A 55,823-nucleotide genomic window follows, 5' to 3' on the forward strand; every position below is an offset into this window, starting at 1 on the left:
CCCAAGGGGCGGGCGGAGGTGTCACAGCAGGACGCCGAGGAGGGCGTCGGCCGTGTCGCGGAAGAGGGCCGGGGCGCCGGTGTCGGCGCCGCCCTCGGTGAGCGCCCGCTCCGCCCAGGCGTCGAGCGCCGCCAGGGCGTCCGGGGCGTCCAGGTCGTCGGCCAGGCGGGCGCGTACGGTCGCCAGCAGGTCGGCGGCGGCCGGCCCCGAGGGCAGCGCGGCCGCCTCGCGCCAGCGGGCCAGCCGAACCTCGGCGGCGCCGAGTTGGTCGGGGGTGTACTCCCAGTCGCTCCGGTAGTGGTGGGCGAGCAGGACCAGGCGGATCGCCATCGGGTCGTGCTCGGCCCGCAGCTTGGAGACGAAGACCAGGTTGCCCTTCGACTTCGACATCTTCTCGCCGTCGAGGCCGACCATCCCGGCGTGGGTGTAGAAGCGGGCGAACGGCCACTCGCCGGTGGCCGCGTGCCCTTCCGAGGCGCCGCACTCGTGGTGGGGGAAGATCAGGTCGGAGCCGCCGCCCGCGACGTCGAAGCCGGCTCCCAGGTTGGCCAGGGCGATGGCGGTGCACTCGACGTGCCAGCCGGGCCGCCCCCTGCCGAGCCTGGTGTCCCAGGCGGGTTCTCCGGGCCGCTCGGCCCGCCACAGGAGCCAGTCGAGCGGGTCGCGCTTGCCCGGCCGGTCGGGGTCGCCGCCGCGCTCGGCGAACAGCGCGGTCATCTCCTGTTCCGGGTAACCGGAGATCTCCCCGAACTTGGGGGCGGCGGCGCGGGAGAAGTAGACGTCGCCGTCGAGTTCGTAGGTGAAGGGGCCCAGCCGCTCGATCAGCTCGGCGACCTGGTCGACGACCTCGGTGACCCCGACGTACTCGCGGGGCGGCACGACACGCAGGGCCTCCATGTCGGTGCGGAACAGCTCGATCTCGCGCTCGGCGAGTTCCTGCCAGCCGATTCCGCTGTCCTGGGCGCGTTCGAGCAGCGGGTCGTCGATGTCCGTGGCGTTCTGCGTGTAGTGGACCTCGTGCCCCAGGTCGCGCCAGATCCTGCCGACGAGGTCGAAGGCGAGGTAGGTGTTGGCGTGGCCGAGATGGGTGGCGTCGTACGGCGTGATGCCGCACACGTACATGCGGGCCGTGGGTCCTGGATCGCTCTGCCTGACCTGCTGGGCGGCCGTGTCGTGGAGGCGCAGAGGCACGCGTTCGCCGGGAAGCCGGGGAATGTCAGGGGCAGACCACGATCTCATGCCTGTGAGCCTATCCGTCCGGAAACGTCGTCGAACTCGGTGGCCACCCCGTCGGCCGAGATGGTGACCAGGGTCACCGACAGCGACGCGAACACGCGGCCGTCGGGCAGGTCCTGGCGCATGATGAGGGCGCCGGGATCGGCGGACTGGGTGGCGCGGGTCAGCGCCCACCAGTCGTCGCTTCCCGCGAACAGCGGCCGCTGGGCGCGCACGCGCGGGTCGCCGAGGTCTAGGCCGGAGTTGACGATCACGCTGGTGCCCTCCGGAAGGGTGGTGCGCCGCAGGCGGCGACCGTCCCAGCTCCACATGAGGGCGCCGTCCGGGTCGGCCAGGACCAGGTGGAAGGGGTCGTAGCGGGGCAGTTCGACGTCGGGCAGCCCGCCCTCGACGACCGCGCGCAGCGGCAGGTCGCCCCGGGACCTGCGGGAATGCTCGGGCGCGGGGTGTCCGCGCCCGTTGAGCAGGGCGGCGGCCCTTCTGTCCTCGGCCCGTACGGCCAGCCACGTGCCGCCCGCCAGCAGGTCGCGGCCGCCGGTGACGCCCGGGTAGGCGGGCCAGTGCTCGCCTGGCTTCTCCCACGGGCGGCCGGTGAACTCGTCGCGCACGCCCATCAGTCTCAGGGGGTCGCCGGTCTTCACGATCACCGTGCACATGGCGCAAAGGGTAGTAAACGCCCGCAGGCCCCTTAGATAGGGGGCCAGGGGATCGCGGGCCAGTCCTCGGACGGCAGGGGGTGGACGCCGGTGTCGAGCAGCCGCCTGACGCGGGTCCAGGTGGCCTCGACCTCGGCGAGGGTCAGCAGCTGGCGCAGCCGTCTGCCCAGTTCGCCGGACTCGAGGTCGCGGGCCAGGCGGGCGAGGACGACGGCGGCCTCCGGCGCCAGCGGCTTGCCGCGCCACTGCCACAGGACCGTGCGCAGCTTGTCGTCGGCGGCGAAGCAGACGCCGTGGTCGACGCCGTACACGTGCCCGTCGGGCAGCGGGAGCAGGTGACCGCCCTTGCGGTCGGCGTTGTTGACGACGGCGTCGAAGACGGCCATGCGCCGCAGCCCGGGATGGCGGCTGCGGACCAGGCGCATGAGGTCGATCTCGTGCTCGGTGTCGATCCACAGCTGGCACATGCCGGGGCCGAAGGGGCCGTCGCGGTAGACGGTCGGCGGGACGACGCCCCAGCCGGTGGCCTGCGACACCTCGAAGGCGGCGACCTCGCGGGCGGCGAGGGTGCCGTCGGGGAAGTCCCACAGGGGGCGCTCGCCGCGCACCGGCTTGTACACGCACGCGGCCGTGCGCCCGCCCAGGCTGAGCGAGCAGTACAGCGTCATGTTCGTGGCCTCGACCAGCCGCCCCTCCACCTCGATGCGGCCTTCGCGCAGCAGTCTGAGCGCGCCTTCGTCGTGTACGGGAAAGGTCTGTACCGCCTTGAGCACCGGCTCGCGCTCCTGGGCGCTGCTCACGAGGCGCTCTCACCCCCTCGGTATCCGTTGAGACGCACGCACACATGCCCTCTGGCGTCGAGCGGCTGCCCGCAGAGCGGGCAGGGCGCTCTTCCGGCGGCGACGATCCGCAGGGCTCGCTGAGTGAAGGCGCGGGCGGCGCCCGCGCTGATGCGCACCCGCAGCATGGCGGGCTCCGGGGCCGCGGTGTCCTCCTCGTCGACGACCTCCTGGGCCTCGATGACCACCTGGGACGTCTCAGGGTCCCAGGCCAGGGTCATCGTGCCGACGGTGAAGTCCTGGTCGAGCGGGAGGTCGAGCGGGCCGTCGTCGGCCAGGTCGGTGGGCGCGATCGCGGGGATGTGCGCGGTGCCCCCGCTGCGCAGCAGTACCTCGTCGAGCAGTTCGTCGAGCCTGCCCGCGAGCGCGGCGACCTGGACCTTCTCCAGGGCCACCGTGGTGAGCCTGCCCTCGGCGCGCGCCTGCAAGAAGAAGGCCCGCGCGCCCGGCTGCCCCAGGGCACCGGCCACGAACCGTTCTGGTGGGTCGTAGTCGAAGACCGGCATAACCTGACCTTACGTGGTCCCGGACCCGCCGCCGACGGCGGCGTCGCTCCCGGTGGAGTTTTCTCCCCCGGACTTTTCCCCCGCGTCCTCCGCCAGACGCAACTCGCCCATGTCGTTGAGTCTGAGGACGAACGGCCGCAGCGGTGTGTACCTGATCACTGTAAGTGCCGCCGGGTCGCTGGCGATGCGCTGGAAGTGATCAAGATGGAGCCCCAGGGCGTCCGCCACGATCGCCTTGATCACGTCGCCGTGGCTGCACGCCAGGTATACGGCTTTCTCCCCCAGTCGAAGATTCCACTCCCGCACCGCCGCCACCGCCCGGTGCTGGACGTCGGCCAGCGCCTCTCCGCCGGGGAAGACGGCCGCGCTCGGGTGCGACTGGACGACCGGCCACAGCGGCTCCTCGGCCAGTTCCTTCAGCGGCCTGCCGGTCCACTCGCCGTACCCGCACTCGATCAGCCGCTCCTCGGTCACCACCGGGAGGTCGCGGCCCTCCGCCACCGCCGCCGCCGTCTCCTGGCAGCGTTCGAGGGGGCTGGCGACGATCGCGTCCAGGCGGACGCCCGCGATGCGCGCGGCGAGCGCCCGCGCCTGCGCCCGCCCCTCCCCGCTCAGGGACACTCCGGGCGTACGGCCCGCAAGCACCGGTCCGGTCAGATCGGTCAGCCCGTGACGGGCCAGGAGAAGCGTGGTCACCACGCAAGTGTCGCAGGCGTCCTTCCCGGTGTTTCACGGGGTCGGACGGTACCCTGGCGGGATCATGGAGCAGCGCTATGTGGGCCGCAGCGGCCTGTCGGTATCCCGCGTCGGACTAGGCACGATGACGTGGGGCCGGGACACCGACGGCGACGACGCGGCGGCCCAGCTGCGCACCTTCGTCGAGGCCGGGGGCAATCTCGTCGACACCGCCGACGTCTACACCGGCGGCGACGCCGAGCGCCTGCTGGGCCGCATGCTCCGCGACTCCTTCCCGCGCTCGGAGCTGGTGATCTCCACCAAGGCCGTGGTCACCCCGGCGGGGCGGCGGCCCCGTGACGCCTCCAGGCGCCACCTCATCGCCGCCGTCGACGCCTCGCTCAACCGGCTCGGCCTCGACTACGTGGACCTGTGGCAGTTGCACACCTTCGACCCGGAGGTGCCGCTGGAGGAGACGCTGGCCGCGCTCGACGCGATCGTCACCTCCGGCCGGGCCGTGTACGCCGGCGTGTGCGATTACACCGGCTGGCAGCTCGCCGCGGCGGCCGTGGCCCAGCGCAACGCCTCCGGGCGGGTGCCGGTCACCTCCGCCCAGGCCGAGTACTCCCTGCTGGCCCGGGGGCCCGAACGCGAGCTGCTGCCCGCGGCCGAGCACGTGGGCGCGGGCGTGCTGGCCTGGTCGCCGCTGGGGCGGGGGGTGCTGACGGGCAAGTACCGCACCGGCGTCCCGTCGGACTCGCGCGCCGCCTCACCGCATTTCGCCGACTTCGTCCGCCCCTACCTCGACGAACGCAGCAGGCGCGTGGTCGAGTCCGTCACGACCGCCGCCGACGGGCTCGGCGTCTCGCCGCTCGCGGTGGCGCTGTCGTGGGTGCGCGACCAGCCGTGCGTGGCCTCCGCCATCGTGGGCGCGCGTACGCACACGCAACTCAAGGCGATCCTCACGGCCGAGGACCTGGTGCTGCCCCGGGAGATCAGAGAGGCGCTCGACGACGTCTCCTCCCCCGAGTGACCCGCCGGGCACGGCGTCGGCACTCACCGGAACCGGACGGTCGCTCTGCGGAACGAGAACAGCACTCGCGTATCACGCGTCGATACCGAATCGCAACTTTCACCGGAAAAGGACTGCGTCAGGCCCGGGTGTCCATAAAGATTTCCTCCTAGGCCAAACAGGAGGAGCGAATGGGCAGCAGGGCCGCGATCACCACAGGGGTCCTCGCCATAGCGTTGGCGGCCATCCCGGTGGCGGCTCCGTCGGCGGTGGCCGCCGACGACTGCGCGCAGGGCGGCGGGCTGCTCTCGGGGGTGACGGGCGCGCTGTGCGGCGTGGTCGACTCCGTCACCGACACCGTCGACCAGCTCACGGGCAACGCCGTCGAACCGGTCACCAAGGGGCTCGACGACACCGCCGGGGACGTGCTCGGGACACTCGGCGAGGTCGTGCCGACGGCGCCTCGGACGCCGCCGCCGGTGTCACGGTCGCAGCCGTCCCAGCAGCCGCGCGAGCCGGGCACCGGCCGCGACGCCGCCCGTGACACCGAGGGCGACACCGGGCGCGACACCGGTGCCCAGGCCGACGGCGACACCCGTCGGCCGGAGGGGCGGGAGACGGGGGAGTTCACACCCGCGCCGATGCCCACCTCGACACTGCTGCCCGACACTCTCGCCGACGTGTGCCTTCCGGTGCTGGCCTGCGAGGACCAGAGCGTGGGCACGCACATCACGCCGGAGCCCTCCCTGCCCGCCGTGGACGAGCCCCGGCCGGAAGCCGAGCCCGAGGCCACACCGCCCGCCACCCGCGCCCCCGACGAGCGCGACGACGCGGCCGTCATGCCACCGGGGACACCCGCCCAGCCGTCCGGCGCGCCGCATCCCGCACCCGCCGAGCGGCCGGTCAAGGAACGGCGGGCGGCCGACCCCGACGAGACGCGGGTCGATCTGCTGTGGCCGCACCCGTTCGCCGACCGGCTGGCCGTGCCGCTGCCGCACCCCCGGGGGGTGCGGGCGGGCGATCCGGCCTCCGACGCGCTGGGCACGACGCTGACGGCCGTGCTGCTGCTGTCGGCCGTGCTGGCGGCGCGGGTGGTGCAACAGCGCCGCCGCCGGGAGGAGCACGACGCTCTGCCGTTCGACCCGGTACGGGTCCGGGGCAACCGCCACCGGATGGCGTGAGCGCGGGCGGGCCGACCCCACGGCAACCGCCGTCACATGGCACGAGCGGCGTCACGGCGGGGACCGGCGTCGGGGAGGAGCGTCTCCCTCCGAGGCCCTGAGGGGGCGGCGGCGGGTGGCGTCAGGTGGGCCGCGCCGTGACAGCGAGACGCCGTGACGGAGAGTGCCGTGACAGCGGAAACGGGCGCCGTGTCCTGAGACCGGCGCCCGTCGGGCGGTGATCAGCCGCCGATCGCGTGCACCCCGCCGTCGACGTGGACGATCTCGCCCGTCGTCGCCGGGAACCACGGCGACATCAGCGCCACGCACGCCCGCGCGGCGGGCTCGGCATCGGACAGGTCCCACCCCAGCGGCGCCTTGTCGGACCAGGTGTCCTCGAACTCCTTGAAGCCCGGGATCGACTTGGCCGCCATCGTGCGCAGCGGGCCGGCCGCCACCAGGTTGACCCGGATGCCGTGGCGGCCCAGGTCGCGGGCGAGGTAGCGGTTGGCGGACTCGAGGCCCGCCTTGGCGACGCCCATCCAGTCGTAGACCGGCCACGCCTTGCTGGCGTCGAAGTCGAGGCCGACGACCGCGCCGCCCTCCTTCATCAGCGGCAGGCACGCCACGGCCAGCGCCTTGTAGGAGAACGTCGAGATGTGCAGCGCGGTGGCCACGTCCTCCCAGCTCGTGTTGAGGAAGTTGCCGCCGAGCGCGGTCTGCGGCGCGAAGCCGATCGAGTGGACGACGCCGTCGAGGCCGTCGACGTGCTCGCCGACCCGGGCGGCCAGGCTGTCGAGGTGCTCGGTGTTCTGAACGTCGAGTTCGAGCACCGGCGCCGGCTTCGGCAGCCGCTTGGCGATGCGCTCGACCAGGCTCAGCCGTCCGAACCCGGTGAGAACCACCTCGGCGCCCTCGTCCTGCGCGATCTTGGCGATCGAGAAGCCGATGGAGGCGTCGGTGAGGACGCCGGTGACGAGGATGCGCTTGCCGTCGAGGATGCCCATGTTGTCAGTGCCCCATTCCCAGGCCGCCGTCGACGGGGATGACCGCGCCGGTGATGTAGGAGGCGTCGTCACCGGCCAGGAAGCGGACGACGCGTGCGATCTCTTCCGGCTTGGCCTGGCGGCCCAGCGGGATGTTCTTGACGATGGCCCCGGCGTCGAGTTCCGCCGTCATGTCGGTCTCGACGAAGCCGGGCGCGACCACGTTGACGGTGATGCCGCGCGAGCCGTACTCGCGGGCGAGCGAGCGGCCGAAGCCCACCAGCCCCGCCTTGGAGGCGGCGTAGTTGGCCTGACCCGCCTGCCCGGACAGGCCGACGACGGAGGAGATGAGGATGATCCGGCCGCGCTTGAGCCGCATCATGGGCCGGATCGCGCGTTTGGCCACCCGGAAGGCGCCGGTCAGGTTGGCGTCGAGGACCTCGGTGAAGGTCTCCTCCTTCATCATGGCGAGGAGGGTGTCCTTGGTGATGCCCGCGTTGGACACGAGCACCTCGACCGGGCCCTGCTCGGCCTCGACCTTGGAGAAGGCGGCCTCGACGTCGTCCGTGCTCGTCACGTCGCAGCGGACGCCGAACAGGCCCTCCGGCGGCTCTCCCGAGCGATAGGTGACGGCGACGGCGTCGCCCGCCGCGGCGAGTTCGCGGGCGATCGCGAGGCCGATGCCGCGATTGCCTCCGGTGACGAGTACTGAGCGTGCCATGGTTCCTGACGCTATCCGCTACTGGCGGGTATCCACTTGTCCGGGACGGACAAGATCACAGGGTTAGGATCGTCGACATGCGTCAAATCGACCCCGACTTCCTCGCGTTGCCGTTGCGGCGGCTCGCGGACGCCGCGCTCCAGCGGGCCCAGGACCTGGGCGCCGAGCACGCCGACTTCCGACTCGAACGCATCAGGGGCGAGTCCCTGAGTCTGTACGACACCAGGCTCGAAGGCGCCGTCGACGCCGACGACCTCGGCTTCGCCGTCCGCGTGGTCAAGGGCGGCACCTGGGGGTTCGCCTCCGGGATCGAGCTGACGCCCGAGGCGGCCGCGCGGGTGGCCGAGCAGGCCGTGCGCGTGGCGGAGGTGAGCGCCCCCATCAACCGCGAGCCGATCGAGCTCGCCCCCGAGCCCGTGTACGGCGAGGCCGTGTGGGTCTCGCCGTACGAGATCGATCCGTTCGACGTGCCGTCGAGCGAGAAGGTCGCGCTGCTGGCCGACTGGTCGGCGGGCCTGCTCAAGGGCGCCGACCACGTGGCCGCGCACCTGCTCCAGGTCAAGGAGCAGAAGTTCTACGCCGACACGGCGGGCACCGTCACGACACAGCAGCGGGTGCGCGTGCACCCGGTTCTCAACGCGATGAAGGCGGGCGAACACGTCTTCGACGACATGTCCACGATCGCGCCGCCGGTCGGCCGGGGCTACGAGTACCTCACCGGCTCCCACTGGGACTGGGCGGGCGAGCTGGCCCAGCTGCCCGAGCTGCTGGCGGAGAAGCTCGCGGCGCCGTCGGTCGAGGCGGGCGACCACGACCTGGTGATCCACCCGTCCAACCTGTGGCTGACGATCCACGAGTCGATCGGCCACGCGACCGAGCTCGACCGGGCGCTCGGCTACGAGGCCGCCTACGCGGGCACCAGCTTCGCCACCTTCGACCAGCTCGGCGAGCTCGTCTACGGCGCGCCCTCGATGAACGTCACCGGCGACCGCACCGTCGAGCACGGCCTGGCCACCATCGGCTACGACGACGAGGGCGTCGCCGGGCAGAGCTTCGACATCGTGCGCGACGGCGTCCTGGTCGGCTACCAGCTCGACCGGCGCATGGCGCTGCTGAAGGGCTTCGGCCGCTCCAACGGCTGCGGCTTCGCCGACTCCCCCGGCCACATGCCGATCCAGCGCATGGCCAACGTCTCGCTGCGGCCCGAGCCCGGCGGCCCCTCGACGGAGGAGCTGATCTCGCGGGTGGAGCGCGGCCTGTACATCGTCGGCGACAAGAGCTGGTCGATCGACATGCAGCGCTACAACTTCCAGTTCACGGGCCAGCGCGCCTACCGCATCGCGGACGGGGCCCTGGCCGGGCAGGTGCGCGACTTCGCCTACCAGGCCACGACCACGGACTTCTGGCGGTCGATGGCGGCCGTCGGCGGGCCGCAGACGTACGTGCTCGGCGGCGCCTTCAACTGCGGCAAGGGCCAGCCGGGCCAGGTCGCACCGGTCAGCCACGGCTGCCCGTCCGCGCTGTTTCGCGGCGTGCGCATCCTCAACACCGTCCAGGAGGCCGGCAAGTGATGACTCCCCAGGAGATGGTGGACAGGGCGCTGGAGCTGTCGGAGGCCGACGACTGCGTCGTGATCGCCGACGCCGACTCCTCCGCCAACCTGCGCTTCGCCGGCAACACCCTCACCACCAACGGGGTGTCCCGCTCGGCGCGGCTCACGGTGGTCTCGATCGCGGGCGCGGGCGTCGGCGTGGTCTCGCGCGCCGCCGTACGGGCGGACCAGATCGCCGACGTGGTGGCCGCCGCCGACCGGGCGGCGCGTACGGCCCGGCCCGCCGAGGACGCGCGGCCGCTGGTGTCCGGCGTCCCGGCCAGCCCGCACTGGCAGGACCCGCTCACGCCGACCGACATCGGGGTGTTCGAGCGGTTCGCGCCCGCGCTGGGTGAGGCGTTCTCCGCCGCCGAGGCGGGCGGCAGGCGCCTGTACGGCTTCGCCGAGCACACGGTGACCACGACGTTCCTCGGCTCGTCCACCGGGCTGCGGCTGCGCCACGACCAGCCGACCGGGCGGCTGGAACTCAACGCCAAGTCGGCCGATCTCAAGCGCTCGGCGTGGACGGGCGTGGCCACGCGCGACTTCTCCGACGTGGACGTGGCCGCACTCGACGCCTCGCTCGCGGTGCGGCTGGAGTGGGCCAAGAACCGCGTCGACCTGCCCGCGGGCCGCTACGAGACGCTGCTGCCCCCTGGCGCCGTCGCCGACCTGATGATCTACGCGTACTGGTCGGCGGGTGCGCGCGACGCCCTCGACGGGCGCACGGTCTTCTCCAAGCGGGGCGGCGGCACCCGCGTGGGCGAGCGGCTGTCGCCGCTGCCGCTCACGCTGTCGAGCGACCCTGCGGCCGCCGGTGTCGAGTGCGCGCCGTTCGTCGTCGAGCGCTCCTCCGGGCGCGCGGCCTCGGTCTTCGACAACGGCCTGCCGCTGGCGGCGACCGACTGGGTGTCCGGCGGCACGCTGTCGGCGCTGCGGCAGACCCGCCACTCGGCCGAATTGAGCGGCCTGGCCGTGACCCCCGCCGTCGACAACCTGCTGATGCGCGGCGGGGCCGACGGACGCTCCCTGACGGAGATGATCGCGGCCACCGAGCGCGGGCTGCTGGTCACCTGCCTGTGGTACATCCGCGAGGTCGATCCGCAGACGCTGCTGGTCACGGGGCTCACCCGCGACGGCGTCTACCTGGTGGAGAACGGCGAGGTCGTGGGCGAGGTGAACAACTTCCGCTTCAACGAGAGCCCGATCGACCTGCTCGGGCGCGTGTCGGAGGTCGGTGCGGCGGAGCAGACGCTGCCGCGCGAGTGGAACGACTACTTCACGCGTACGGTGATGCCCGCGCTGCGGGTGCCCGACTTCAACATGAGCACGGTCAGCCAGGCCAGCTGAGGCCGTACGGGGAGCGCACTCGCCCGTGGCGGGTGCGCTCTCCGCTTCTCCGGGTTCAGGCGTCTTCCAGGCGGAAGCCGACCTTCATCCCGACCTGGATGTGGGCCACCTCGCCGTCTTCGAGGTGGCCTCGGATCTCCGTCACCTCGAACCAGTCGAGGTGACGCAACGTCTCCGAGGCCCTCTTGAGCCCGTTTCGCACGGCTTGGTCGATGCTCTCCCCCGACGATCCGACTATCTCGGTCACCCGATACGTTCGATCCGTCATCTCCGCATCCTCCTTACTCGAAGGCCATGATCGCATGACCGATAGCAACCGCCCCCGCCGAGGTCTACCGTGGGAGGTATGAAGGGGTTGCTCAGGCGCAAGGTGGTCCATCAGGTGACGGACGCGCAGCCCTCGCTGAGCCAGGACATCCACAAGCGCGAGATCAGCTACCTCATCAAGATGGGCATCCGCACGATCTGCCTGATCCTGGCCGTGGTGGTGCCGCTGCCGTGGCCGTACCGGCTGCTGTTCATCGCGGGTGCCGTCTTTTTGCCATACATAGCCGTTATCGGGGCCAATGAGAGATCCAAGGATGTCCCCCCGCCGACCTTTCAGGGGCCGGAAGCTAACCAAAGCGAGATACCGATGCACCGACGCGAGATCGGGTCGTGACTAAGTCTTGACGCATCCCACGGGTTGTAGGTGTACGCTTTAGACAAGCGCTCCGGTCCCCCGTCGGAGCGCTGGTGCCGGCGTTCCGGGCCCCCGTCGGAACGCCGATGAAGCGACGCCGGGTGGTTTGCCCCCGTAACCACCCGGCGTCGCCCTTTTCTCCGTCAACTCACCGCCAAGTGACTGTCTTGTAGCCGTTGCGCGGGAGTCCATGGGTAGGAACGCTTTCCCGAAGTCGTTTGCATAAAGTCTTCAGGAAACTCACAGGAAATCCTCAGGTTTCCCGGCACAGCTTGACCGGTGGGAGTTCACGGCAGTGATCCCACCAGGTCAGGCCGTCCCGCGAGCGCCCTCCCGGGTCAGCTCTCCTCGCGCGGCCAGTCACGGGCGAGCGCGGCCAGCCGGGCGGCCGCGTCGCCGGGCGCGGTGCCCGCCCCCTGGGCCAGCCCCAGCAGGTACGCCGTGAGGGGCGCCGCCGGGCGGGCCACCCCGTGGGCCACCTCCTTGGTCAGGTCGAGGATCAGGTCACGGTCCACGGTGGCCGGATCCACACCCAGTTCCTCGCACACGAGCGCGGTCCACTCGGCGAGCACGTTCATCTCCGCCTCCTCAAGGTCGTCCACAGTGTCGCAGTCGAACCACGGGCGGCCGGGCAGCGCCACCCGTACCGGTCGCAGCGGGCCCATCAACCCACGCAGCGACCTGCCGGTGTAGGCGGCCAGTGCTTCGGCCAGCACCGGGGTGTGCCAGGCTCCCAGCAGCCACTGCTCCCTGCCCGCCTCGTCCACGGCCACGGCGCCGGTTCGCGGGGCGGCCGCCAGCAGGGCCCGCACATGGGCGGGGCGCAGCAGCGGCAGGTCTCCGGCGAGCAGCACCACCCAGGGGGCCTCGACCTCGGCCAGGCCCGCTCTGAGGGCGGGCACGGGGCCGCCGCCGCGCGGCTCCTCCAGGACGTACCGGGCGGCGGGCCTCGGGCGTCGCGGACCCACCACCACGAGTCGCCGGCTGCCTGCCACGGCTTCGGCGACGCGCTCGATCATGGGACGGCCTGCGACGGGCAGCGCGGGCTTGTCCACGCCCCCGACCCGCCGCCCCGCGCCCCCTGCCAGGACCACCGCGTCGAACAGCACGCCCACACGCTACCGACCGCCCGGCTCCGCACAGGACATCCGGGCGGAAGGGGGTGGTGGTGCTTCGGTCGGCGTGGATCTGGCCGCCGACCGGCTGACGGCGGGAGGTGGAGCGGGCGCCGTTCGGGTGGCTCACGGGGCGGCGTGGCGGTGGGGTGGTGTGGGAGGAGTGGCGCCCTGGAGGCCGTGCAGGGGGCGGGCGGGAGGCGGTGGGGCCGGCTTGGCCGTAACGGATGTGAGTGCTGTAGAGCGGATGGAGTCAGATGCGGGTCAGCCGCCGATGGCGGACATCGGACGGGCGGGCTGGAGGAAGGCCGGGTCGTCGATGCCGTGGCCCGGGAGCTTCGTGGCGACGGCGGCGATCCACCGGGCGGCGAGTTCGTCGTCGCCCGCCCCGTCGCGCATCGCGGTCTTCAGGTCGGACTCCTCCCGCGCGAACAGGCAGTTGCGCACCTGCCCGTCGGCCGTCAGCCGCACCCGGTCGCAGGCGCCGCAGAACGGCCGCGTCACCGAGCCGATCACGCCGACGCGCTCCGGGCCGCCGTCCACCAGGAACCGCTCGGCCGGGGCGCTGCCGCGCTCCTCCGGGTCGTCGGGGCGCAGGTCGAACTCGGCCTTGAGCATCGCGAGGATCTCGTCGGCGGTGACCATGTCCTTCCGGCTCCATCCGTGCTGGGCGTCGAGCGGCATCTGCTCGATGAAGCGCAGTTCGTACCCCTGCTTCAGGCAGTATCTGAGCAGCGCGGGCGCCTCGTGGTCGTTGATCCCGCGCATGAGGACGGTGTTGACCTTGACCGGCCGCAGCCCGGCCGCGTCGGCGGCGGCCAGGCCCGCGATCACGTCGTCGAAGCGGTCGCGGTGCGCCAGTCGCTTGAAGGTGTCGCGCTCCAGGGTGTCCAGGGAGACGTTCACCCGGTCCAGTCCGGCCTCGGCCAGCGGCGCGGCCAGCCGGGCCAGGCCGATGCCGTTGGTCGTCAGCATCACCTCGGGGCGCGGCGACAGCGCGGCGGTGCGAGCCACGATGTCGACGAGTTCGCGGCGCAGGAGCGGTTCCCCGCCCGTGTACCTGACCTCGGTGACGCCGAGGCGCTCGACTCCGATCGCGACCAGGCGGACGATCTCGTCGGCGGTCAGCAGTTCGGGCTTGGGCAGCCAGTCCAGGCCCTCCGGCGGCATGCAGTACGTGCACCGCAGGTTGCACTTGTCGGTCAGGGACACGCGCAGATCAGTCGCTACCCTTCCGTACGAATCCCTCAACATCGACCTCATACGGCTCACCTTACGACAATCTGTTCGTAAGAGGGCGATCGTCCCGGTCAAGGTAAAATGTGTGGGATTTCCTTCCTGGTCGCGCCACACTGATCACCTGACCGGGAAGAAGGAAACCGATGTCACCGAACCAGCCCGCGCCCAACCTGCTGTCCTGGGCGAGCGAGATCGACGAACGCGCCGTCGAGCAGGCGGCGCGGACGGCCCGGATGCCGTTCGTCGCCGGACACGTGGCGCTCATGCCCGACGCGCACGTCGGCATCGGCGCGACCGTCGGCTCGGTGATCCCCACCGAGAACGCCGTCATCCCCGCCGCCGTCGGCGTGGACATCGGCTGCGGCATGGTCGCCACCGAGACGACGCTCACCGCCGCCGACCTGCCGGAGACGCTGGCGGCGCTGATGCCGATGATCGAGCGCCGCATCCCGGCCACCGTCGGCAAGGGCGGCGCGGACCCCGTGGTCGACCGCGCGCTCGGCGGCCTGGGGTTGCCGCACACCGGCCTCGACGAGCGCCAGACGAAGAAGGTGGCCGACCAGTTCGGCACCCTCGGCTCCGGCAACCACTTCGTCGAGGTCTGCCTCGACGAGCGCGACCGGGTCTGGACCGTCCTGCACTCGGGCTCGCGCGGCATCGGCAACCAACTCGCCACGATGCACATCAAGCTGGCCAAGCAGGCGATGCGCCACCAGGAGGTCGCGCTGGAGGACACCGACCTCGCCTACTTCGCGCAGAGCACGCCGGAGTTCACCGCCTACATCGAGGACATGCTGTGGTCCCAGCGCTACGCCATGGCCTCGCGGGCGCGCATGGACACCGTGCTGGTGGAGGCGCTGTTCCAGGTCGCGGGCCGCGGGCAGCGGGTGCGGACGATCAACTGCCACCACAACTTCACCCAGCGGGAGACGCACGCCGGCCGGTCGCTGTGGATCACCCGCAAGGGCGCGATCAAGGCCGCCGCCGGCGACGAGGGCGTGATCCCCGGCTCGATGGGCACCCGCTCGTACATCGTGCGCGGGCTCGGCAACCCGCTGTCGTACGACTCGTGCGCGCACGGGGCGGGCCGCCGGATGTCGCGCACCCAGGCCAAGCGGGAGTTGTCGGCCTCCTCCCTCAGGGCCGCCATGCGGGGGCGCACCTGGAACGCCGACCGGGCGGCCGCGCTGGTGGACGAGCACCCTGAGGCGTACAAGCCGATCGACCGGGTGATGGCCGACCAGAGCGACCTCGTCGAGGTCCAGCACACCCTGCGTCAGATCTTCAACTACAAGGGCTGACACGCGACGGCGCCCGGCCCCGGGGAACCGGGACCGGGCGCCGCGCGCTTCAGGCGGGTCAGTAACGCTTGATGACCTTCACCCAGTCGTAGGCCGCGGAGGAGTCGAGGTACCTGCCGCCCTCGTAGACCGCACGCCAGGTGCCGGACTCGTAGGCCCGCGCCGTGGTGTAGAAGTAGCCGTCGTGGTCGGTGCGGACCGAGTCGACGTACTCCCACCGGCCCGAACGGTCGGACTTGAACTGGATCTCGATCCGTCGGCCGCCGAGCCAGTCCCAGCCTCGGTCCTCACAGTGGTCGGGCCGGATGACCGCGACGACACCGTCGATGTAGTCCTCGTCACAGCGGACGGACAGCTTGCCGCTGAGCGAGAGCCGCTTCTTGTACCAGATCGGCTCGGGTCCCGCGTCGAACGACAGGCGGGTGTAGCCGCTCTCGTAGTGGGACCCGTGACGGCCGTAGTCACGGTCGTCCAGGCCGGTGCTGGGAGGCGCGGCCATCGCCGGCGCCGCGGTCGCCAGGACGGCGAACCCGACCGCAGCCGCCGCGGCGGCGGCAGCGAGGCGTCTCATCATCTAGGAACTTCCTCTCCCCGTTGAACGGACGCACCCCGGGGCAGAGTGCGTCAAGGACAATGACGACAGGGGGTAAAGAAATGTTTTCCCGAAGATGATCACGATTGTGCAACAAACGCCGCCGGTCGGGTTTATCCGACCGAATCTCACAACACCTGACACACTATTTAGCCATTTATCCGATTTGTCGTATTTGTGAGTACTTAGTGGCGTAATGGGTGGTTCCGGGGAAGGAAGCGCGCCATTGGCCCCGCACCCTGCCCTCCACCGTGCGGGTGAACGCGCCGGTGGTCGTCGTGGTGGCCGCCGCCATGAGCTGCCACACGTCGTCGGCGTCCCTGCGGTAGTGGATCTCCATCCGCTGGTTGCCGTAGGGCGAGTAGTCCGTGTAGCCCTCCGGGTCGACGCGGGTCAGCACCCCGCGCAGCTTCACGGCCCGCTCACCGGGCACCTTCAGCGCCGTCACCGACGTGAGCCTGGTCTCGCGCCGCAGCTTGAACGACTCGTAGGCCGTCACGGTCCGGCCGTCGGCCGCCTTCGCCGTGGCGGCGATCGTCCAGACGCCGGAGGGGTAGTAGCGGTTGAGGCCCTTCTCCGGCAGGAAACGCCAGGTCTCCGCCCCGTCGTCGTCCTGCGGGCCGACGGCGGTGCCCGTCCACCCGGCCGCCACGCGCCGAGCCCCCGCGTGCCCGGCCGAGATGCCCGGCCGGGCCGAGACCGTACGGGCGGCCGGGCCGCGATCCGGCGCCGCCAGGGCCTCCGTACAGGACTCCGGATGCCGGACTGGCACGAATACCCCCTCTTCGCCCGTCAGGGCCTTCTGAGGGGCGTTCAGGGCCTCCTGGGCCCCCGCGAGCGCCTGAGCGCCGGGGTCACCCCCCGACGGACCGGGGACGGCGGGCGCGAACCCCCCGGCCATGTCGCCCACGGCCGAGACCCCCGTGAACGGAGCCCTGACCGAGGTGTCGGACGACGCCACCACAGCGGGCGCCTCCTCCGACGGCCTGGCCACGGCCACCACCCTGGCCCCCGTCCCTGCCACCGCATCAGACGGCGCGGCGGAGATCACGGCGCCGGAAGGCGTGGCCGCAGGCGGCTGGCCGGACTCCGGCTGTCCCTCCGGCCCGGACCGGGGCGGCGAACCGGGCTCGACCTTGACGGTCACCCCGTCCTGCCCGCCCACCCCCGTGGCGACGACGTCGATGACGAGACGGACCGAACCGCTGGCCCCGACGACCGGTTCGGCGGGCCGTACGACGATCTCGCGGATGGCGAGCTCGTCCTGGGCCGCGGCGGGCACGGGCCCGAGCAGGGGCGCGGCGAGCGCCCCCGCCGCGAGCGAGGCGAGAAGGCTGTTGCTGGTCATGATCGAGACGGTAGGAAGCGTCCGGTAATGACCAGGGACAGGACACACGCCCCGATCGGCAAAGCCGCCTCAGGTGCCGTAGAGGCCGTCGATGACGTCGGCGTACTTGGCGTGGATGACCCGCCTGCGCAGCTTCAGGCTCGGCGTCAGCTCCTGCGTCTCGGCCGTCCACTCGGTTTCGAGCAGCGCCCACCGCTTGACCTGCTGCACCCGGGCCAGCCGGGCATTGGCGGCGTCGACCGCGGCCCCGACCTCCTTCAGGACCGCGTCGTGCGCGGCCAGCTCGGCCGTCGCGGAGAAGCCGATGCCGCGCGAGCGCGCCCAAAACGGCGCGCTCTCGCCGTCGAGGGTGAGGACCGCGACGGGGTAGGGGCGCAGGTCGCCGTAGACGAGGGCCTGCCCGATGAGCGGGTGCTCCTTGAGGTGGGCCTCGATGACGGCCGGCGAGATGTTCTCGCCACCGGAGGTGATGATCAGTTCCTTCTTGCGGTCGACGACACTGAGGAAACCGTCGGCGTCGAGGCTGCCGATGTCGCCGGTGTGCAGCCAGCCGTCGCCGTCGATGAGCGCCGAGGTCTCCTCCGGGCGGTTGAGGTAGCCGGCGGTGTTGAGCGGGCTGCGGGTGAGGATCTCGCCGTCGTCCGCGACCCGGATCTCGACACCGGGCTCGGGGAGACCGACGGTGCCGAGGCGGTAGGCGTCCGGGCTGTTGACGGTGACGGCGGCGGTGGTCTCGGTCATGCCGTACACGTCGACGACCTTGAGGCCGAGCCCGGCGAAGAAGCGCTGCACGTCGAGGGGCAGCGGCGCGGCGCCCGTGGGGGTCCACTCGGCGCGGTCGAAGCCGATCAGGGCGCGCACGACCGACAGGATCTCGGCGTCGGCCCGCTCGTAGGCGGCGCGGATCTCGGGGGTGACGGCGCCGCCGTACTGACCGGCTTCGATGTAGGCGAGGCCGGCCGCCATGGCGGCGCGCACCCGGTCCTGCTGCTCCTGCGGCTGGGTGGCGAGCAGGCCCTGGAGCCTGCCCATCATCTTCTCCCAGACGCGGGGCACGCCGAAGAACATCGTCGGCCGCACCTGGCCGATGACGGCGCCGAGCGTCGACAGGTCGGTGCAGAAGTGCACGTGGGAGATCTGCACGAGCGGCAGGTAGAGGCTGAGGACGCGTTCGGCGATGTGGGCGTAGGTGAGGTAGGAGATCTGGGCGCCGTGCGTCGACAGCGGCAGCCTGCGCGCGCTGGCCTCGATCTCGTACAGGACGTTGCGGTGGGTGAGCGGCACGCCCTTGGGCATGCCGGTGGTGCCTGAGGTGTACAGGACGGTGAGGACGTCCTCGGGGGCGACGGAGCGCCAGCGGGCCTCGACGCCGGCGGGGTCCTCGGCCAGCCGGCGCTCCCCCTCCGCGAGGAAGTCCTCCCACGACAGGAAGCGGGGGTCGTCCCTCGGCGCCCCGTCGAGCATGACGATCCGCCGCAGCCCGCCCAGTTCGCCGAGTACGGGCAGCCAGCGTTCGAGGTCGGCCGGCCCGCCGAGTACGGCGAAGCGCGCGTCGACGTCACCGGCGACGTGGGCGACCTGGTCGGGCGCGAACGTCGAGTAGACGGAGCAGCTCACCCCGCCCGCGTGGACGGCGCCGAGGTCGGCGAGCACGTGCTCGGTGCGGTTGGCCATCATGAGCGCGACGACCTCGCCGGGCCGCAGGCCGAGTCCGGCGAAGGCGGCGGCGATGCGCAGCACGCTCTCGCGGGCCTGGCCGTAGGTGAGGGTGTCCCATCCGCCGCCGGGCGCGGGATCGGAGTAGGCGGGGGAGCCGGGATGGTCCCGGGCCACGCGGTGGAGATGCTCACACAGAGTGAGGCCGGCGATGCTCGCCTCGATCTCGGCACGGACTTCAAGGATCCCGGTCATGCAACCGCCTCCAGACAGTGCGCTGGTCGGATGCATCGCACCACACGGGGCAAAGGGCGGCAAGAGCCCTGCGGGGCAGTAACCGGTCCGTCACGTACAGTGGTTGATCACATGCTTGACGCGGCGTTCGGGGGACGTGCATGAGCGAGGGCGGCAAGACCTTCTTCGGCCATCCGTGGGGTCTGGCGACCCTGTTCGGCACGGAGATGTGGGAGCGCTTCAGCTGGTACGGCCTGCGCGCGATCCTGGCCACGTTCATGGCGGCCTCCCCCGCGGTCGGCGGCCTCGGCATGACGGAGGAGACCGCGCAGGCGGTCGTCGGTGTGTACGGGGCGCTGATCTACCTGGTGGCGCTGCCGGGCGGCTGGGTGGCCGACCGGATCCTGGGCGCGCGGCGCTCGGTGTTCTGGGGTGGTTTCGTCATCATGCTGGGCCACATCAGCATGGCGGTGCCGGTGCGGGGTCCGGCGTTCGTCGCGCTGGGCCTGCTGCTGATCATCGTGGGCACCGGCCTGCTGAAGCCGAACATCTCGGTGATGGTCGGCAAGCTGTACCGCGACGACGAGGACGCCCGCCGCGACTCCGGCTTCTCGCTGTTCTACCTGGGCATCAACCTGGGGGCGTTCTTCGCCCCGATCGTCGTGGGCTGGCTGGCCGCCGACAACCGCTGGCACCTGGGCTTCGGCGCGGCGGCGGTCGGCATGGCGCTGGGCCTGCTGCAGTACGTGCTGGGCCGGGAGAACCTGCGCGGCGTCGGCGACCGGCCGGGTGAGCCGCTCACCCCCGGCGAGCGCACGCGGGTGCTGCGCCTGATGCTGCTGTGCGCGGCGCTCGCGGCGCTCGCGCTGGGGGTGTGGGCGGCCTCCGGCACCTTCACCCTCGACGGGTTCACCCTGGTCGTGACGGTGATCATCCTGGCCGTCCCGATCGTCTACTTCTCCTACGTCATGTACGGCCCGCACGGGCTGAGCGACGACGAGCGCTCGCGGATGAAGGCCTACATCTGGCTGTTCGTCGCGGCGGCCATCTTCTGGATGATCTACGACCTGGCGCCGAGCAAGCTGCTGTTCTTCGCCCAGAACAACACCGACCTGACCCTGTTCGGCGTGCAGATCCAGGCGGCGACCACGCAGGCGTTCAACCCGCTGTTCATCATGATCTTCGTGCCGTTCTTCGCCGCGCTGTGGCTCAAGCTGGGCAACCGGGTGAGCACGCCGCAGAAGTTCGCCTTCGCGCTGATCATGATCGGGCTGAGCTTCGTGGTGATGTCGGTGGCCGCCAAGCTCGCCGAGAGCGGCCGGGTGAGCGTGTGGTGGCTGGTGCTGGTCTACCTGATCCAGGTCTTCGGCGAGCTGTCGCTGAGTCCGGTGGGCCTGTCGGTGACGACGAAGCTGGCGCCGCAGGCGTTCAAGGGGCAGATGCTCGGGGTGTGGTTCATCGCGGTGTCGGTGGGCGACGCGGTGGGCGGGCAGACCGGACGGCTCAGCCGGGTGATGCCGGACACCGCCTACTACCTGGTGCTGGCCGCGATGGCGATCGTCGCGGGCATCGCGCTGCTGCTGTTCGTGCGCAGGCTCAGGGAGATGATGGCCGAGCACCATGTGCCGTCTGTGCCCCCGATCCGGTAGAAATTTCCACCGTGTCAGAGATTCTCGACCTGGCCGGCATCTTCGTGTTCGCGCTGACCGGGGCGCTCATGGGAGTGCGCAAGCGGCTCGACGTGGTCGGCATGGCGGTACTGGCGGAGATGACCGCGCTCGGCGGCGGTGTGGTCCGCGACCTGATCCTGAACGTGCGCCCGGCGGCGTTCGTGAGCCTCGGGTACGTGCTCGTGCCGCTCGCCGCGACGGTCATCGTGGCGTTCTGGCATCCGCACGTGGCCAGGGTGATGCCCGCGATCATGGTGCTGGACGCGGCGGGCCTCGGCCTGTTCAGCGCGGTCGGCACCGAGAAGGCGCTCGACTACGGGCTCAACCCGCTGCACGCGGTGCTGCTCGGGGTGACAACGGCCGTGGGCGGCGGCATGCTGCGCGACATGCTCGCGGGCGAGATCCCGACGCTGCTGTACGACCGGCAGTTGTACGCGGTGCCCGCGATGGCGGGTTCCGCGGCCATGGCCGGGCTGTACGTGACCGACCTGCACGGCTGGCCGGCCACGCTGGCGGCGGCGCTGCTGGCCTTCGGGCTGCGCATCGCGGCGATGCGCTACGGCTGGCGGGCGCCGCTGGCGCGCGGGGTCAGACCGTCGGAATGAGTGTGTCGGCGGGACGGGGACCTACGGGCCCCCGTTCGCGGGCCCTGGCGATGCGTTCGACGGCGTCGGCCAGCACCTGCGGCGGCTGCGTGTACGGCAGCCGCAGGTAGGACTCCAGGGTGCCCTCCAGCCCGAACCAGGGGCCGGGGGCCAGCCGTACGCCGTGGTAGGCGGCGGCCTCGGCGAGGGCGGTGGAGCTCTCGCCCGGCTCCAGGCGGATCCACAGCGTGCCGCCGCCGGGCGGCAGGCTGAAGGCCCATCCGGGCAGGCGCTCGCGCAGCGCGCCCGCGAGCGCCTGCCGTGAGACGCGCAGGGTGCGGCGCCGCTCGGCGCGGGTGGCCTCCAGCCGGTCGAACAGGCGCGCGACCACGAGTTGCTCCAGCACCGGGCTGGCGATGTCGATGGCGGCCCGGTGCTGGGCCAGGCGGCGGGCGAGGGCGGCGGTGGTGCGGATCCAGCCGATGCGCAGCCCGCCCCACCACAGCTTGGAGGCCGAGCCGATGGTGACGACCCGGCTGTCGGTGTCGAAGGCGGCCATGGGCGCGGTGCGCGGCAGGTCGTCGAGGGCGAGTTCGGCCCAGGTCTCGTCGATGAGCAGTGTGGTGCCCGCACGCCGAGCGGCGCCGGCGACGGCGGCGCGGGTGGCCTCGTCCATGAAGGCGCCGGTGGGGTTCTGGAAGTCGGGCATCAGGTAGGCGAGCCGGGCCGCCGACTGCCGCATGGCCCCGGCGACCAGGTCGGGCCGCCAGCCCTCGTGGGAGACGCCGACGGGCACGATGCGCCCGCCGTGCTGGCGGGCCACGTCCATGGCGTGCGTGTACGTCGGCGACTCCACGATCATCGCCTCTCCCCGCCCGAGCAGGACCCCGGTGACGAGTTGGAGGGCGTGCTGGCTGCCGGTGGTGATGAGGATCTGCTCGGGCCGGGTGGCGACGCCGCGTTCGGTGTAGTGGGCGGCCACCCGTTCGCGCAGCTGGGGCAGGCCCATGGGGTGGTAGCCGTTGCCCATGCCGTGGCGGGCGACGTCCTGCGCCGCCTCGGTCATGGCCTCGTGGAGCAGGCTGGGGGCGGGCGGGGCGGCGCAGTGCATCTGCAGCAGCCCGTCGTCGCCGGTGGACAGCCACGGGTTGTCGGCGAGCTCGGCGGGGTCGGGCAGCGCGGTCCAGCTTCCCGCGCCCTGCCTGCTGTCGAGGTAGCCCTGCTCGCGCAGCAGGTCGTAGGCGGAGGTGACGGTGGTGCGGCTGACGTCGAGGGTCTCGGCGAGGTGGCGTTCTGCGGGCATGCGCACGCGGACGGGGATCTGCCCGTCCATGATGAGCGCGCGCACGGACCCGGCGAGGGCCCGGTAGTAGGGGCGGGCCCCGCGTGGCACGTCCACGAGCCTGGCCACCTGGGTCGCACTCAGATACCTCATAAGACCAATTTTCGTGATTGGCTCTGTTATGGCAAGCCGGGGACCTGCCATGGTGTGGCCACTATGAGCCATCAGACCGCTCCTGGCGTGGGGTCGCTGCCCTCCCGGCTGGCCCGCCTCTACTGCGGCCTTGCCCTGTACGGCCTCGGCGTCGCCCTGCAGATCAGCTCCGGCCTCGGTAGCAGCCCATGGGACGCCTTCGCCCAGGGACTGGCCCTCAGGACTGGGCTGACCATCGGCACGATGATCATCGTGGTCGGCGCCCTGGTCATGCTGCTGTGGATCCCGCTCCGGCAGAAGCCGGGCCTCGGCACCATCAGCAACGTCCTGCTCGTCGGCCTGTTCGCCGACGCCGCCCTCTGGCTGCTGCCCGCACCGCACCACTGGAGCCTGAGCTGGGGCTACACGCTGGGCGGCGTGGTCGTGATCGCCTTCGCCACCGTCCTGTACATCGGCGCCGGAATGGGTGCCGGCCCGCGCGACGGCCTCATGATCGGCCTGGTGCGCCTGGGGCTGTCGGTCCGGCTGGCCCGCTTCCTCCTGGAGGCGAGCGTCCTCACCGCAGGGTGGTTGCTCGGCGGGGTCGTCGGCCTCGGCACGCTGGTGTTCGCGCTGGCCGTCGGCCCCATGACCCAGCTGTTCACCCGCTGGTTCCCCCTGAACTGACCTCGGGACAGCGGTCTGCGATGACGCGACATCGCCGACCGCTGCCCCGAGGTCACCCGTCAACCGAGTAGCGTCGGTCCCATGCGTATCGAGGACTACGCCCTGATCGGAGACATGCAGTCGGCCGCGCTCGTCGGGCGCGACGGCTCCATCGACTGGCTGTGCCTGCCCAGGTTCGACTCGCCGTCCTGCTTCGCCTCGCTGCTCGGCAGCGAGCGCAACGGGCACTGGTGGCTCGGGCCCACCGGCCGCAAGCACGCCACCAGGCGCAGGTACCGGCCGGACACCCTCATCCTCGAAAGCGAGTGGGACACGCCGACGGGGACCGTCCGGGTGATCGACTTCATGCCGCCGCGCGACGTCAACCCGGACGTGGTGCGCATCGTCGAGGGCGTGTCGGGCAGCGTGGAGGTCTCGACGGTGCTGCGTGTGCGTTTCGACTACGGCCGGATCGTGCCGTGGGTGCGCCGTACGGACGGGCATCTGCAGGCGGTGGGCGGGCCGGACTCGGCGTGGCTGCACTCGCCGGTGCCGCTCAAGGGCGGCGACTACGCCCACCGCGCCACCTTCCACGTCAAGGAGGGCGAGCGGCTGCCGTTCGTGTTCACCTGGCACCCCTCCCACCAGAGCATGCCGGCCGAGATCTCGGCGGAGGAGCAGCTTCACGAGACCGAGAGCCTGTGGACCGAATGGGTCTCCCAGTGCAGCTACGACGGGCCGCACCGGGAGGCCGTGGTCCGGTCGCTGATCACGCTGAAGGCGCTCACGTACGCGCCGACCGGCGGCATCGTGGCCGCCGCCACCACGTCCCTGCCGGAGGACCTCGGCGGAGTGCGCAACTGGGACTACCGCTACTGCTGGCTGCGCGACGCCACGATGACGGTGGACGCGCTCATCAGCTCCGGCTACATCGACGAGGCCGCCGACTGGCGGGCCTGGCTGCTGCGCGCCATCGCGGGCCGTCCCCAGGACCTGCAGATCATGTACGGCGTCGCCGGCGAGCGCCGCCTGCCCGAACTGGAGCTCGACTGGCTCGACGGCTACGAGGACTCCCGGCCGGTGCGCATCGGCAACGGCGCCGTCGAGCAGTTGCAGCTCGACGTGTACGGCGAGGTCATGGGCTCGCTGTACACCGCCAGGACCAAGGGCCTGGGCGCGGACGAGCGCGCCTGGTCGATCCAGCGGGAACTGCTCGACTACGTGGCCGAGCACTGGGACGAGCCGGACGAGGGCCTGTGGGAGGTGCGCGGCCCGCGCCGCCACTTCACCCACTCCAAGGTCATGTGCTGGGTGGCGCTCGACCGCGCGGTCAGGTACGTGGAGGAGTTCGGCAGGACCGGCCCGGTCGCCAAGTGGAGGGAACTGCGCGACACCGTCCACGCCGAGATCTGCGACAAGGGCTACGACCCGGTGCGCAACACCTTCACCCAGTCGTACGGCTCGACGGAGCTGGACGCCTCGCTGCTGCTCATCCCGCTCGTGGGCTTCCTGCCGATCGACGACCCCCGGGTCGCGGGCACGGTGGCGGCCATCGAGAAGGAGCTGCTGTCCGACGGTTTCGTGCTGCGTTACCCGGTGGCCGAGGCCAACGACGTGGACGGCCTGCCCGGGGCCGAGGGCGCGTTCCTGGCGTGCAGCTTCTGGCTGGTCGAGGTGATGGCGATGCAGGGGCGCAAGAAGGAGGCGGAGGAGCTGTTCTGCCGCCTGCTCGCGCTGCGCAACGACCTCGGGCTGCTGGCGGAGGAGTACGATCCGCGCTACGAGCGGTTGGTGGGCAACTTCCCCCAGGCTTTCAGCCACGTGCCTCTCGTGCACGCGGCCCGCGCGCTGTCGTAGCCGACAGCAGTTCGCGCGTGTAGGGGTGCGACGGGAAGAGGAAGACCTCCTCCGCGTCGCCCTCCTCGACCACCCGGCCGTCCTTCATGACCAGGACGCGGTCGCTGATCCGGCGGATCACGCCGAGGTCGTGGGAGACGAACACCAGCGCGGTGCCGTCCTCCTGCTTGAGGCGGGCGAGCAGGTCGAGCACCTGGGCCTGGATGACGACGTCGAGGGCGGAGACGGGCTCGTCGCAGACGAGGACGTCGGGGCGGGGGCCGAGCGCCCTGGCGATGGCGACGCGCTGGCGCTGGCCGCCGGACAGCTCGCGCGGGTGGCGGGCGGCGTGTTCGGGGCCGAGCCCGACGCGGGCGAGCAGGTCGAGGACGGCCTGCTCGCGGCCCGCCGCCGGGAGGGGTTCGCCGACGACGCGGGCGACGGTGTAGCGGGGGTCGAAGGAGCCGAGCGGATGCTGGGAGACGACCTGGATCCGGTGGCATCGCCGCCTCCTGGCCTTCTCCGGCAGGCCGCTCCACGGCTGCCCGTGCAGCAGCACCTGTCCGGTCGCGGGTTCGAGGAGGCCGAGCAGCAGGCGGGCGAGCGTGGTCTTGCCCGAACCGGACTCGCCGACGACGCCCAGGGTCTCGCCGCCGCGCAGCGTGAGGGAGACGTCGCGGACGGCGTGGCGGGAGCCGTAGGAGTGGCCGAGCCCGGTGGCGCTGAGGACGGGCGCCGCCGCCGAGGGGACCGCCGGGCGGGCGGCGCGGCCGGAGGGGACGGCATCGAGCAGGGCGCGGGTGTAGGGGTGCCGGGGGTCGGTGAGCAGCCGGTCGGCGGGTCCCTGCTCGACGACCCGGCCCTCGCGCATGACCAGGACGTGGTCGGCGAGCGCGGCGACCACGGCCAGGTCGTGGCTGATCAGCAGCAGCGCGCCGCCCTGCGCGGTGCGGGCGGCCAGCAGGCGCAGGATCTGCGCCTGGACGGTGGCGTCGAGCGCGGTGGTCGGCTCGTCGGCGATGAGCAGCGGCGGGTCGGCGGCGACCGCGGAGGCGATGAGGGCGCGCTGGCGCAGGCCGCCGGACAGCTGGTGGGGGTACTGCGCGGCCCTGGTGCGCGGCTCCGGGACGCCGACGGCGGTCAGGAGCCTGACCGCCTCCTCGGCGCGGCGGGAGCGCGGAACACGCCCGGCGATCCTGAGCGTCTCGGCGATCTCGGCGCCCACGGTCCGCAGCGGGTCGAGAGAGCCGAGCGCATCCTGGAGCACCAGCCCGGCGAAGCGCCCTCTGACGGCCCGCCAGTCGCGCTCGGTGAAGGCGCGCGCGTCCCGGCCGCCGACCTCGAAGCGGGTGGAGTCGACCTCGGCGCCGGACAGGCCGAGCAGCGCGCGGGCGGTGACGCTCTTGCCGGAGCCGGACTCGCCCACGAGCGCCACGCACTGACCTGCGGAGATCTCCAGGGACAGGCCGCTCACCACCTCCTTGCCCGGTCCGAAACGGGCGCGCAGGTTCTCGACGCGCAGCAGGGTCATGCGGCTCTCCCCTCGAAGCGACGTTGCAGACGGCGGCCGAGCACAGTCAGGCAGACGACGGTCACGACGATGGCGGCGGCCGGGAACAGCGCCTCCCACCAGGCCACCCTCAGGTAGTTGCGCGCCTCGGACAGCATCGAGCCCCACTCGGGGGCGGGCGGCTGCGGGCCCATGCCGAGGAAGCTGAGGCCGGAGGTGGCGATGATCGCCTGGCCCATGCCGATGGTGGCCAGCACCGGCAGCGGGCCGAGGACGTTCGGCAGCACGTGGCGGGTGGTCAGCGCGGTGCGGGTCAGGCCGAAGGTGACGGCCTGCTCGACGTAGGCGGCGCGCCGTACGACGAAGGTCTGGGCGCGGATCACCCGCGCGTACGTCGGGATCTGCGCGATGCCGATCGCGAACACCACGTTCGCGGTGCCCGGCCCGGTGACGGCGATGACGAGCAGCGCGAGCAGCACCTCGGGGAAGGTGGACAGCACGTCGAAGGCCCGCGACAGCGCCTCGTCCAGCCACCGGGGCGCGAGCCCGGCCGACAGGCCGAGCATCACCCCGGCGCCTGCGGCGAGCGCGACGGCGGCGGCGCCGAGCGTCAGTGAGTGGGCGGCGCCGTGGACGACCCTGGCCAGCAGGTCGCGGCCGAGGTGGTCGGTGCCGAACCAGTGGCCGGGGCCGGGTGGGCGCAGCGCCGCGAGCGGGTCGGCGGCCAGCGGGTCGGTGGCCAGGCCGATGCAGACCAGCCCGGCCGCGACGGTGGCGAGGAGGGCGGCCAGCCGCATCAGGCGCCTCGCAGCCTCGGGTCGATGACCCGGTAGAGCAGGTCGAGCAGGGTGCTGATGACGACGTACACGGCTGCGGAGACGACCACGACGGCCATCACGACCGGCAGGTCGCCTCCGGTGACGGCCTCGACCGCGACCTGGCCGAGCCCCGGACGGCCGAACAGCGTCTCGACGATGACCGCGCCGCCGAGCAGCGCGCCGGTGAACCAGCCGGTGAGCGTCACGGCGGGCACCAGCGCGTGCCGCAGGGCGTGCCTGGCGACGACGGCGCGCTCGCTCAGCCCGCGCGAGCGGGCGGTGAGCGCGAACGGCTGCTCCAGCGCGCGTTCGAGGCCCTCGCGCAGTACCTGGCCGAGCACCCCGGCGATCGGCAGGCCCAGCGCCAGCGCGGGCAGCACGAGCGCCGGGGCGCCGTCCGCGCCCGAGACCGGGAACCAGCCGAGGGTGAAGGAGAACAGCGCGAGCAGCAGGGTGCCGATGACGAACGGCGGCACCGACACCGCGAGCAGTTCCCCCGCCGAGGCCAGGCGCCGGGGCCAGCGGGAGCGGCCCGCCGTGAGGAGCGCGAGCGCCAGCGCCAGGACGACGCCGGTGGCCGCGGCGGCCAGCGTCAGCTCGGCGGTGGGTCCGAGCTGGCCGAGCAGGATCTCGCCGACGCCGCGCTGGAGCTGGTAGGAGCGGCCGAGGTCGCCGTGGAGCAGCCGCCACAGGTAGGCGAGGTACTGCACGAGCGGCGGCCGGTCGAGGCCCCATTCCGCGGCGACGGCGGCGCGGACCTCGGGGGTGGCGACACCGTCGCCGACGAGGTTGTCGACGGTGTCGCCGGGGGCCAGCAGCAGTGCCGCGTAGGCGGTCGTGGCCGCGGCCCACAGCACCGCGAGGCAGGTGAGCAACCGCCTCATGCGGCCACGCGCACGTCGTAGGCGCTCGCCGGGGTGCCGGACACCGGGTCGAAGCCGAGCCCCTGCACTCCGGTACGGGAGGCGAGCTGGTCCGACGGCACGTACAGCGGCAGCACCAGGGCCTCCTCCGCCACGACCAGCCGCTGCACCCGGGCGTACAGTTCGCGCCGGTCGGCGTTCTTCACGCCGGACGCGGCCGTGGCGAGCCAGGAGTCCAGCCGCTCGTCGGTGTACTTCGTCCGGTTGATCGGCCCGTCGGAGGTGAAGATCAGGTTGAGTGCGGAGCCGCCGTCGGTGTCGCCGCGCGAGTTCTCGAACACCTCGTAGTCGCCGGCGTCCCAGGCACGCTGGGCGCTGCCCTGGTCGGCCGCCGTGATCCGGAAGTCGATGCCCGCGCTCTGCTTGACCTGCGCCTGTACGGCCTGCGCCAGCACGTCGCGCCGGTCGCGCACGTACGGCGCCGAGGTGACCATGCGCACGGTCAGCCGCCTGCCGTCCTTGATCCGGTAGCCCTCGGCGTCGCGCTCGCTCCACCCGGCCGCGTCCAGCAGGCTCGCGGCCTTCGCGGCGTCGCCGGAGTAGCCGCCCGCGAGGCCCGGGTCGTAGAAGGGGCCGCTCTGGGCGAGCACGCTCCACGCCCGTGCCGCCCTGCCCTGGTAGACGGAGGCGAGGACCCGGTCCACGTCCACGGCCTCGCGGAAGGCCTGGCGGACCCGTTTGTCGTCGAAGGGCGGCCGGGCGGTGTTGAAGTAGTAGGAGAAGGCGGTGCCCGAGTTGAGCGCGGAGGCGAAGACCAGGTTCGGGTCCTTCTCCACCAGCCCGATCTCGGTCGCGGGCACGCCCTCGATCACCTGGACCTGGCCGGAGGTGAGGGCGCCCACCCGGACGGCCGCCTCGGGCAGGAACCGGTAGGTGATCTCGCCGAGGTGGGCGGGGCCCTGGTGGGCGGCGCCGGCGGGCGCCCAGGCGTAGGCGGGGTTGCGGCGGTATCTGACCTCCTGCCCCTTGACGTACCTGTCCAGGATGAACGGGCCGGTGCCGACGACGTCGGGGCCGCCCGCCTTGAGGTCGCGCGCGGTCCTGAGGGACTTCGGGGAGACCTGGGCGCCGTGCGGCGAGGCCAGGAAGTCCAGGAACAGGCCGTCCGGGCGCTTGAGCCGGATCCTGACGGTGGCGGGGTCGAGCACGTCGGCTCCGGCGAAGGCGTCGAGTTGGACGGCGACGGCGGCCGGGTTGTAGCCGGGCACGCGGAACTGGTCGAGGTTGGCCTTCACGGCGGCGGCGTCGAACTTCTCGCCATCGTGGAAGGTGACGTCGTCGCGGAGCCGGAAGGTGTAGGTCAGGCCGTCGTCGGCGATCTTCCACGACGTGGCGAGCCAGGGGATGAAGGCCCCGGTCCTGTCGCGGGCGACGAGGGCGTCGAACTGGTTGAACACCAGCAGCCTGGCTTTGTTCTGGGTCCACACGTGCGGGTTGAACGTGACGGGCTCGGTCTCCACCGCCCAGATCAGGCTGTCCCCGGGTGGCGCGGCCCCGGCCCCGCTCCGGGCGCAGGACGTGCTGAGGAGGACCAGGGCCGCGAGCGCGGCGAGCAGCCTCACGCGCCGGTTCCGGAGGGGTCGAACAGGTCAACGGGCATCGCTTTCGCCTTTCCGCCACGCCTCGGCCAGCAGTTCGTACGAGCGCACGCGGTCGGCGTGCGCGTGGGTGATGGTCGTGACCAGGAGTTCGTCGGCGCCGGTGACCGCGCGCAGGGTTCGCAGCCGCCTGAGGACCGTACGCGGCGAGCCGACGAACCGCGTGTCGACCCGGTCGCCCACGAGGCTCCGGTCGGCGCTCTCCCTGGCCGCCCGCGCGGGCGTCGGGTAGGGCTGGGCGCCGCGCCCGGCGCGGATGTCGGCCACCCACAGCCCGTACGGCGACCCCAGCAGCGCGGCCTCCTCGTCGGTCGGGGCCACGAGCACGTCCGCCGAGACGATCACGTACGGCTCGGCCAGCGCCGCCGACGGCCGGAACGCCGCCCGGTAGGCGTCGACGGCCTCCAGCACGGTGGCGGGGCTGACGTGGTAGTTGGCCGCGAAGGGCAGCCCCCTCTCGCCCGCCACCCGGGCGCTCTGCCCGCCGCTGCTGCCGAGGATCCACACCTCGACGTCGGCGTTCTCCCCGGGGACCGCGTGCGCCTCCTGCCCCTCCGGCCCCTTGAAGGTGCCGGACAGGAAGGCGAGGATGTCGTCGACCTGCTCGGCGAAGGCGGGGGTACGGGCGCCGGGCTGCTGGAGCAGCCCTGCCTGGAAGGCCAGCCGAGGGTCGGCGGCCAGCACCGACCAGTCGAAGGCCGGGGGGATCAGCAAGCCGCCCACCTCCCGTCCGCCGTCCGGCCGCCCGTCTGTCGTGACCTGCCCCCGGGTCGCGGGCGACACGCTGCCCTCAACCGTCACACGGCTCTCACCTGCGAAATCACCAGGAGGTTCCGCAGAATCCCGCGTATCGGGCGTTCCGGCGCCCCGGTCACCGGAAGGCGGGAAGCGGCCGCCCGAGCGGCCGAGCCCGAGGTCGAGGCGGCCCGGGTGCAGGGCGTCGATCAGGCCGAACTGCTCCACGACGGACACCGGCGTCTGATGCCCGAGTTGCACCGCGCCGGAGCCGAGCCGGATGCCGGTGGTGGCCCCGGCCAGCAGGGCGATCAGGACGGCGGGCGCGGAGGCGGCGACGCCGGGGGCGAAGTGGTGCTCGGCCACCCAGTAGCGGCGGTAGCCGAGGTCGTCGGCCCTGCGGGCCAGGTCAACGGTGTGGGCGAGGGCGTCGGAGACCGTACCGCCCGAGAGGACGGGGGCTAGGTCGAGGACCGACAGCGGCAGTGTCATGGCGCGCCTCCGGGGAAGGGCCTGCTGGGGATCTCCTTGCGCAGCACGGGGGCGATCTCGCTCTGGAAGAGTTCGAGCGAGGCGCGGTGCTGCCTGGGGGTCAGGCCGTCGGCGTCGGCGTGCAGGTGCATCACCTCGTGCCCCAGCCTGTCGTGGTAGCGGTGGATCTTCTCGGCGATCTGCGCCGGGCTGCCGACGAGCAGCGAGGAGCGTTCGATCGCGTCCTCCAGGGTGGTGAAGACGGGTTCGGCGCCGAGCGAGCGCAGCAGCGCGAGCCTGGCCTCGAAGATCGGCCGGTAGGTCGCGGTGGCCTCCTGTGAGGTCCTGGCGGCGTAGAACCCGGCACTGCCGGCGCCCACGAGCGCGTCGGCGGGGTCGTGGCCGTGGTGGGCCCAGCGCTCGCGGTAGTGGGCGACGAGTTCGGCGTACGGCTCGACGGGGTGGCTGACGTTGGCGGAGAAGATCGGGTCGCCGTGGCGGGCGGCCAGTTCGACGGACTCGCGGCTGGTGGCGCTGCCGTGCCAGATCCGGATCCGGGGCTGCAGCGGGCGCGGCAGCGCCTGTGCCGCCTCCAGCGGCGGGCGGAAGCGGCCCTGCCAGGTGACGTGGTCCTCCGCCCACAGCCGCCGCAGCAGTTCGTAGCCCTCGCGGTTGCGTTCCCACTGGTCCTCGGGGGTGATGTGGAACAGCTTGGCCTGCGCGGCCCCGTTGCCCTTGCCGATGATGAGTTCCAGGCGCCCGCCGGACAGGTGGTCGAGGGTGGCGTAGTCCTCGTAGGCGCGGACGGGGTCGAGCAGGCTCAGCGTGGTGACGGCGGTGAAGAGGCGGATGGTGTCGGTGCGGGCGGCGATGTGGCTGAGGACGACGGGCGGCGAGGAGGACAGAAAGGGCCGTTCGTGGCGCTCGCCGACGCCGAAGCCGTCGAATCCGAGTTCTTCGGCGAGCACGGCACCGGCGACGACCTCGCGCAGCCGCTCGGTGACCGGTTGCGCGCCGGTGTGCGCGATCAGGGTGATGGCCAGGAACTTCAATCGAGCCCCTCTCCGAATTACCTATATAAAAGGTAGGAAAAGGAGGGTTAATTGTCAACGCAGGAACGCGGGCGAGGGGATGGCGGGGAACGGATTGTCGGGCAGGAGCAGAGTGCGGCGCACCTCGCCCTCCTGCTCGGCGGCGTCGAGGTGCAGCAGCGCGGCGCCGATCCCGGCCGCGCCGAGCAGATAGCCGGTGTCCGCGCTCACCTCTCCCGGCCGCAGCCGCCGGTAGGCCTGGTACCAGCGCAGCCCGGCGGCGTCCCGGTGGGCGCGGCCGATCAGGTGCTCGGCCAGCGCCCGCGCATACTCCCGGTACGGCTCGCGCCCGGTGACCGACCACAGCCCGACGAACAGCTCCAGCAGGCCCGCCAGCCCGCAGCACTGGCAGGCGGTGTTCCACAGCCCGGCGCTCTGCCGGTACGGCACCCCGCTGGCGATCACCCCGTGCGCGAGCCGCTCCACCCAGTCGAGGTCGGCGGGGTCGCCCGCGACCCGGTACAGCTCGTAGAACATCCGGGCGGCCCCGGCGGAGCCGGAGCAGTAGCCGAGGTAGTGCAGCCCTCTGCCCTGGGGCAGGTGGTGGGGCACGTAGGCGCACCGGTCGGCGACGGTGGCCACCGAGCGGACGAACCCGGCACCGCGCCGCGCGGCCTCAAGGAAGGCCGTCTCGCCGGACACGCCGTACAGGCGAGCGAGCAGGAACGCGGTCCCCGACGTGCCCATGAGGAAGCCGGGGGCGACCGCGTCCGAGGGGATCCCCGGGCAGTCGCCGAAGCGGTGTCCTGGGACGGCCAGCCGCGCCACCCGCTCGCCCGCCTCCAGCGCGAGTTCCTCGTAGCGGGGGACGCCGAGCATGGTGGCGGCGCGCAGCAGGCCGAGGATGATGCCGCCGTCGCCGCGCTGGGCCGGGTCGCCCGTCCAGCCGGGCCCGTCGGCGAAGACCCGCGCGCTCGCGGCCACCCGGTCGGCGACGGCCCGCGCCTCCTCCTCGAAGCCCTCCTCCGGCAGCTCCCAGCCGGCCTCGGTCAGGGCGAACAGCGTCCCGGTGATGCCGTGGTGGAGGGTCAGGTCAGGCTGCTCGCGCCAGGTCGCGGCCAGGAACCGGCCGCCCCGCCTGGCCTCGTCGAGATAGGCTTCGTGTCCGGAGGCGGCGGCCAGTTCAAGGAAGAACGGCACGATTCCGGCGGCGCCCGCGTACAACGAGGCGGGGTCCGAGGCGGTGAAGGCCGATCTGCCGCGACGGTCGGGGTTGGCCCGCCAGTGCCGCCCGAGGCCCGAGGACACTCCGGCGGTCCGGATCCAGCGTCCGGCCAGGATGGCCGCGTTCAACGGGGTGATGGTCCGCTCGTGGCTCACAAGCCGACTATCCCACACATTTGGTAGGAAATTAAGGTAATAACCGTGTGCCGTCACACCGACGGGCACCCGTGGGACTCAGACGGCCAGGCGGGCCAAGACCTGCGCGAACTCCGCCGGAGGCGACACCACCAGCCGGGCCTGGCCGTCGTGCAGCACGATGTCGGCCCGCAGGTGCGTCAGACGACCCCCGTGCCACCAGTAGACCTGGTCGCTCAGCCCGTCCTCGCGCGCCGCGAACAGCCGCAGGCGCTCGATCGCGCGGACCACGCCGATGCCCTCCACCGGGTGCACCACCAGGGTCCGGGCGTCGGGCAGCGCGACGAGGACGCCGTCGGAGGGCAGCGGCAGATAGGCGCCCAGCCAGCGCAGATGGGTCGCGGCCGACGGGCTCGGCCCGCTCAGCCGGATCACCGGGGTCCCCGCGAGGTCCATCGGCTCGGCCGCCAGCCGCTCGTGCTCGCGGACGTTGCGGGTGGCCCGTTCCAGCGCCTGCCCGCTCGGCAGCGGCCAGCAGCCCGCCTCCTCCGGCCGCACCGGGCGCGCGGCGACCGTGAGGAGCTCGACCAGGTCGCCGTTGAGGTGGCGGCCCACCACCCGGGTCAGGTCCGGCACGTCGTCGACCGCCTCCACCCGGGTCCGCAGCAGGCCCCCGACCTGGTCGAGGTCGCAGACGTCCAGGCGGTCACCGGCCGCGGCGACCGCGTTGGCGAGGTGCTCGGAGACCAGCATCGGCCAGTCCTCCCTGGCCCGGCGCCCGGCCTCACGACGCAGGCCCTTGAGGCGGACGACGATCTGCCTGCCGCCGCCCAGGGTCAGGCTGGCGCCGTCGGGCGCGAAGGAGCAGCTGTAACCGCGCGAGTCTGCGACGAGGGCCAGCAGCGAATCGAGGTCGACGTCCCCGGGCGGCCGATGGGGCGGCTCACGCCTGAAGAATTTCACGCGCTCTGCCCTTTCCTGTCAGATTCGTCCCCCTTGCGTCCTCTTACCTTGCCGCGTGCGCGCCGTGGAACCGACCAGCCAGGGAGCACGATTCGGTATCGATAGCACCAAGCGCACCAAGCCAAAGGCTCAGCTGCGGGCTGCCGTGACCGACGGCAAGCCCGGCCAGCACGGGGACTCCGAGCGGCAGCAACCTGTCTTGAAGAACCGGCAGCGGGTCGCCGCAGCCCTCCCATGATCCGAGCGCCACCCCGAGCACCCCGTCGAAGGCTCCGGAGTGCAACAACTGGGTCAGCATTCGGTCGATCCGGTACGGCGCCTCCCCGATGTCCTCAAGGAAGACGATCTTCCCGGCGAAGGCGGGCGGCCAGCGGGTGCCGCACATCGACGCCAGGATCGACAGGTTGCCGCCCACGACCGGCGCCTTCACCCGGCCGGGCGACAGCACCGCCGTGCCGCCGATCGGCGGAGGGGGGCCGGTGAAGGCGGCCAGCAGGTGCTCCCACGTCGCGGGCTCCGGCCCGTCCTCGCCGGCGAGGACGTCGCAGGCGGGCATCGGGCCGTGCAGGGTCGGCACGCCCAGTTCCAGGCCGAAGACGTGGTGCAGGGCGGTGATGTCGCTGGATCCGACCAGCGTCTTGCGGTCGGCCGCACGCATCGCGTCCCAGTCGAGCAGGTCGAGCAGGCGGGCGGCGCCGTACCCGCCCCGGGAGCAGAAGACCGTGGTCACGGCCGGGTCGCACCAGGCGGCCTGCAGGTCGGCGGCGCGGGCGGCGTCGCCGCCCGCCAGGTAGGGCAGGCCCGCGCGGTCCAGGGCGTGCTCGCCGACGACGACGTCGGCGCCGAGCGCAGCGAGACGGGCGGCGCCCCTGCGCAGCCGGGCGGGGTCGGCCGGACCGGACGGCGAGACGATCGCCACCCGCTCACCCGGCCGCATCGACGAGTTCCTTCACCAGCGCGGGCAGGGCCGACCCGATGGGCTCCGAGACGACCCGGTGGGCCTGCCCGTCGTACGGCGTCGGCTCCGCGTTCATGATCAGCAGAGTGGCACCCGCCGCCAGCGCCTCGCCGCAGAGCCCGGCGGCGGGCTGCACGGTCAGCGAGGTGCCGATCGCGACGAACAGGTCGCAGTCGTGGGCGGCGTCGAGCGCGGCCTGCAGGACGGCGGGCCGCAGCGACTGGCCGAAGGAGATCGTGTCGGCCTTCTGGATACCGCCGCAGCGCGGGCACGGCGGGTCGGACTCCCCCGCCTCGACCCGATCGAGGACCTCGCGCATCGGCGTGCGCAGCTCGCACGCGAGGCAGACCGCATGGTGGATCGTGCCGTGCAGCTCGACGACCTTGGCGGCCGAGTTGCCCGCCCGCACGTGCAGGCCGTCGATGTTCTGGGTGACCAGCGCCCGCAGCAGTCCGGCCCGCTCCAGTTCGGCCAGCGCCGCGTGGCCCGCGTTGGGCTCGGCCGTCCAGGCGGCGTGCTCGCGCCGGTCGATCCACGCCTGCCGCCGCACCTCCGGGTCGGCCGTGTAGTCGCCGATCGTGACCCGCCGCTGCGCGGCGGGATCCTTCGTCCACACGCCCTGCGGGCCTCGGAAGTCGGGAATGCCGGAGTCGGTGGAGATTCCGGCCCCGGTGAGTACGGTCACTTTCACCCTGGAAACGGTGTCACACTTGGATGCCGTATGCGACTTCCGCCCCACATCCTCGTGGTCAACGGCATCAAGGTCCGCAGGCCGGTCTTCCTGCTGGGAGCACCGCACTCCGGCGCGGATCTGGTGGGCCGCGTGCTGAAGCGCTCGCCCGGCTTCCATGTGACGATGGGCCGCGCGAGCGTGGCGCACGTGGTGTACGCCTTCGCCCGCAGGCCCTCCATAGCCGAGGGCTCCGGAGCCTCCCGGGTGCTGCGCGACGCGCTCGCCGAGTCGTGGCAGGTGCTGCACGGCTCCTGCGGCCAGTGCGCCGCCCCCTGCCGGGAGGCGGGCGGCGTGACCGGGCTCGGGCCGTGCGTGGCCACCGCCTCGGTGACCAGGTTCGGCGACGCCAGCCCCGACCTGCTCTACGCAGCGCCCGTACTCAGGCAGGCCTTCCCCGACGCCAGGTTCGTGCAGCTGCTGCGCGACGGCCGCGACGTGGTCGTCGACATGCTCGCCGACCCGGCGTGCCTGGCGTGGTTCAAGCCGGTGATGCTGAGCGAGGGCACCGAGTTCCCCAACGCCTTCCTCGGCCTCAACCGCGACGAGCACCGCGAGCGCTGGAAGGACCTGCCCCCGGCGGGCAAGTCGGCGCTGCGCTGGCGCAGCGCCGTACGGCTGAGCGCCGGACTGCGGCGGGAGGTGCCGGAGGAGCAGTTGCTGACGCTGCGCTACGAGGACCTGGTGCGCAAACCCGCCGACACCGTCGCCGCGCTGTCCGAGTTCCTGGAGACGCGGATCTCCCGGGTCGCGTTGTACGGCAGGCGGCTGCCGCAGGTCGGCTCGTGGCGGATCGGGCTGCGGGCCCCCGACCGCGCCCTGGTCGAGAAGGTGGCCCGCGAGGAGCTCACGCGGCTGGGCTATCTGTCGAGCTGAACTGGGTGCGGTACAGCTCCGCGTAGAGCCCGCCGCGCGCCAGCAGTTCCTCGTGGCGGCCCCGCTCGGCGATACGGCCGTCCTGGACGACGAGGATCTCGTCGGCCTCCCTGATCGTCGACAGGCGGTGGGCGATCACCAGCGAGGTGCGCCCGGCCAGGGCGGTCTTCAGCGCCTGCTGGACCGCGGCCTCGGACTCGGAGTCGAGGTGGGCGGTGGCCTCGTCGAGGACCACCACACGCGGCGCCTTCAGCAGCAGCCGGGCCAGCGCCAGGCGCTGCTTCTCCCCGCCGGACAGGCGGTAACCCCGGTCGCCGACGACCGTGTCGAGTCGCTCGGGCAGCGCCTCGACCACATCGGCGATGCGCGCGGCCCGCAGCGCCGCCCAGATCTCCTCCTCGTCCGCCTCCGGCCTGGCGTAGCGGAGATTGGCACCGATCGTGTCGTGGAACAGGTGGGGGTCCTGCATGACGACCCCGATGGTGTCGCGCAGCGAGGCGTGGCGGGCCTCGCGGACGTCGAGCCCGTTGACGCGGACCGCGCCCGTGTCGGCGTCGTACAGCCGGGAGACCAGGGAGGCGATGGTGGTCTTGCCGGCGCCGGAGGGGCCGACCAGCGCGACCAGCCGCCCCGGGGCGGCTGTGAACGACACGCCCTTGAGCACGGGGTGGGAGGGACCGGTGTCCTGCCTGGCCACCGACTCCAGAGAGGCCAGCGAGACCTCCTCCGCCGCCGGGTAGCGGAAGCCGACGTCGTCGAACTCGATCGTGACCGGCCCGTCCGGCACCGGGCGGGCGCCGGGACGCTCGGCCACCATGGGCTTGAGGTCGAGCACCTCGAAGACGCGGTCGAAGCTGACCAGCGCGGTCATCACGTCCACGTGCACGTTGGACAGCGAGGTGAGCGGGCCGTACAGGCGCATGAGCAGCGCGGTCAGGGCGACCAGGGTGCCGAGTTCGAAGACGCCCTCGGTGGCGAGGACGCCGCCGATGCCGTAGACGAGGGCGGTGGCCAGCGCCGCGACCAGGCCGAGGGCGACGCGGAAGACGGTGCCGTACATGCTGGTGACGATGCCCACGTCGCGCACCCGGGCGGCGCGGGAGCCGAAGTGCTCGGTCTCCTCCTCAGGGCGGCCGTACAGTTTGGCGACCATCGCGCCCGCGACGTTGAAGCGCTCGGTCATCACCGAGCTCATCTCGGCGTCGAGCCGCATCTGCTCGCGGGTCAGCGCGGACATGCGGCGGCCCACCCATTTGGCGGGCACCACGAAGATCGGCAACAGCACCAGTGCCACCAGTGTGACCTGCCACGACAGGGCGATCATCGCGCCGAGGACGAGCACCAGGCTGATCACGTTGGACACGACGGACGACAACGTGCTGGTCAGCGCCCGCTGTGCGCCGATGACGTCGGTGTTGAGCCGGGAGACCAGGGCGCCGGTCTGCGCGCGCATGAAGAAGGCCACCGGCATGCGCTGCACGTGGTCGAAGACCTCCGTGCGCAGGTCGTAGATGAGGCCCTCGCCGATGCGCGCGGAGAACCACCGCTGCGCCAGCGTGAGCCCGGCGTCCAGCAGCGCCAGCGCGGCGATCGCCACCGCCAGGCCGACGACGACGGTGGGCCGCTTGGGCAGGATGCCGTCGTCGATGATCGCCTTCATCAGCAACGGGTTGGCCACCACGATGACCGCGCCCAGCACCACCAGCAGCAGGAAGAACGTGATCTGCCGCCGGTGGGGCGCGGCGTACGCGGCGATCCGCCGCACCGTGCCCGGCCGGAGCCGCTGCTTCATGACCGACTCGTCGCGGCGCAGCGTCCGCATCACCTGCGGGCCGAACCCGCCACCCATCATCGTCATCGTCTGGCTACAGCACCCGCGGGGGCGCTGATGATTCCCGCTCAGCTCCCGGCGAACAACGCCCTGAGCCTCGCGGCCTGCTCCGTGCGCTCCGCGGCGCTCTGCTCCTCCAGGGTGCGCAGGCGCGCTCCCTGGAGGAGACGTTTGGTGGCCACGGCCGCATCCCTGTTGGTCGACAGCAGCTGCGCGGCCTTGTCGTGTGCCGCCCGCGCCAGTTCGGCGGGCGCGACGACCTGCTCGGCCAGCCCGATCCGGTACGCCTCCTGGGCCTCGACGACCCTCGCGGTCAGGCACAGGTCGATCGCCTTGGCCAGGCCCACCAGCTCGACCAGCGGCTTGGTGCCGGTCAGGTCGGGAACCAGACCCAGTGCGGGCTCCTTCATGCAGAACCTGACGTCGTCTGCCACGATCCGAAGATCGCAGGCGAGCGCGAGCTGGAATCCGGCGCCGATCGCGTGACCCTGCACGGCCGCGATCGAGACGATCTCCGGACGGCGAAGCCAGAGGAAACCCTGCTGCGCCTGTTCGATCCGCCTGTCGAGCGAGTCTGAGTCCTGCCGGGCGACAGAGCCGAACGAGCCCTGACCTGGCACCCCCTCCGGGGTGAACATCCGCAGGTCGATGCCTGCCGAGAAGGACGGTCCCTCACCTTTCACCACGACGACACGCACCCGCTCCGGCAGGTTCTCACCGATGCCGGCCAGGGCCGACCAGGTCGCGAACGTCTGCGCGTTGCGCTTGCCGGGCCGGTTCAACGTGATCGTGGCTATCTCACCGTCCACCTCGTACCGGAGGCCCGCCTCTTCGAAGGCGATCTCCTCCGTACCTCCCCCGCGCCGTTCAGGCGCCTCCGCTTCCGCCATCGCCCGCTCCGTTCGCTGTACCGTCGCGCCCGAGTTTACAGAACGTTGTTCTGTCTCGGGCGCGACGGCCGGCTGACTGGAGACGTGCGGCTGCGGTCGCGCGTTCCGAGGCGGCCTTAGCGCTTCGACTTGCCTCGGGTGGCCCCTCCGCGCCCGCGCAGAGTCACACCGGACTCGCTCAGGATGCGGTGGATGAACCCGTACGACCGGCCGGTGGATGCGGCCAGGGCGCGGATGCTCTCTCCTGCGGCGTACCGCTTCTTGAGATCACCGGCCAGCTTGTCGCGGTCGGCCCCGGTCACCCGGGTGCCTTTCTTCAGAGTCTCGGCCACGAGTACCTCCTGTAGTGCCAGACTTCCGCAGCGTTACACCGCCATGATCAGTCATTTGAGCGGGATCGGCTACCTACTCCATGGGAAAAGATCCGTACCCACTCAAATTAAGATCAGGCGAGTGCCACAAGATCGGAAAATTCGTCGCTCCACGCGTCTTCAGTTCCGTCCGGTAGCAAGATCACCCTATCCGGTGAAAGAGCGTCTACGGCACCCTCGTCGTGGGTCACGAGGACGATAGCTCCTGAATACGAGCGCAAAGCGCTGAGGACTTGCTCCCTGCTGACCGGGTCGAGGTTGTTAGTGGGCTCGTCGAGGAGCAGGACGTTGGCGCTCGACAACACCAGCAGGGCAAGGGCCAGCCGAGTTTTCTCCCCGCCTGACAGCACCCCCGCGGGCTTGTCGACGTCGTCGCCCGTGAACAGGAAAGATCCGAGGACTTTCCTCAGCTCGGTGTCCGTGAACCCGCCTCCGGCCGAGCGCATGTTCTCCAGGATCGTGCGGTCGCCGTCGAGGGTCTCGTGCTCCTGGGCGTAGTAGCCGATCTTGAGGCCGTGTCCCGGGCGCAACTCTCCGGTGTCCGGCGCCTCGACGCCGCCGAGGATCCGCAGCAGCGTGGTCTTGCCCGCGCCGTTGAGGCCGAGGATGACGACCCTGTGACCTCGGTCGATGGCGACGTCGACGTCGGTGAAGACCTCCAGCGAGCCGTACGACTTGGACAGTTCGCTGGCCTGGAGCGGGGTACGGCCGCACGGGGCCGGGTCGGGGAAGCGCAGTCTGGCGACCCGGTCGCTCTGGCGCTCCTCCTCGGTGCCGGCCAGGAGGCGGCCCGCACGGCGCATCATGTCCTGCGCCGCCTTGGCCTTGGTGGCCTTGGCGCGCATCTTGTCGGCCTGCGCGAGCAGCGCTCCGGCCTGCTTCTCGGCGTTGGCGCGCTCGCGCTTGCGGCGCTTCTCGTCGGTCTCGCGCTGGGCCAGGTAGGACTTCCACCCCACGTTGTAGTGGTCGATGACCGAGCGGTTGGCGTCCAGGTGGAGGACCTTGTTGACCGTCGCTTCAAGAAGGCCGACGTCGTGACTGATGATCACCAACCCGCCCTGATGCGATCGCAAAAAATCACGAAGCCACCCGATTGAGTCGGCATCAAGGTGGTTTGTCGGCTCGTCCAGAAGGAGAGTTTCCGCACCGCTGAAAAGAATGCGCGCCAATTCAACGCGCCTGCGCTGGCCGCCTGACAACGTTTCCAGCGGCTGCTTGAGCACGCGGTCCGGCAGGCCGAGGCTGGAGGCGATCGAGGCCGCCTCCGCCTCTGCCGCGTAGCCGCCCAGGACGTGCATCTGGTCCTCCAGGCGCCCGTAGCGCCGGACGTTCTTCTCCCGGGTCTTCTCGTCGGCGGAGGACATGCCGATCTCGGCCTGGCGCAGCTTGCGCAGGACCTCGTCGAGGCCGCGCGCCGACAGGATGCGGTCGCGCGCGAGCACCTGGAGGTCGCCGGTGCGCGGATCCTGCGGCAGGTAGCCGATGCTGCCCTTGGCGGTCACGGTGCCAGCGGCGGGGAGGCCCTCGCCCGCCAGCACCTTGGTCAAAGTGGTCTTCCCGGCTCCGTTGCGGCCGACGAGGCCGATCTTGTCGCCTGGGTTGACGCGGAACGTGGCGTTCTCGATCAGCAGACGCGCGCCTGCGCGCAGCTCGATATCAGTGGCTATGATCATGGTGAAGGGCACACTCCGGCTAGGAATGGGGACGTCAAGGGGCCGCGGGCATGGGGGCGCCGCTCAATCGGAGCTGTGCATACCGATCAGTGTACGGGCCCGTCTCCTGGTTCGTCCGCGCTCGCGGACCGCTTCCGGCCCTCGCGCCGCAGGCGCCCCAGCCGCCTCGATCCCGCACTTCAGGGGCCCTCACCCGGCTTCCAGGGGGAACGACGCCACCAGTCCCCCACGCCCCGCAGACCCCTCCCCTCGACGCGGGGCCCACAAGCCGTCCGCTCAGCGCTCGCCGGAGTGCCCGCCGGAGTGCCCGCCGGAGTGCCCGCCGGAGTGCCCGCCGGAGTCAGGCGTTCAGGTCCTGCGAGGGTCGGACGCCGCAGACGCGGGGTCAGCGGCCCCGGACGCAGGGTCGGGCGCTTCAGACCTGCTGGAGTCGGGCACCTCGGGCACAACGTTGGACGCTTCGGAGACAGACGCCCCAGGCGCGAGGTCGGGTGCGGGGTCGCGGATGTGGACGCGGACGGCGCGGTAGAGTCCCGGCGCGGTCTTGAGGACCGCGAGCCTGGGGTCGGGGACCACCAGGAACGGCTCGGTCTCCAGAGCCAGCAGCGGGGCCAGGCGCCGGTCCTCGCGCAGGGCGTCGACGGCTCTGCGGTCGCCGCCCAGGACGACCGCGTCGAGTTCGCCCGCGTGCGGGCCGAGCACGCGCAGGGCCGTCTCCGCCGCCGCGTCGAACGCCTGGTCCGCCTGCTGGGCCCGCCGTCTGGCGAAACGCCGCTGCGACCAGCCGCCCGCCGCCGTACGTCCCTGGACCAGCCGGGAGCCGACCTTCGAGGCGACCAGGTCACCGCCGTGGAAGACGCCTGCGGCGTACCCGCCCTGCCGTACGAGGATCACGCCGACCCGGCGGTCGGCGCGGGCGTGGGCGACCAGCCTCGACAGGTACGGGGGTCCGGGCGGCAGCGGCGGGAACGGGGCGTGCAGGACCGCCACCGCGCCGTCCTCGGCCGTGAGCGTGACGGTCGCGGCGTCTCCGGCGGCCGCGAAGGGGCCGTGGCGGCCCGCGAAGCCGTCCACCCAGCGGTGGACACGCTCAGGGGCGACCTCCACCCAGCGGCCGCCGCCTTTGGCCGGTCGTGCGCTCATGCGGGAAGGCTATCCCCCCGGCGTCGGCCGAGCACGTGCCAACCGGATCCACCGGTGGCGGCGAGGGACGTGCGCCAGCGTCAGGACCCGGGGCCGGCCAGGTACGGGCCCTCCGAACCTCCGTTCGTCTCAGCGGGACCACGGTGAGCGGTGGCTGTGGAGGTGAGGGACGGAGGTGACTGAGGACGTGGCTGCGAAGGTACCCGAGGAACAGAACTGGAAATATGGGTGAACATCGGCTTCTGCGACTTATGACCGGTGGTGGGGCGGGAGCATGCTGGTGAGGTGTCTCGCCAGTTCACAGCCCCTGTGGTGGACCTCGACACGGGGTCGGTCATCGCCGTGCACGCCGTCGGCGCCATTCCGCCGGGGCCGCTGCCGCTGCTGCTCGACCTGCCCGTCCGGGTCGTCCTGAGCGGTGCGGGCGCGCTGGCCCCGCTGCACGAGGCGCTGCGCCGGGCCGGGCGGCACCCGCGCGAGGTCGTGCTCACCCTGGACGGCGCCTGCTCCGACGCCGAGCACCCGGTGCTCAAGGCGGGGCTCGACGGCCTGCGGGCCCATGGCTACCTGCTGGCCTTCAGCGGCTCCGGAGGGGTGCCGTTCGAGGTGGCCGCGCAGGCGGCGCCGTACCTGCTGACTCTGGAGCCCGAGCTGGTCGGGCGGCTGCCGCGCGACCACAGAAGCGTGGCGGTGGCCCGCGCGGCCGCGACGCTCGCGCGCGGTCTCGGCGCCCGCCTGCTCGCACCGGCCGTGGAGACGGAGGCGGAACTCGACGCGGCGCGGCGGTGCGGCGCCGGGCTCGCGCACGGCCCGCTGCTCGCGCCCGGCCCGGACGGCAGGGTCAGGGTGCCGCTTCCGGCCGAGGGCGAGGCCCCCGAGTCGTTCGCGATCGGCCCGAGGGTGCACGAGTTGCTGCTGCCCGCCGTGACGCTGCCGGAGCAGGCCAGTGCGGAGCAGGTGGTCGAGGCGTTCGGGCACGAACCGTCGATCACCAGCGTGATCCTCGTGGACGAGTACCGGCGGCCGCGCGGCAGCCTGGACCGCAGCCGGTTCCTGCTGGCGATCGCGGCGAGGTACGGCCACGCGCTGCACGGCAGGAAACCCGCCAGGCGCCTGGCCGACCCGCCGCGCACGGTCCCGAAGACGACCGCCGCGGTGGCGGCGATGCGGCTGGCGGGGCGCGATCCGGACCGCGTGTACGACGACCTGGTGGTGACGGACGAGCTCAACCGCTGCCTCGGCATCGTCCGTGTGTCGGATTTGATACGAAATTTCGCGAAATCTTGAAGGTGCTGGGCAGCAGCGGCCGTTCGCGGTATGCAGGAAGACGTGAACCAGTCGCTGAACAGGCGGGCCCTGCTCAGCGCCGGACTGCTAGCCGGAGTCGGCGCTCAAGCCAGCCCGTCCCACGCCACGACCGCCCCCGAACCGCCCTTCGACCCCGCTGACTGGGCCTCGGTACGCGCCCAGTTCGTCCTGCCTCGCGACACCGCCGATCTGGCCGCCTTCGTGCTGGCCAGGCACCCCGCACCGGTCAGGAAGGCGATCCGCGCGCACCGCGACCGCCTGGACGCCGACCCCCACTACTACCCCGAACCCGACCCCGACCTCGCCGCCCGCACGGCGGCCGCGCGTCTGCTCGGCGGCCGTCCCGAGGACGTGGCGCTGACCGACAGCACCACCATGGGCCTCGGAGTGCTGTACGGCGGGCTCAGGCTGCGCCCCGGCCAGGAGGTGCTGACCACCGAGCACGACTTCCTCGCCACGCACGAGGCCCTCCGGCTGCGCACCGAGCGCGACGGCGCCACCGCGCGCCGGATCCGCCTCTACGACGACCCGGCCACCGCCTCCGTCGAGCAGATCACCGCCCGCTTACGCCGGGCCCTGCGCCCCCGCACCCGGGTCGTCGCCGTGACCTGGGTGCACTCCAGCACCGGGGTCCGGTTGCCGATCAGGGAGATGGCCTCGGTCGTCGCCGAGGCCAACCGGGGCCGCGCCGAGGCGGACCGGGCGCTGCTGTGCGTGGACGCCGTCCACGGGTTCGGCGCGGTCGCGGCGGGCGTCGGCGAACTCGGCTGCGACTTCCTCGCCACCGGTACCCACAAGTGGCTGTTCGGCCCGCGCGGCACCGGCATCCTGTGGGGACGGCGGTGGGACGCGGTCGTACCGCTGATCACCAGTTTCGGGCAGGTCAGCTTCGACCACTTCTTCTTCGGCTCCTCCGAGCATCCGATCGACGGCGCCTATCACACACCCGGCGGTTACAAGGCGTTCGAGCACCGGTGGGCGCTCGACCGGGCCTTCTCCTTCATCGGTGCGATCGGCATGGACCGGGTCCACGCCCGCATCCAGGCACTCGCCGCCCGGCTGAAGAGCGGGCTGGCCGAACTGAGGCACGTCAGGCTGGCCACCCCGGCCTCGCCCGCCCTGTCGGCCGGGCTCGTGTGCCTGTCGATCGACGGGATGCAGCCCATCGAGGCGGTGGGACGGCTCCGGCTGGAGCATCGGATCATCGCCAGTACGACGCCCTACCGGGAGTCGCTGCTGCGCTTCGGCACCACGATCCTCAACACCCCCGAGGAGGTGGACAAGGCGATCCGGGCGGTGGCCGCGCTCGCGTAGGGCGTGCCCCACCGGCGCCTCAGCCGGATCGCCGGGGAACCCGGTGTGCCGCGAACAGGGGCCGCCCGGCACTGAGAAGCCCGGGTTCGGCGAACCAGGCGAGCCCGGCGGCCCGGCGCTCGCGGGTCAGGTCGAAGCGGGTCAGGTCAATCTGGCGACCTGACCGCTGGCGAGGTCGTACAGGGCGCCGAGCACCTGTGCCCGCCCGCGCAGCAGCGGATCGGCGCGCAGCCTGGCCACCGTCGCGCCGGTGTGGGCGCGGATCATCTGCTCGACGTCGCTCGAATAGACCGGCCGCAGCGCCTCGACGATGCGCTGGAGGTCGCCGGGCAGCCGCCGCCCCTCCCGGAGGGCGTCGGCGGCGTGCGTGACGGCTCCGCAGCGCCGGTGGCCGAGGACGACCACCAGCGGGGCGCGCAGGTCGGCGGGGCCGTACTCGACGGCTCCCCGTACGAGCGGGTCGATCGTGTGCGCGGCGGTGCGCACCACGAGCAGGTCGCCCACCCCGACGTCGAAGACGACCTCGGGCGAGACCCGCGAGTCGATGCAGGTGAGCACCACCGCGAACGGAGCCTGCCGGACCGCGACCGCGCGCCGGTGCGAGGCGCTCTGGTGCGGGTGGCGGCCCCGGCCCGCCGCCCAGCGCCGGTTTCCGCGCATCAGCGCCGACCACGCCTCCTCCGCCGTGCCCGGACGTGCCTCCTCAGGGGGCGACAGGTCGGAACGGCCGAGGGCCACGCCTCCGGCGAACGCCCCGCCGGAGACCGCGGCGGCGCCCAGCACGACGAAACTGTTCATCATCAGATGACGACGGGTGTATTCGTGATCGCGCACGGTGACGATGATCTCGGGCTATACACCCCAGCGGCTATAGCCTGCAAGCGTAGATGTCGGTGACCAGGATGGCGCGGGCGCCGATGTCCCACAACTGGTCCATCACGTGCTGGTGGCCCTTGCGCCGGACCATCGCCCGGACCGCCACCCAGCCCTCGCGGTGCAGCGGCGAGACCGTCGGCCCCTCCATGCCCGGCGTGAGCGCGATGGCCTCCTCTATCCGCTCGGCGCGGATGTCGTAGTCCATCATCACGAAGTCGCGGGCGTGGATCACGCCCTGGAGGCGGCGGACGAGCTGGTCGAGGCCGGGCACGTCCTCCGCCGGGCCCTGCCGCCTGATGAGTACGGCCTCCGAGCGCATGATGGGTTCGCCGAACACCTCCAGGCCCACGTTGCGCAAGGTGGTGCCGGTCTCCACCACGTCGGCGACCGCGTCGGCGACACCGAGCCTGATGGCGGTCTCGACGGCGCCGTCGAGCTTGATGACGCGGGCGTCGACGCCGCTGTCGGACAGGTACTTCTCCAGCAGCCCGGCGTACGACGTGGCGATGCGCAGCCCGTCGAGGTCGCGCACGTCGCTCATCGTGTCCGCCTTGGCCGCCAGGCGGAAGGTGGAGCCGCCGAAGCCGAGCGGCATCACCTCCTCGACGGCGGCGCCGGAGTCGATGAGCATGTCGCGGCCGGTGATACCGGCGTCGAGGGTGCCCTCTCCGACGTACACGGCGATGTCGCGCGGACGCAGGAAGAACAGTTCGCAGGAGCTGTCGGGGTCGACGACCACGAGTTCCTTGCTGTCCCTGCGGGGCCGGTATCCGGCCTCCTTGAGCATGATCTGGGCGGCCTCACTCAGCGCGCCCTTGTTCGGTACGGCTAGCCTGATCATCTCGATGTCCCCTTACAGGTGCTTGTATACCTCGTCCAGCCCGATGCCTCGGGCGATCATCAGCACCTGCACGTGGTACAGCAGCTGAGAGATCTCTTCGGCGGCGCGGTCGGCCGACTCGTGCTCGGCGGCCATCCAGGACTCCGCCGCCTCCTCGACGACCTTCTTGCCGATGGCATGGACGCCGGCGTCGAGCGCGGCCACGGTGCCCGAGCCCTCAGGCCGGGTACGCGCCTTGTCTGACAGCTCGGCGAACAGCTCTTCAAAGGTCTTCATGATCTCTCGTCTGTGTCGGCTGGATATGCGGGTCCAGCCTAGTCGGGATGGGGGCCCGGGCGGTGCCACGTCCACGACACGAGACAGCCCGGTTCGCAGGCCGCCGGAGAACGCGACAGCCCGCCGCGTCCCCGGACGGGACACGACGGGCGTGATCAGCGGACTGCGTCAGCGGCCGTAGCGGCGGGCGCCGCCGTCCCGGCCGCGAAAACCGCCGCGCTCGCCGGAGCGGAAGCCGTCGCGCGGACGGTCGTCCGAGCGGTAGCCGCCCCGGGGGCGGTCGTCGGCGCGGTGGCGCGGACGGTCGTCGGAACGGTGGGCGCCCCGCTCGGCGGAGAACGGCCTGCCGCGCTCGCCGCGCTCACCGGAGACGGAACGACCCTCACCGGAGAACGGACGGCCTTCGCCGGAGCCGGAGAAGGAGCGGCCCTCGCCGGAGAACGGACGCCGCTCACCCGAGAAACCGCGACCCCGGTCGCCGTCGCCGCGGACGCCGCGCTCACCGGAGCGGAACCCGCCTCGGTCCTCGCCCGGACGCGAGCCACGGTCGTCACGGTAGGAGCCGCGCTCACCGTTGCGGAAGGAGCCCCGGTCCTCGCCCCTGAACGAACCCCGCTCGCCGCGGAAGCCGTCACGGCCGCCGGACCCGCTCCGGTCACCCGGGCGGAAGCCGTCGCGGCTCTGACGGCCGCCGTCACGGCCGCCGAAGTTGTCGCGTGAGCCGTCCCGGGAGCCGAACTCGCGACCGGGCGCACCGTCACGGCCGCCATCGCGACCACCGTCACGCCCGCCCGGGCGGAAGCCGCCGGAGCGCTCCTCGCCGAACGTCCTGGGCTCGCCGTCATGGTGGCGGCGCGGCCTGCGGTCGGCGTCCCCGTCGAAATCGTGGCGGCGCGGCCTGCGCTCGCCCTCTCCGTCGAAGTCGCGGCGGCGGCGGTTGTTGCGGCGGTCCGAGCCGCCGTGACCGCCCTCGCGGCGGGGACGCAGCGGCTTGCGCACGTCCGGCTCCCACACGGGAATCGACTCGCCGCTCGGCGTACGGGCCCCGGTGACCTCGATCAGGCGCTCGTTGCCGGGAACGGCCTTCAGCCGGAACGGGTGGATGCCCGCCCGCCGGGTGAGCTGGTCGGTGGAGCGGCGCTCGTTGGGCAGCACCAGGGTGACGACGGTGCCCTTCTCGCCCGCGCGGGCGGTGCGGCCGCCCCGGTGCAGGTAGCTCTTGTGGTCCTGCGGCGGGTCGAGGTGGAGGACCAGGCTGATGCCGTCCACGTGGATGCCCCGGGCGGCCACGTCGGTGCAGACGAGTACGTTGACCGAGCCCTCGCGGAACTCCGACAGGATGCGCGTGCGCTGGTTCTGCCGCTTGCCGCCGTGCAGGCCGCCGGACTTGACGCCGACGCGGGCGAGCTGGCGGCACAGGCGGTCGACGCCGTGCTGGGTGCGCACGAAGATGATCGTGCGGCCCTCGCGGTTGGCGATCTCGGCTGCGACGTCGAACTTGTCGTCGCGCGTCACCTGCATCACGTGGTGCTCCATGGTGTCGACCGGTGAGGTCGCGGGCGCCACGGAGTGCGTGATCGGGTTCTTGAGGAACTTCTGGACGAGCTTGTCGACGTCGCCGTCGAGCGTGGCGGAGAACAGCAGCCGCTGCCCGTCCCCGGGGGTCTGCGCGAGCAGGTCGGTGACGACGGGGAAGAAGCCGAGGTCGCACATGTGGTCGGCCTCGTCGAGGACGCTCACCTCGACCTGCGACAGCGAGCACTCACCCTGCCGGATGAGGTCGCCGAGGCGGCCCGGGGTGGCGATGACGACGTCGATGCCGCGCCGCAGTGCCTCGACCTGCTTGCCCATGGACATGCCGCCGACGACGACCTTCATGCGCAGGCCGAGGCCGCGGCCGAGCGGCTCGATGGCGTCGTGCACCTGGAGGGCGAGCTCGCGGGTGGGAACGAGGATCATCGCGCGCGGGTGCTTGGGCGTGGGCTTGACGCCGGCGATGCGGGCCATGGTGGGCAGGCCGAAGGCGAGCGTCTTGCCGGAGCCGGTCTGGCCACGGCCGAGGACGTCGTTGCCGGCGAGCACGTCGGGGATGGTCGCGCTCTGGATGGGGAAGGGGGCGTTGATGCCCTGACGGGCCAGGCCGTTGACGAGTGGCGCGGGCAGGCCCAGCAGCTCGAACTCGGACGGACCCGGCTCCGGGCCGGTTTCGGGCAGGGTGATGTCAAGCGTGGTCACGAAGATCGTGCCTTTCGGTCGAAGTGGCGCGTCACTTCTGCGAAAGGACGAGCCGGGACGTGCGGGTGCGCCGCACCTGTGCGGGAGGTACCTCGGGCGCCTTGATGAAGGCGGCGATCACGCGCACCGGGTGCCGGCGCAGGCGGCGGGAGACGCGCGATGAGGCGTCAGGTGCACGTGTGGCCAACGCGGAAGGGGGTGGTGATATTCCCACATCGGCATGCTGAATCGGCTGACACTGGGTGCGTCAGCCGACAGCGTTCAGGTCAGACGTTGAAGCCTAGCATACGGAGCTGTTCGCGCCCCTCGTCAGAGATCTTGTCAGGGCCCCACGGCGGCAGCCACACCCAGTTGATCTTCACGTCGGAGACCATGCCGTCGAGCGCCGAGTGCGCCTGGTCCTCGATGACGTCGGTGAGCGGGCAGGCCGCGCTGGTGAGCGTCATGTCGATGGTGGCGACCGGGCGCTCGCCCTCGGCCGGGTCGAGGTTCAGGCCGTAGATGAGGCCGAGATCGACGACGTTGATGCCGAGTTCGGGGTCGACGACGTCCTTGAGGGCCTCCATGACCTCCTCGGCCGTGACCTCTCCGTCGTACCCCTGCGTCGGGGTCTCCACGGGCTTGCTCATTGCTCAGCACTCCTCACCACAGCGTCCTTGTAAGCCATCCAGGACAGCAGCGCGCACTTCACGCGCGCGGGGAACTTCGCCACCCCGGCGAAGGCGACGGCGTCGCCGAGGACGTCCTCGTCGGCCTCCACCTGGCCCCTGCCCTGCATGAGCCGGGTGAACTCGTCGACCACCGACAGGGTCTGCGCGACCTCGTGGCCGGTGGCCAGTTCGTACAGCACCGACGCGGCGGCCTGGCTGATGGAGCAGCCCTGCCCCTCGTACGACACGTCCTCGACCCTGCCGCCCTCGCCGAGCCTGACCCGGAGCGTGATCTCGTCGCCGCAGGTCGGGTTCACATGGTGGACCTCGGCGTCGTAGGGCTCGCGTAGTCCGCGCCCCTGCGGGTGCTTGTAGTGCTCCAGGATCAACTCCTGGTACATCGACTCGCCGATCATGACTATGCGAACACCTTCTGGACGTGATGCAGGCCGCGTACCAGGGCGTCGATCTCGCCCGTGGTGTTGTACAGGTAGAACGACGCCCGCGTGGTGGCGGGTATTCCGAACCGCAGGTGCAACGGCCGCGCGCAGTGGTGCCCCACCCGGACCGCGATGCCGAACTCGTCGTCGAGGATCTGCCCGACGTCGTGCGGGTGGATGCCCGAAAGCGTGAACGACAGGGTACCGCCCCGCTCGACCGTGGTGGCGGGCCCGATGAGCCGCAGCGACGGTACGGTCGCCAGCGCGTCGAGCGCGTAGGCGGTGAGCTCGTGCTCGTGCGCCTCGATCGCCTCCATGCCCACAGAGGAGAGGTAGTCGACCGCCGCGCCGAGCCCGATGGCCTCGACGATCGGCGGCGTGCCCGCCTCGAACTTGTGGGGGTAGGGGGCGTAGGTCGAGCGGTCCATCCAGACCGCCTCGATCATCTCGCCGCCGCCGAGGAAGGGCGGCATGGCCTCCAGGAGTTCGCCGCGGGCCCACAGCACTCCGATGCCGGACGGGCCGACCATCTTGTGCCCGGTGAAGGCGACGAAGTCGGCGCCGAGCGCGGCCACGTCCACGGGGTGGTGCGGGACGGACTGGGAGGCGTCGAGCATGACCAGCGCGCCGGCCTCACGGGCGCGGCGCAGCACCTCGGCGACCGGGTTGACGGTGCCGAGCACGTTGGACTGGTGGGCGATCGAGACGATCTTCGTCCGCTCGGTGACGACCTCGCCGGACAGGTCGAGCCTGCCCTCGTCGGTGACGCCGAACCACTTCAGCGTCGCGCCGGTGCGCTGGGCCAGCATCTGCCACGGCACGATGTTGGAGTGGTGCTCCATCTCGGAGATCACGATCTCGTCGCCGGGCCCCAGGGTGAAGCGCGGGTCCTCGTTCGTGCGGTTGCCGAAGGAGTAGGCGACGAGGTTGAGGGCCTCGGAGGCGTTCTTGGTGAAGACGATCTCATCGCGCGAGGGCGCGCCGACGAAGGCCGCGACCTTGTCACGCGCGTCCTCGAACGCCTGGGTGGACTCCGTTCCGAGGACGTGCATGGCCCGCCCGACGTTGCCGTAGTGCATCGCCAGGTGCTCGCGCATGGTCTCGACGACCTGCACGGGCTTCTGGGAGGAGTTGCCCGAGTCGAGGTAGACCAGCGGCCTGCCCCCGGGCAGCTCGCGGGAGAGGACAGGGAAGTCCTTCCTGATCCTCTCCACGTCGAACGCGCTCGACATTAGACGGCAGCCTTCGTGTAGGCCACGTAACCCTCGGCTTCGAGCTTGTCGGCCAGTTCGGGGCCGCCCTCCTCGACGATGCGCCCGCCCGCGAAGACGTGCACGAAGTCGGGCTTCACGTAGCGCAGGATGCGGGTGTAGTGGGTGATGAGCAGCACGCCGGTCTCGCCGGTGGCGCGGAAGCGGTTGATGCCCTCGGAGACCACGCGCAGCGCGTCGACGTCGAGGCCGGAGTCGGTCTCGTCGAGCACGGCGATCTTCGGCTTGAGGAGTTCGAGCTGGAGGATCTCGTGGCGCTTCTTCTCACCGCCGGAGAAGCCCTCGTTCAGGTTGCGCTGGGCGAAGGCGGCGTCGATGGACAGGGCGTCCATGCCGGACTTGAGGTCCTTGGCGAACTCGCGCAGCTTGGGGGCCTCGCCCCGGATGGCGGTGACGGCCGAGCGCAGGAAGTTGGAGACGCTGACGCCGGGCACCTCGACGGGGTACTGCATCGCCAGGAACAGCCCGGCGCGGGCGCGCTCGTCGACCGACAGCTCCAGCAGGTCGACGCCGTCGAGCAGCACCTGGCCGCCGGTGATGGTGTACTTCGGGTGACCGGCGATCGCGTAGGCGAGCGTCGACTTGCCCGAGCCGTTGGGGCCCATGATGGCGTGGGTCTGACCGGCCTTCACGGTGAGGTTGACGCCGCGAAGGATCTCCTTGTCCTCGACGGCGACCTTCAGGTCACGGATTTCGAGAGTGCTCACTATGACTCCTTCGAGAGCGAGACGAGCACGTCATCGCCATCGATCTTGACTGTGTAGACGTTCACGGGCTTGGTGGCGGGCGGGCCGGTGGGCTTGCCGCTGCGGATGTCGAAGCACGAGCCGTGCAGCCAGCATTCGAGGGTGTCGTCGTAGACCTCGCCCTCGCTGAGCTTCACTTCGGCGTGGGAGCACACGTCGTGCAGGGCGTAGACCTCCGTGCCCTTGCGCACGAGCGCGACCGGGGTCTCTCCGACCTCGGTGCCGAGCACCCCGCCGTCGGGGATGTCGGCCACACGGCACACCTTCTCGAATGTGCTCACCGGGCGAGCTCCGCTTCCACGGCGGTCAGCACGCGCTCGCGGATCTCCTCGACCTCGATCTTCTCGATGAGCTGGCCGAGGAAGCCCCTGATGACCAGGCGGCGGGCCTCGTCGAAGGGGATGCCCCTGGCCTGGAGGTAGAACAGGTGCTCGTCGTCGAGGCGGCCGGAGGTGGAGGCGTGGCCGGCTCCGGCGACCTCGCCGGTGAGGATCTCCAGGTTGGGGACCGAGTCGGCGCGGGCGCCGTCGGTGAGGATGAGGTTGCGGTTGAGCTCGTAGGTGTCGGTGCCCTCCGCCGCGACCCGGATGATCACGTCGCCGATCCAGACGGCGTGCGCGGCCTCGCCCTGCAGAGCGCCCCGGTAGTCGACGTTGCTCTTGCAGCTGGGCTCGGAGTGGTCGACCAGCAGGCGGTGCTCCAGGTGCTGCCCGGCGTCGGCGAAGTACACACCGGACAGGTCGGCGTCGCCGCCGGGGCCGGTGTAGGAGACGCTGGGCGACAGGCGGACGAGGTCGCCGCCGAGGGTGACCACGAAGCTGCGGAAGGTCGCGTCCTTGCTGAGCTGGGCGTGATGGTGGGAGACGTGCACGGTGTCGGCGGACCAGTCCTGCAGGCTGACGACCTTGAGCGTGGCGCCGTCGCCGACGACGAACTCGATGTTGTCGGCGTAGACGGCCGAGCCGGTGTGCTCGACGACCACGACGGCCTCGGCCATCGGCTCGACGACGACCACGATGTGGCCGTAGGCCGCGCCTTCGCCGCCGCCTCCCTTGATCTCGATGGAGACGGCGCCGTCGGGGACGGCCTCCTGGGGGACGGTGACGACCAGGGCCTTCTCGAACCCGTTGTAGGCCTGGGCGCTGACGCGGTCGGCCGGGGTGTAGGCCCTGCCGATGCGCTCGTCGTCGCGGCCGACCCACTCGCTGCGTACGCCCTCGGGCGCGCGCACCTGGGTGACGACCTGGCCGACGGCGGCGGCCTTGCCGTTGTGCAGGCCCTTCAGCCGCGACAGCGGCGTGAACCGCCAGGCTTCCTCGCGGCCCGTCGGCACCTCGAAGTCCTCCAGTTCGTAGGAGGACTTCTCGTGCAGGGTCGACAGGGGCTTCTCGTTCAGGCCCATCAGCCGACGGCTCCTTCCATCTGCAGCTCGATCAGGCGGTTCAGTTCGAGGGCGTACTCCATGGGGAGTTCGCGGGCGATCGGCTCGACGAAGCCGCGCACGATCATCGCCATCGCCTCGTCCTCGTCGAGCCCTCGGCTCATGAGGTAGAACAGCTGGTCCTCGCTGACCTTGGAGACCGTGGCCTCGTGGCCCATCGAGACGTCGTCCTCGCGGACGTCGACGTAGGGGTAGGTGTCGGAGCGGCTGATCTGGTCGACCAGGAGCGCGTCGCACTTGACGGTGCTGGCGCTGCCGTGGGCGCCCTCCTCGATCTGGACCAAGCCCCGGTAGGAGGTGCGGCCGCCGCCGCGCGCCACCGACTTGGAGATGACGCTGGAGGAGGTGTGGGGCGCCAGGTGGACCATCTTGGACCCGGCGTCCTGGTGCTGGCCCTCGCCGGCGAAGGCGACCGACAGGGTCTCGCCCTTGGCGTGCTCGCCCATGAGGTAGACGGCGGGGTACTTCATCGTGACCTTGGAGCCGATGTTGCCGTCGATCCACTCCATGGTCGCGCCCTCGTAGGCGACGGCGCGCTTGGTGACCAGGTTGTAGACGTTGTTCGACCAGTTCTGGATGGTCGTGTAACGGCAGCGGGCGTTCTTCTTCACGACGATCTCGACGACCGCGGAGTGGAGCGAGTCGCTGGAGTAGATCGGCGCGGTGCAGCCCTCGACGTAGTGGACGTAGGAGTTCTCGTCCACGATGATCAGGGTGCGCTCGAACTGGCCCATGTTCTCGGTGTTGATCCGGAAGTAGGCCTGCAGCGGGATCTCGACCTGGACGTTCGGCGGCACGTAGATGAAGGAGCCGCCGGACCACACGGAGGTGTTGAGCGCGGCGAACTTGTTGTCGCCGACCGGAATGACCGAGCCGAAGTACTCCTTGAACAGTTCCTCGTGCTCGCGCAGGCCCGTGTCGGTGTCGACGAAGATGACGCCCTTCTCCTCAAGGTCCTCACGGATCTTGTGGTAGACGACCTCCGACTCGTACTGGGCCGCGACGCCCGCGATGAGGCGCTGCTTCTCGGCTTCGGGGATGCCAAGCTTGTCGTAGGTGTTCTTGATGTCGGCGGGGAGCTCGTCCCAGGAGGTCGCCTGCTTCTCGGTGGAGCGGACGAAATACTTGATGTTGTCGAAGTCGATGCCGGTGAGGTCGGAGCCCCAGGTGGGCAGCGGCTTCCTGTCGAACAGGCGGAGGCCCTTCAGGCGCAGGTCGAGCATCCATTCCGGCTCGTTCTTCAGCCCGGAGATGTCGCGGACGACCTTCTCGGACAGGCCGCGCTTGGCCGCGGCGCCCGCAGCATCGGGGTCGGCCCAGCCGAACTTGTAGTTTCCGAGGCCTTCCAGCTCCGGGCGGTCGGTGACAGTCACCTTCCGGTCTCCTTGCTCTCTCTTATCCGAACGGGGCTGACGTGCGTGGTGCAGACCCCGTCGCCGTGTGCGATGGTGGCCAGGCGCTGCACGGGTGCGCCGA

54 protein-coding genes (1 of these 54 running past the window's edge) are annotated in these 55,823 nt (G+C 71.7%); 13 read left to right on the plus strand and 41 right to left on the minus strand.

Annotation, left to right across the window (positions count from 1 at the left end; all coding sequences use genetic code 11):
• Positions 1-21: 21 nt before the first annotated feature.
• From mshC to ABD120_RS08650, 5 genes are read right to left on the minus strand one after another with little or no spacing between them, the layout of a single operon-like run.
• On the minus strand, positions 22-1,239 hold the full coding sequence (gene mshC / locus ABD120_RS08630; protein ID WP_343949201.1) for a cysteine--1-D-myo-inosityl 2-amino-2-deoxy-alpha-D-glucopyranoside ligase: 1,218 nt from the start codon (positions 1,237-1,239) through the stop codon (positions 22-24).
• Complete coding sequence (locus tag ABD120_RS08635) at positions 1,236-1,892, minus strand: NRDE family protein (RefSeq protein ID WP_343949202.1); 657 nt, start codon at positions 1,890-1,892, stop codon at positions 1,236-1,238. Before ABD120_RS08635 ends, mshC begins: the two co-directional genes overlap by 4 nt.
• Positions 1,893-1,924: 32 nt before the next feature.
• Positions 1,925-2,665: an SCO1664 family protein gene (locus tag ABD120_RS08640; protein ID WP_343949321.1), complete on the minus strand. Its 741-nt coding sequence runs from the start codon at positions 2,663-2,665 to the stop codon at positions 1,925-1,927.
• 23 nt (positions 2,666-2,688) lie between these two features.
• Positions 2,689-3,237: a DUF3090 domain-containing protein gene (locus ABD120_RS08645; RefSeq protein ID WP_343949203.1), complete on the minus strand. Its 549-nt coding sequence runs from the start codon at positions 3,235-3,237 to the stop codon at positions 2,689-2,691.
• A 9-nt stretch (positions 3,238-3,246) separates the two neighbouring features.
• A complete protein-coding gene (locus tag ABD120_RS08650) occupies positions 3,247-3,933 on the minus strand; it encodes an MSMEG_4193 family putative phosphomutase (RefSeq protein ID WP_343949204.1) in 687 nt (228 codons plus the stop codon).
• A gap of 64 nt (positions 3,934-3,997) precedes the next feature.
• Between ABD120_RS08650 and ABD120_RS08655 the strand changes: the two genes are divergently transcribed.
• Positions 3,998-4,945 carry an aldo/keto reductase gene (locus ABD120_RS08655; protein ID WP_343949205.1) on the plus strand — a complete coding sequence of 316 codons (948 nt, stop codon included), beginning with the start codon at positions 3,998-4,000 and terminating at the stop codon, positions 4,943-4,945.
• Between the two features lie 170 nt (positions 4,946-5,115).
• The gene (locus tag ABD120_RS08660; RefSeq protein ID WP_343949206.1) at positions 5,116-6,105 is read left to right on the plus strand and encodes a hypothetical protein; all 990 of its coding nucleotides are present in this window, start codon (positions 5,116-5,118) and stop codon (positions 6,103-6,105) included.
• A gap of 221 nt (positions 6,106-6,326) precedes the next feature.
• On the opposite strand, the gene fabI is transcribed toward ABD120_RS08660, so the two are convergent.
• On the minus strand, positions 6,327-7,091 hold the full coding sequence (gene fabI, locus ABD120_RS08665; protein WP_343949207.1) for an enoyl-ACP reductase FabI: 765 nt from the start codon (positions 7,089-7,091) through the stop codon (positions 6,327-6,329).
• Positions 7,092-7,095: 4 nt separating this feature from the next.
• Complete coding sequence (locus ABD120_RS08670) at positions 7,096-7,791, minus strand: beta-ketoacyl-ACP reductase (protein ID WP_343949208.1); 696 nt, start codon at positions 7,789-7,791, stop codon at positions 7,096-7,098.
• Positions 7,792-7,868: 77 nt separating this feature from the next.
• Between ABD120_RS08670 and ABD120_RS08675 the strand changes: the two genes are divergently transcribed.
• Positions 7,869-9,362, plus strand: coding sequence for a TldD/PmbA family protein (locus ABD120_RS08675; protein WP_343949209.1), 1,494 nt, complete (start codon positions 7,869-7,871; stop codon positions 9,360-9,362).
• Positions 9,362-10,732 carry a metallopeptidase TldD-related protein gene (locus tag ABD120_RS08680; RefSeq protein ID WP_343949210.1) on the plus strand — a complete coding sequence of 457 codons (1,371 nt, stop codon included), beginning with the start codon at positions 9,362-9,364 and terminating at the stop codon, positions 10,730-10,732. Before ABD120_RS08675 ends, ABD120_RS08680 begins: the two co-directional genes overlap by 1 nt.
• A gap of 55 nt (positions 10,733-10,787) precedes the next feature.
• Here the strand turns inward: ABD120_RS08680 and ABD120_RS08685 are convergent, their stop codons facing one another.
• Positions 10,788-11,000, minus strand: a complete 213-nt coding sequence (locus ABD120_RS08685; protein ID WP_343949211.1) for a dodecin — start codon at positions 10,998-11,000, stop codon at positions 10,788-10,790.
• A 78-nt stretch (positions 11,001-11,078) separates the two neighbouring features.
• Between ABD120_RS08685 and ABD120_RS08690 the strand changes: the two genes are divergently transcribed.
• Entirely contained in the window at positions 11,079-11,393 is a 315-nt protein-coding gene (locus tag ABD120_RS08690; protein ID WP_343949212.1) for a DUF3099 domain-containing protein, read from the plus strand.
• 359 nt (positions 11,394-11,752) lie between these two features.
• Here the strand turns inward: ABD120_RS08690 and ABD120_RS08695 are convergent, their stop codons facing one another.
• Entirely contained in the window at positions 11,753-12,523 is a 771-nt protein-coding gene (locus ABD120_RS08695) for an NTP transferase domain-containing protein (RefSeq protein ID WP_343949213.1), read from the minus strand.
• Positions 12,524-12,793: 270 nt separating this feature from the next.
• Complete coding sequence (gene moaA, locus ABD120_RS08700; RefSeq protein ID WP_343949322.1) at positions 12,794-13,783, minus strand: GTP 3',8-cyclase MoaA; 990 nt, start codon at positions 13,781-13,783, stop codon at positions 12,794-12,796.
• A 128-nt stretch (positions 13,784-13,911) separates the two neighbouring features.
• Here moaA and ABD120_RS08705 point away from each other — a divergent pair, with 128 nt between their 5' ends.
• Complete coding sequence (locus ABD120_RS08705; protein ID WP_343949214.1) at positions 13,912-15,069, plus strand: RtcB family protein; 1,158 nt, start codon at positions 13,912-13,914, stop codon at positions 15,067-15,069.
• A gap of 58 nt (positions 15,070-15,127) precedes the next feature.
• Here ABD120_RS08705 and ABD120_RS08710 read toward each other — a convergent pair whose 3' ends face one another.
• From ABD120_RS08710 to ABD120_RS08720, 3 genes are all read right to left on the minus strand, one after another.
• A complete protein-coding gene (locus ABD120_RS08710) occupies positions 15,128-15,643 on the minus strand; it encodes a hypothetical protein (RefSeq protein WP_343949215.1) in 516 nt (171 codons plus the stop codon).
• Between the two features lie 175 nt (positions 15,644-15,818).
• A complete protein-coding gene (locus ABD120_RS08715) occupies positions 15,819-17,009 on the minus strand; it encodes a hypothetical protein (protein ID WP_343949216.1) in 1,191 nt (396 codons plus the stop codon).
• Positions 17,010-17,078: 69 nt separating this feature from the next.
• On the minus strand, positions 17,079-18,920 hold the full coding sequence (locus ABD120_RS08720; protein WP_343949217.1) for an AMP-dependent synthetase/ligase: 1,842 nt from the start codon (positions 18,918-18,920) through the stop codon (positions 17,079-17,081).
• A 140-nt stretch (positions 18,921-19,060) separates the two neighbouring features.
• Between ABD120_RS08720 and ABD120_RS08725 the strand changes: the two genes are divergently transcribed.
• Positions 19,061-20,548, plus strand: a complete 1,488-nt coding sequence (locus ABD120_RS08725) for a peptide MFS transporter (protein ID WP_343949218.1) — start codon at positions 19,061-19,063, stop codon at positions 20,546-20,548.
• Between the two features lie 11 nt (positions 20,549-20,559).
• Positions 20,560-21,174 carry a trimeric intracellular cation channel family protein gene (locus ABD120_RS08730; RefSeq protein ID WP_343949219.1) on the plus strand — a complete coding sequence of 205 codons (615 nt, stop codon included), beginning with the start codon at positions 20,560-20,562 and terminating at the stop codon, positions 21,172-21,174.
• Here ABD120_RS08730 and yczR read toward each other — a convergent pair.
• The gene (yczR, locus tag ABD120_RS08735) at positions 21,158-22,588 is read right to left on the minus strand and encodes a MocR-like transcription factor YczR (RefSeq protein ID WP_343949220.1); all 1,431 of its coding nucleotides are present in this window, start codon (positions 22,586-22,588) and stop codon (positions 21,158-21,160) included. The two genes, ABD120_RS08730 and yczR, sit on opposite strands and share 17 nt — an antisense overlap.
• Before the next feature lie 63 nt (positions 22,589-22,651).
• Between yczR and yczE the strand changes: the two genes are divergently transcribed.
• Together yczE and ABD120_RS08745 are read left to right on the plus strand one after the other, a co-directional pair.
• Positions 22,652-23,254: a membrane protein YczE gene (gene yczE / locus ABD120_RS08740; RefSeq protein ID WP_343949221.1), complete on the plus strand. Its 603-nt coding sequence runs from the start codon at positions 22,652-22,654 to the stop codon at positions 23,252-23,254.
• Positions 23,255-23,335: 81 nt separating this feature from the next.
• Positions 23,336-25,090 carry a glycoside hydrolase family 15 protein gene (locus tag ABD120_RS08745; RefSeq protein ID WP_343949222.1) on the plus strand — a complete coding sequence of 585 codons (1,755 nt, stop codon included), beginning with the start codon at positions 23,336-23,338 and terminating at the stop codon, positions 25,088-25,090.
• Here the strand turns inward: ABD120_RS08745 and ABD120_RS08750 are convergent.
• The 10 genes from ABD120_RS08750 to ABD120_RS08795 form a co-directional block, all read right to left on the minus strand.
• Entirely contained in the window at positions 25,047-26,600 is a 1,554-nt protein-coding gene (locus tag ABD120_RS08750) for a dipeptide ABC transporter ATP-binding protein (protein ID WP_343949223.1), read from the minus strand. The two genes, ABD120_RS08745 and ABD120_RS08750, sit on opposite strands and share 44 nt — an antisense overlap.
• Positions 26,597-27,376, minus strand: a complete 780-nt coding sequence (locus ABD120_RS08755; protein ID WP_343949224.1) for an ABC transporter permease — start codon at positions 27,374-27,376, stop codon at positions 26,597-26,599. The genes ABD120_RS08750 and ABD120_RS08755 overlap by 4 nt, the downstream gene beginning before the upstream one ends.
• Positions 27,376-28,281, minus strand: a complete 906-nt coding sequence (locus tag ABD120_RS08760; protein ID WP_343949225.1) for an ABC transporter permease — start codon at positions 28,279-28,281, stop codon at positions 27,376-27,378. The genes ABD120_RS08755 and ABD120_RS08760 overlap by 1 nt, the downstream gene beginning before the upstream one ends.
• Positions 28,278-29,882, minus strand: a complete 1,605-nt coding sequence (locus ABD120_RS08765; protein WP_343949226.1) for an ABC transporter substrate-binding protein — start codon at positions 29,880-29,882, stop codon at positions 28,278-28,280. Before ABD120_RS08765 ends, ABD120_RS08760 begins: the two co-directional genes overlap by 4 nt.
• A 27-nt stretch (positions 29,883-29,909) precedes the next feature.
• Positions 29,910-31,145, minus strand: coding sequence for an LLM class flavin-dependent oxidoreductase (locus ABD120_RS08770; protein WP_343949227.1), 1,236 nt, complete (start codon positions 31,143-31,145; stop codon positions 29,910-29,912).
• Positions 31,142-32,176, minus strand: a complete 1,035-nt coding sequence (locus ABD120_RS08775) for an LLM class flavin-dependent oxidoreductase (protein WP_343949228.1) — start codon at positions 32,174-32,176, stop codon at positions 31,142-31,144. Before ABD120_RS08775 ends, ABD120_RS08770 begins: the two co-directional genes overlap by 4 nt.
• A 54-nt stretch (positions 32,177-32,230) precedes the next feature.
• Positions 32,231-33,535 carry a lanthionine synthetase LanC family protein gene (locus ABD120_RS08780; RefSeq protein WP_343949229.1) on the minus strand — a complete coding sequence of 435 codons (1,305 nt, stop codon included), beginning with the start codon at positions 33,533-33,535 and terminating at the stop codon, positions 32,231-32,233.
• Positions 33,536-33,613: 78 nt separating this feature from the next.
• Positions 33,614-34,477: a hypothetical protein gene (locus ABD120_RS08785; protein ID WP_343949230.1), complete on the minus strand. Its 864-nt coding sequence runs from the start codon at positions 34,475-34,477 to the stop codon at positions 33,614-33,616.
• 43 nt (positions 34,478-34,520) lie between these two features.
• Positions 34,521-35,414, minus strand: coding sequence for a S66 peptidase family protein (locus ABD120_RS08790; RefSeq protein WP_343949231.1), 894 nt, complete (start codon positions 35,412-35,414; stop codon positions 34,521-34,523).
• Positions 35,401-36,126, minus strand: coding sequence for an SIR2 family NAD-dependent protein deacylase (locus ABD120_RS08795; RefSeq protein ID WP_343949232.1), 726 nt, complete (start codon positions 36,124-36,126; stop codon positions 35,401-35,403). Before ABD120_RS08795 ends, ABD120_RS08790 begins: the two co-directional genes overlap by 14 nt.
• Before the next feature lie 30 nt (positions 36,127-36,156).
• Here ABD120_RS08795 and ABD120_RS08800 point away from each other — a divergent pair, with 30 nt between their 5' ends.
• Positions 36,157-37,041 (plus strand): sulfotransferase family protein, encoded by an 885-nt coding sequence (locus ABD120_RS08800; RefSeq protein WP_343949233.1) that lies wholly within the window; start codon positions 36,157-36,159, stop codon positions 37,039-37,041.
• Here ABD120_RS08800 and ABD120_RS08805 read toward each other — a convergent pair.
• The 5 genes from ABD120_RS08805 to ABD120_RS08825 form a co-directional block, all read right to left on the minus strand.
• Positions 37,013-38,899, minus strand: coding sequence for an ABC transporter ATP-binding protein (locus ABD120_RS08805; RefSeq protein ID WP_343949234.1), 1,887 nt, complete (start codon positions 38,897-38,899; stop codon positions 37,013-37,015). The two genes, ABD120_RS08800 and ABD120_RS08805, sit on opposite strands and share 29 nt — an antisense overlap.
• Positions 38,900-38,940: 41 nt before the next feature.
• Positions 38,941-39,762 carry an enoyl-CoA hydratase/isomerase family protein gene (locus ABD120_RS08810; RefSeq protein ID WP_343949235.1) on the minus strand — a complete coding sequence of 274 codons (822 nt, stop codon included), beginning with the start codon at positions 39,760-39,762 and terminating at the stop codon, positions 38,941-38,943.
• Between the two features lie 116 nt (positions 39,763-39,878).
• Positions 39,879-40,094: a helix-turn-helix domain-containing protein gene (locus tag ABD120_RS08815; protein WP_157247547.1), complete on the minus strand. Its 216-nt coding sequence runs from the start codon at positions 40,092-40,094 to the stop codon at positions 39,879-39,881.
• A gap of 113 nt (positions 40,095-40,207) precedes the next feature.
• Complete coding sequence (locus tag ABD120_RS08820) at positions 40,208-41,806, minus strand: ABC-F family ATP-binding cassette domain-containing protein (RefSeq protein ID WP_343949236.1); 1,599 nt, start codon at positions 41,804-41,806, stop codon at positions 40,208-40,210.
• A 348-nt stretch (positions 41,807-42,154) separates the two neighbouring features.
• Entirely contained in the window at positions 42,155-42,949 is a 795-nt protein-coding gene (locus tag ABD120_RS08825; protein ID WP_343949237.1) for an acVLRF1 family peptidyl-tRNA hydrolase, read from the minus strand.
• Between the two features lie 285 nt (positions 42,950-43,234).
• Here ABD120_RS08825 and ABD120_RS08830 point away from each other — a divergent pair, with 285 nt between their 5' ends.
• Together ABD120_RS08830 and ABD120_RS08835 are read left to right on the plus strand one after the other, a co-directional pair.
• A complete protein-coding gene (locus ABD120_RS08830; RefSeq protein ID WP_343949238.1) occupies positions 43,235-44,236 on the plus strand; it encodes an EAL domain-containing protein in 1,002 nt (333 codons plus the stop codon).
• Positions 44,237-44,278: 42 nt separating this feature from the next.
• A complete protein-coding gene (locus ABD120_RS08835) occupies positions 44,279-45,571 on the plus strand; it encodes an aminotransferase class V-fold PLP-dependent enzyme (protein ID WP_343949239.1) in 1,293 nt (430 codons plus the stop codon).
• Positions 45,572-45,712: 141 nt separating this feature from the next.
• Here ABD120_RS08835 and ABD120_RS08840 read toward each other — a convergent pair whose 3' ends face one another.
• The 12 genes from ABD120_RS08840 to ABD120_RS08895 form a co-directional block, all read right to left on the minus strand.
• Positions 45,713-46,405, minus strand: a complete 693-nt coding sequence (locus tag ABD120_RS08840) for a carbonic anhydrase (protein ID WP_343949240.1) — start codon at positions 46,403-46,405, stop codon at positions 45,713-45,715.
• A gap of 34 nt (positions 46,406-46,439) precedes the next feature.
• Positions 46,440-47,288, minus strand: a complete 849-nt coding sequence (hisG, locus tag ABD120_RS08845) for an ATP phosphoribosyltransferase (protein ID WP_343949241.1) — start codon at positions 47,286-47,288, stop codon at positions 46,440-46,442.
• 12 nt (positions 47,289-47,300) lie between these two features.
• Positions 47,301-47,564, minus strand: coding sequence for a phosphoribosyl-ATP diphosphatase (locus ABD120_RS08850; RefSeq protein ID WP_343949242.1), 264 nt, complete (start codon positions 47,562-47,564; stop codon positions 47,301-47,303).
• Positions 47,565-47,732: 168 nt separating this feature from the next.
• Positions 47,733-49,799 (minus strand): DEAD/DEAH box helicase, encoded by a 2,067-nt coding sequence (locus tag ABD120_RS08855; protein ID WP_343949243.1) that lies wholly within the window; start codon positions 49,797-49,799, stop codon positions 47,733-47,735.
• Positions 49,800-50,065: 266 nt separating this feature from the next.
• Positions 50,066-50,428 carry a metal-sulfur cluster assembly factor gene (locus ABD120_RS08860; RefSeq protein ID WP_343949244.1) on the minus strand — a complete coding sequence of 121 codons (363 nt, stop codon included), beginning with the start codon at positions 50,426-50,428 and terminating at the stop codon, positions 50,066-50,068.
• On the minus strand, positions 50,425-50,865 hold the full coding sequence (gene sufU, locus ABD120_RS08865; protein ID WP_343949245.1) for a Fe-S cluster assembly sulfur transfer protein SufU: 441 nt from the start codon (positions 50,863-50,865) through the stop codon (positions 50,425-50,427). Before sufU ends, ABD120_RS08860 begins: the two co-directional genes overlap by 4 nt.
• Before the next feature lie 2 nt (positions 50,866-50,867).
• Positions 50,868-52,121: a cysteine desulfurase gene (locus ABD120_RS08870; RefSeq protein WP_343949246.1), complete on the minus strand. Its 1,254-nt coding sequence runs from the start codon at positions 52,119-52,121 to the stop codon at positions 50,868-50,870.
• Positions 52,121-52,867, minus strand: a complete 747-nt coding sequence (gene sufC, locus ABD120_RS08875) for a Fe-S cluster assembly ATPase SufC (RefSeq protein ID WP_343949247.1) — start codon at positions 52,865-52,867, stop codon at positions 52,121-52,123. Before sufC ends, ABD120_RS08870 begins: the two co-directional genes overlap by 1 nt.
• Positions 52,867-53,187, minus strand: a complete 321-nt coding sequence (locus tag ABD120_RS08880) for a non-heme iron oxygenase ferredoxin subunit (protein ID WP_343949248.1) — start codon at positions 53,185-53,187, stop codon at positions 52,867-52,869. Before ABD120_RS08880 ends, sufC begins: the two co-directional genes overlap by 1 nt.
• Complete coding sequence (sufD, locus tag ABD120_RS08885; protein WP_343949249.1) at positions 53,184-54,308, minus strand: Fe-S cluster assembly protein SufD; 1,125 nt, start codon at positions 54,306-54,308, stop codon at positions 53,184-53,186. The genes ABD120_RS08880 and sufD overlap by 4 nt, the downstream gene beginning before the upstream one ends.
• Positions 54,308-55,720 (minus strand): Fe-S cluster assembly protein SufB, encoded by a 1,413-nt coding sequence (sufB, locus tag ABD120_RS08890; protein WP_343949250.1) that lies wholly within the window; start codon positions 55,718-55,720, stop codon positions 54,308-54,310. Before sufB ends, sufD begins: the two co-directional genes overlap by 1 nt.
• A protein-coding gene (locus ABD120_RS08895; RefSeq protein ID WP_343949251.1) for a helix-turn-helix transcriptional regulator crosses the window boundary here: on the minus strand, positions 55,717-55,823 show its final stretch. The gene runs 586 nt beyond the window's last position; 107 of the gene's 693 nt are visible here — the last part of the coding sequence; its start codon lies off the right edge, out of view; the stop codon is at positions 55,717-55,719. Before ABD120_RS08895 ends, sufB begins: the two co-directional genes overlap by 4 nt.

The organism is Nonomuraea longicatena, assembly GCF_039525605.1.
GTDB classification, from domain to species: Bacteria; Actinomycetota; Actinomycetes; order Streptosporangiales; family Streptosporangiaceae; genus Nonomuraea; species Nonomuraea longicatena.

Excerpts from the sequence above, each read along its gene's own strand:
- ABD120_RS08725 (WP_343949218.1), top strand. The coding sequence starts at position 19,061 with ATGAGCGAGGGCGGCAAGACCTTCTTCGGCCATCCGTGGGGTCTGGCG.
- ABD120_RS08705 (WP_343949214.1), top strand. The coding sequence starts at position 13,912 with ATGTCACCGAACCAGCCCGCGCCCAACCTGCTGTCCTGGGCGAGCGAG.
- ABD120_RS08720 (WP_343949217.1), bottom strand. The coding sequence starts at position 18,920 with ATGACCGGGATCCTTGAAGTCCGTGCCGAGATCGAGGCGAGCATCGCC.
- ABD120_RS08680 (WP_343949210.1), top strand. The coding sequence starts at position 9,362 with ATGACTCCCCAGGAGATGGTGGACAGGGCGCTGGAGCTGTCGGAGGCC.
- ABD120_RS08850 (WP_343949242.1), bottom strand. The coding sequence starts at position 47,564 with ATGAAGACCTTTGAAGAGCTGTTCGCCGAGCTGTCAGACAAGGCGCGT.
- hisG (WP_343949241.1), bottom strand. The coding sequence starts at position 47,288 with ATGATCAGGCTAGCCGTACCGAACAAGGGCGCGCTGAGTGAGGCCGCC.
- moaA (WP_343949322.1), bottom strand. The coding sequence starts at position 13,783 with ATGTTGAGGGATTCGTACGGAAGGGTAGCGACTGATCTGCGCGTGTCC.
- ABD120_RS08820 (WP_343949236.1), bottom strand. The coding sequence starts at position 41,806 with ATGATCATAGCCACTGATATCGAGCTGCGCGCAGGCGCGCGTCTGCTG.
- ABD120_RS08790 (WP_343949231.1), bottom strand. The coding sequence starts at position 35,414 with ATGCGGCCGGGTGAGCGGGTGGCGATCGTCTCGCCGTCCGGTCCGGCC.
- ABD120_RS08770 (WP_343949227.1), bottom strand. The coding sequence starts at position 31,145 with ATGACACTGCCGCTGTCGGTCCTCGACCTAGCCCCCGTCCTCTCGGGC.
- fabI (WP_343949207.1), bottom strand. The coding sequence starts at position 7,091 with ATGGGCATCCTCGACGGCAAGCGCATCCTCGTCACCGGCGTCCTCACC.
- ABD120_RS08690 (WP_343949212.1), top strand. The coding sequence starts at position 11,079 with ATGAAGGGGTTGCTCAGGCGCAAGGTGGTCCATCAGGTGACGGACGCG.
- ABD120_RS08655 (WP_343949205.1), top strand. The coding sequence starts at position 3,998 with ATGGAGCAGCGCTATGTGGGCCGCAGCGGCCTGTCGGTATCCCGCGTC.
- ABD120_RS08825 (WP_343949237.1), bottom strand. The coding sequence starts at position 42,949 with ATGAGCGCACGACCGGCCAAAGGCGGCGGCCGCTGGGTGGAGGTCGCC.
- mshC (WP_343949201.1), bottom strand. The coding sequence starts at position 1,239 with ATGAGATCGTGGTCTGCCCCTGACATTCCCCGGCTTCCCGGCGAACGC.
- ABD120_RS08760 (WP_343949225.1), bottom strand. The coding sequence starts at position 28,281 with ATGAGGCGGTTGCTCACCTGCCTCGCGGTGCTGTGGGCCGCGGCCACG.
- sufD (WP_343949249.1), bottom strand. The coding sequence starts at position 54,308 with ATGGGCCTGAACGAGAAGCCCCTGTCGACCCTGCACGAGAAGTCCTCC.
- ABD120_RS08645 (WP_343949203.1), bottom strand. The coding sequence starts at position 3,237 with ATGCCGGTCTTCGACTACGACCCACCAGAACGGTTCGTGGCCGGTGCC.
- ABD120_RS08685 (WP_343949211.1), bottom strand. The coding sequence starts at position 11,000 with ATGACGGATCGAACGTATCGGGTGACCGAGATAGTCGGATCGTCGGGG.
- ABD120_RS08670 (WP_343949208.1), bottom strand. The coding sequence starts at position 7,791 with ATGGCACGCTCAGTACTCGTCACCGGAGGCAATCGCGGCATCGGCCTC.
- yczR (WP_343949220.1), bottom strand. The coding sequence starts at position 22,588 with ATGAGGTATCTGAGTGCGACCCAGGTGGCCAGGCTCGTGGACGTGCCA.
- sufU (WP_343949245.1), bottom strand. The coding sequence starts at position 50,865 with ATGATCGGCGAGTCGATGTACCAGGAGTTGATCCTGGAGCACTACAAG.
- ABD120_RS08805 (WP_343949234.1), bottom strand. The coding sequence starts at position 38,899 with ATGACGATGATGGGTGGCGGGTTCGGCCCGCAGGTGATGCGGACGCTG.
- ABD120_RS08800 (WP_343949233.1), top strand. The coding sequence starts at position 36,157 with ATGCGACTTCCGCCCCACATCCTCGTGGTCAACGGCATCAAGGTCCGC.
- ABD120_RS08745 (WP_343949222.1), top strand. The coding sequence starts at position 23,336 with ATGCGTATCGAGGACTACGCCCTGATCGGAGACATGCAGTCGGCCGCG.
- yczE (WP_343949221.1), top strand. The coding sequence starts at position 22,652 with ATGAGCCATCAGACCGCTCCTGGCGTGGGGTCGCTGCCCTCCCGGCTG.
- ABD120_RS08635 (WP_343949202.1), bottom strand. The coding sequence starts at position 1,892 with ATGTGCACGGTGATCGTGAAGACCGGCGACCCCCTGAGACTGATGGGC.
- ABD120_RS08675 (WP_343949209.1), top strand. The coding sequence starts at position 7,869 with ATGCGTCAAATCGACCCCGACTTCCTCGCGTTGCCGTTGCGGCGGCTC.
- ABD120_RS08810 (WP_343949235.1), bottom strand. The coding sequence starts at position 39,762 with ATGGCGGAAGCGGAGGCGCCTGAACGGCGCGGGGGAGGTACGGAGGAG.
- ABD120_RS08755 (WP_343949224.1), bottom strand. The coding sequence starts at position 27,376 with ATGCGGCTGGCCGCCCTCCTCGCCACCGTCGCGGCCGGGCTGGTCTGC.
- ABD120_RS08860 (WP_343949244.1), bottom strand. The coding sequence starts at position 50,428 with ATGAGCAAGCCCGTGGAGACCCCGACGCAGGGGTACGACGGAGAGGTC.
- ABD120_RS08715 (WP_343949216.1), bottom strand. The coding sequence starts at position 17,009 with ATGACCAGCAACAGCCTTCTCGCCTCGCTCGCGGCGGGGGCGCTCGCC.
- ABD120_RS08660 (WP_343949206.1), top strand. The coding sequence starts at position 5,116 with ATGGGCAGCAGGGCCGCGATCACCACAGGGGTCCTCGCCATAGCGTTG.
- ABD120_RS08750 (WP_343949223.1), bottom strand. The coding sequence starts at position 26,600 with ATGACCCTGCTGCGCGTCGAGAACCTGCGCGCCCGTTTCGGACCGGGC.
- ABD120_RS08870 (WP_343949246.1), bottom strand. The coding sequence starts at position 52,121 with ATGTCGAGCGCGTTCGACGTGGAGAGGATCAGGAAGGACTTCCCTGTC.
- ABD120_RS08710 (WP_343949215.1), bottom strand. The coding sequence starts at position 15,643 with ATGATGAGACGCCTCGCTGCCGCCGCCGCGGCGGCTGCGGTCGGGTTC.